The following is a 57,671-nucleotide window of genomic DNA, read 5'->3' as shown; positions in this document are numbered from 1 at the left end:
GAAAAAGAAATAGAGGGGTATCAAAAAGTTGAGGCAGAAGTTAGACGCTTATCTATAACAGATGAATTAACCGGAGCGTACAATCGACGAGGCTTTTTTATATTTGCAGATCAACAATTAAAACTAGCTCATCAGCTACAAAAGCCCTGTTGTCTCTTATTTATAGATATAGATGGATTGAAGCAAATCAATGATACGTTTGGACATGAAGTTGGAGATCGTGTAATAATAGACGCCGCAGACTTACTAAGCCAAACCTATCGAGATTCTGACATCGTTGCCCGATGGGGGGGTGATGAGTTTGTTGTATTCATTCCTAAATGTTCAGATCGTATGAATGCAATTAGTGTTCGCTTACAAACTAACATTGATTTATTTAATCAGAATTCAAGTAGAAATTATCATCTATCAATGAGTATTGGAGTTCAAGAGTGCGTTATCAATGAAGATGTTTCATTGGAAAAACTCATATTCCAGGCAGATGAATTGATGTACCAGCAAAAACGTGCCAAGCGAACTTCTAGCAATAACAACAGCAGCTTTTAATTCTTTAGAAAGCATATCTAATGTTAATACTCAGCTTTTTTATCTCTTTTTTCATTCCTGACAGTTCTTCCGCTATCTTGACCTAATTCTCAATTTACACTTTTTAGCTTTGTATTCGTTTAAATTACGTTAATTTGTTGCGATGATGTTGGCATCCTAAATTAGGATTTTGCAGTTGATTGCTGGACAATATCATCAATTTTTTAGTTAAGAGTTTTAGGTATAAGTTCCTGCTCTCTCACTTTTTACCGTTACAGGTTGTGACTCTATTTTTTAGTTAAAAGTTTTAGGTATAAGTTCCTGCTCTCTCACTTTTTACCGTTACAGGTTCTGACTCTATATCCTCTATCTTATTAAACTCTCCAGCTTGCCAGCTATCTGTTGTATCTTTGATAAAGCTGGCAATAGGGATCGCAATTAACAAACCCAGTACTCCTCCTAACTTTGCGCCCAGCAATAAAGAAATTACCACCCACACAGGATTTAAGCCAGTCAAATTGCTGAGAATTCGAGGTGCAATAATATTAGAATTAATTTGATCGATCGCAACAGCTACACCTAATACTTCCACCCCTAACCAAAAATTTTGCAGCGCTACCAACAAACTTACTATAGCGATACCTACCCCTGTACCAAAGGGGAAGAGTGAAAATAAGCCAATACCAATACCAAAAAGTAAAGCTAGGGGAACTTGCAGCGCCAAAAACACCAGAGTAATTGTCACCCCTAACACAGCTCCCAATGTTGCTTGACCGATGAAGTAATTGTGGAAATCCTCTCGTAGTAATTCCCGTACTCTTGGCCCAATATTAGGGGGAAACCACTGAAAAATTCCGTCCCAAAGACGTTCACCATTCAATATTAAGTATATAGTCAGCACTACCGCCAGCAGCACATTGAGGACAATACCAATGGTATCGACAGCAAAACCAAGAATTCTACCAGTGAAAGACTGAAGTTGGTTAGATAATCGTTCTAGAACTTGGGTGAATAAACCACTTAAATTAATCGGAAGTTGCTGTTGACTTAACGCCCAATCTTGAAAAGCTTGCAGCTGCTGAGTACCAGAATCAATCCAACTGGGCAAAATATTAGCCAGTTCAACGAGTTGTTGAATAATCAGGGGAACTAAGGTAATGCCTAAAGCTACTAAAACCACCAGAGTCAAAAGTAACACTCCCCCGATCGCTAAGTTGGGTTTTACTCCTTGTTCCTGGAGAAACTGGATTGGATAGTTCAAGACAAAAGCTAGTAGAATGGCGGCGGCGATAACACTAACTAAGGGTTGAAAATACTGTATAAGTTGGAGCAATAGCCAGCCATTGAGAATGGCAATGGGAAATGCCAATCCTATAGTTAACCATCGCGGCAGTTTGTTTGCTGATTGCATTAGCGATCACCTCATAAGAGTTCTAACTTTATTTTGGCTTCTAGGGATGTGGGGAGCAGGGGAGCAGCACTTCGGCTACGCTCAGTAACCAAGGAGAAGTAATTTGCAGTAAGTCTTTTCCCTCTGCCTCTTGTGCCCAATGACAAATGACAAATGACAAATGACTAATCTCCAAATTATGTTAGATTTTTCTCAATAAAATCCAACATAATTTTCTGATGCATTGCCCCTAAAGGTCGCACTTCGCCAGCATTTTGTGAATAACAGTTACCTTGGCGAATATTTTCTGGCGTAAATAAGGCCATATCCCAGCCCTCATTCAGAACCAATTGATTTAATTCCACCAAGAGTGGTGCATGAAAGACATGACGAACAACTCTTTCGTTGGGATAACAGCCAAATTCAACAAAGGGTGGTAAATTATAACCGATTTCTTCTAAAATTTCTCGTTTTACCGCTACATCTGGCGTTTCACCAGGTTCGATGTGACCGCCAAATAGCGCCCAGTAACCAGGGTAGAGAATACCCGGGATGTTGTCACGCAGTTGCATGAGAAACTTGTTTTTCTGATAGAGAATTGCGATCGCTACGTGCACCTGTTGATTGTTCATATCTTTATTTTTAGTTTTTAATTATTCTTCTTCTAAATAAACTTCCCCCAATTCTTTGCCAGCTAAGGGAATACTTCGGTAGCGAACTTTACCCTTAATTACAACTTCTGAACCTTCACCCAGATTTTTTTGATTGGTGACAACCCAAATTTTGCCCGTTGAGTCCTTAATTTTATAAGCCCACTGTTCGATCAGGGGAGCTTGCTTTTCTACCTGACCTTGGATGTAAACTATAGCCTGATTGTCTTGTTTTGGTTTAATTTCTCCAATTGGAGTGACATTTGTACCAATTTTTAAGCCGGCGCCACGCAAACCAGGCGATGTCAAGTTACCACAACTACAAAGTCCTGCGATCAGGAAAAAACTTAACCCCAAGCGGTAAGGAATAATACTGTGCCCGTACAAGAACGAAAGAGATAAATTTCTTATTTGTCGCATAAAAGCCACCAATTTATTTTGGGTATCGGGCATTGGGCATTGGGCATTGGGCATTGGGCATTATTCTTCTCCTGCTCTTCCCCACTTCCTAATTCTTTATTCTTCAGATGATGCCGTTGATCTGAGAAAATAAACATTATGGATTTACTGTGAGAGAAACGCTACGACATCAAACAGCAACACAATAATAGTCGAAAGTCAAGAGTTATGAATCAATATTTTCATTTTGGACTTTGGACAAAAAGCGAACATAGCTGGGAATTTTCATGGAAACAAAAACTGCCAAAATCCTTGATGGTAAAGCATTAGCTGCAAAAATTCAGCAAGAACTTTCTGTTGCGATTACACAATTACAACCAAAAATCGGACGACCACCTGGTTTAGCAGTGTTGATGGTTGGTGATAATCCAGCATCAGCGGCTTATGTACGCAATAAAGAAAAAGCCTGCGCTCAAGTCGGGATCGCTTCTTTTGGTAAGCATTTTCCTGCCGAAACTACCCTTGAGGAGTTAGAAGAGGTAATTGCTGCACTCAACCACGACAAAAGAGTGGATGGCATTCTTGTGCAATTGCCCTTACCTAACCACCTGGATGCTGTAACTCTGCTACATCAAATCGATCCCGATAAAGATGCTGATGGACTGCATCCAGTTAACTTGGGGCGACTAGTACGAGGAGAAACTGGGTTACGTAGCTGCACCCCGGCTGGCGTGATGCGGCTTCTACAAGAATATGAGATTCCTTTGCAGGGAAAACAGGCTGTAGTGGTAGGGCGCAGTATTTTGGTGGGTAAACCGATGGCGCTGATGCTATTAGAAGCTGATGCCACAGTCACGATCGCTCACTCGCGATCGCATGACCTCAAAACCATCACCCAAAATGCTGATATTCTAATTGCAGCAGTAGGTCGTCCCGGATTGATCTCTGCTGATATGGTGAAACCGGGCGCTGTTGTGGTAGATGTGGGGATGAATCGCGTCACCGATGCTAATGGCAAAAGTCGTCTCATTGGCGATGTCCATTTGGAATCAACTGCTGATATCGCAGGATTTATCACCCCAGTTCCTGGTGGTGTTGGCCCGATGACTGTTGCCATATTGTTGGCAAATACATTTGCTAGCTATTCTAGAGCGGCAAAAGAAGAAAAAGTAGTGAAGAGTGAGAAGTGATGAGTTAAAAGTTGAAAGCGATCGATTAAAAGTTAAGAGTTATTAACTCCTAACTCCTAACTCTTCATTTTTTTCAGTCCCCCTGCACCTTAAAATTGTGACGTATAAGGCAAAAATCGCAAAATGTCAGGAATTAAAGAATGGTAGCAACTGATAACGTCCAAAAGACACCACCAGAAGAAGCCACATTTAACTTAGCAGCTTATTTAAAAGAGCGACAAAAGCTTTGTGATAATGCTTTGGATCGGTCTATCTCGGTCATTTATCCAGAGAAGATTTATGAGGCGATGCGCTACTCGTTATTAGCTGGAGGTAAGCGTGTACGTCCCATTCTTTGTCTTGCCACCTGTGAAATGATGGGTGGAACCATTGACATGGCCATGCCAACAGCTTGTGCTGTGGAGATGCTCCACACAATGTCGTTGATACATGACGACCTACCAGCGATGGATAATGACGATTACCGTCGGGGAAAGCTGACGAATCATAAAGTCTATGGGGAAGATGTAGCGATTTTGGCTGGGGATGGCTTGTTGGCTCTTGCTTTTGAGTCTGTTGCCATTGAAACCCCCCAAAGTGTTAAGAGAGAGGTGGTCTTGCAGGTTATTGCCCGTCTTGGCCGAGCCTTGGGGGCAAGTGGTTTGGTCGGCGGTCAAGTTGTCGATTTAGAGTCGGAAGGTAAATCAGATATTTCCTTAGAAACCCTAAATTTTATTCATAAACACAAAACAGCCGCCCTTTTGGAAGCTTGCGTAGTTTGTGGCGGGCTGATTGCTAATGCATCACCTGAAGATGTGCAGCGGCTAACCCGTTATGCTCAAAATATTGGGCTAGCATTCCAAATCATCGATGATATTTTGGATATCACTTCTACTCAAGAGCAATTAGGTAAAACAGCTGGCAAAGACCAAAAAGCTCAGAAAGTCACCTATCCCAGCCTTTGGGGACTTGAGGAATCGCGCTCAAAAGCCCAAGAGCTAGTTAAAGAAGCTTGTGTGGAATTAGAACCATTTGGAGACAGAGCTAAACCACTCCAAGCGATCGCTCATTTTATTATCAGCCGTAATAACTAGTAACGGTTTGGGTAATTCGTAATACTTGCCAAAGGCGAGAAGCAAGCTACGTAATTCCTATACTGCAAGCGTTTCATTGATTGGGAATGGGTAGTTTATTTACACCATAGTGTACTACTACTGCCCAGCGAAATTAAAAATTCACTGATTCAAAATTACAAAAGCTTATCAAATCAGCTTTTAGGTTATTTTGAATCGCTGGTCTTTTTCTAACGTGATAGATTAATTTAGGAATTTTGGGTTGAATCTAAATGTTTCCTCAACCAACAACTGCTGCTAATATTTACTAACCTAACCAAAATAACATGCAGGACATAGGCAACATTTTAGACAACCGGGTACTGCTGGTTGCTCTGGTAGCTTGTTTAATTGCTCAAGCATTAAAGCTCGTAGTTGAGATCGTCAAACATCGCAAACTGAATGTGCGTGTTTTGGTGACAACCGGAGGTATGCCCAGTGCCCATTCGGCTCTGGTTACGGCTCTAGCCGCTGGTGTAGGGCAAACACTGGGTTGGGCATCTCCTGATTTTGCCGTTGCGATCGTTTTTGCCATCATTGTCATGTATGATGCAGCCGGAGTTCGCCAAGCAGCTGGTAAGCAAGCTCGTATTCTCAATCAAATGATTGATGAATTATTCCATGAAAAACCAGACTTTAGCCAAGACCGTCTGAAAGAATTACTCGGACATACACCAGTTCAAGTAATCGCTGGATCGGCTTTGGGTATAACCATCTATTGGTTAGCTAGGTCTGCTTATTAAACTAGAGTAATAAATCTTTGTTTGAGGGACTATTGATAATTAATAACTGGTAATTTGTCAATCAATTTTGGATTTTGGATTTTAAATTTACCCCGTGAATAAATTGAGGGAATTAAGGATGAAAGGATTTGTTCCAAATAACTTGCTTCACGCAAAGCGAGTATAAATATATTCGCTGAAAACCCTTTGAAATTTTAAATTTAAAATCACAAATTAGGTCAATTGACAAATTACCACTCTGGTATGTCGCATCAGGATACCAGTGAACTTAAGATCGCTAAAACCGCACAGTCGAGCGCAGCAGAATCACTTTACGACTATCTACTAGGCTGGCAACGAAACCGCCATTGTTTAGCTTTTGCAATGTATTATACGCTTCAGTTTGGTTAGTGGTATGAACTGCTAGCAAGTAAGGGCGTTGTCCATAAGAAACAAAACCGACGTTACCTCCGACCAATTGCTGCACACTATTTACGAGTTCTGGACGGTTGTAATAATCTACCAATACTGCATAACCTTCTCCTAATGCTTGAGGATTATAGCTGACTGTCTGCTGAGGTGGTTTGGGCTGTGACTGTGGCTGCACATCTGCCGTTGTCGTTGGTCGAGTGGTAATTATGGCAGACAAGCCAACAATATTGCTGACATATCTTGCCCAACGATTGGCGTCGTCAATTTTGTTAAAGCCCCCAACTCGCGTCACAGTTTCGTTGAGATATTTGCAGGTGATAGTTTTCAGTTCAGGTGGTAAGGCGCTACGTAACTGCTTTTGATTATTTGTTGTGGGACTGACTACTAATAAAAGATACTCACCCGCATTTGGTGGTTGACAAGAGGGAATGGTTTTTTGAGCAAGTACAGAACTCATGCCACCAATCAACCCTACAATCGCTAATCCTAAAACACTTGGGAAATTCTGAAATCTATGCACAAAAGTTAGATTATGTAAATTAAGGTGTCTTAGAAGATTTTATAAGAAAAAAGCTGAAAACCTAGCTACTTCAGTATGGTGATGAAATATATGTCAAAAAATATATTTTGTTACTCAAAAATAAAATTAGGGAGTGGGGAAGAGGCAGAGGGGCAGGGGAGCAGAGGAGACAAGGGGACAAAGGGGAATTATTCAACAAGTCTCTCCCTTGTCTCCCCTATCTTCCTTGTCTTTTCTCCATACCCAATGTCTAATGCGCTATGCCTAAGATACGGTAGTAAGCGATGCTAAAGCATCTGGTATTGCCTCAGAAGGAGCCTGGAATTCTCCAGTAATTACGTACTCTAAACGCAGTTTTAACCAAGTAATAAATTGAGGATTTGTAGAAATAATTGCTACTGCTGGTTGGGGACACTTCGCTTTTAGCTCTTTAAACTGCGGTGCTTCCAAGAAAGCTGGTTGCTCAACTAACCAAAAATCTATTTGTTTTTCTTGTTCGTGGTAGTTACGAGTGCGTTCTTTGAGAACTTCGTGTATCGGTTCTTCTTCAAGAAGAAAGCGTTGACTTGCCAAAACGTAATGGTATGTTTGCATTTTCATCCTTTGGTTGCTATGTGAATAATTTCAGGGTACAGTGACTCTGTACCCTGACAAAACTAACTTTTCTGGGATTTCTTGAACCAAGAGCTGAACGGACAAGCACTTTTTTGGTTTTCAGATTTTATCTGTTTGCCACCAGATGTTAGCTTTTCCAAGAACAGATTATTGTCGAAGTAATGTTCTAAGGAAATAATCTTCAAGTCATCGGTAACTTTTGCAATGGTCATGCCGATAATTTCTATCGTCTCTCCAGTAGGTGCATGGTTTTTGTATTCTCCGTTAAAATGTCCCCAATGCCGCCATTTAAATGTTACATTCGGTGGCCCTGAGAAAACTTCCAGCACTTCCCAAGGAAATCCTTGAGGAAATGTTGTGTGGAAGACTTTTGCGGATGATTCAAAGCTTTCTTCTGAAGCCTTATAATGCTCTGAATCAGCCATAAATAAATTGTAAGTACCTTGGGCTGATAAATCTGCTGCGGTATACTCTACTCCGCCATTGGTACTGACGCGAAAGTTGTCATTTACAATAGATAACCACTCTTGCGGGTTAGCTTTGAAAGATACCTCCATCTCAAAGGTTCTCACCAAGTTTTGCACGATCGCTTCCAGTGTTCCTTCAAGATGATTATAGATACTTTCTTTAGCAAGATTCTCTTTTGAACGGGAATAATCAGGCGGTGTCTGATAGCGCCACTCGACATCAGTACTTTCTGCTATCACCTTATCCCGATCCTGTACCCAAAGTGGCAGGTTGTTAGATTGTGTTGCGCTCATAGAAGTTTTTGCTGAAGATTCGATCCCAATTTCTAGATTTCGCAGTGACAACCCCTCTTTTTATATAGGGAGCAGGGGAGGCAGGGGAAGCAGAGGAGCAGAGGAAGCAGGGGAGCAGGGGAGCAGAGGAGAATAATTAATACCAATGCCCAATGCCCAATGCTCAATGCCCAATGCTCAATGCCCCATTCCCTCTTATAGCTTGTTTCATCTCGCGGACTGCCCTTTCTATACCTACTAATGCTGCCCGACTGATGATAGTATGACCAATGTTTAGTTCTTCCATACCTGGAAGCGCAGCCACCGGATAGACGTTCCAGTAGGTGAGTCCGTGACCAGCGTTAACTCGCAATCCGGCTTGAATCGCTTGTTCACACCCTTTTGCTAATATGGCTAATTCTCGCTGGCGATTTGTTTCATCTTTAGCCTCAGCATATTGTCCGGTGTGTAATTCAATAAACTGCGCCTGTGTCTTGACAGATGCTTCAATTTGTGCTGGTTGGGCATCGATAAATAAACTAACTGGAATGCTAGCGCTTTGCAATTTATCGACTATCTCACCTATTCTAGCAATTTGCCCGACAATATCTAGTCCGCCTTCTGTTGTGACTTCTTCGCGCTTTTCGGGGACTAAAGTCACGTAATCTGGTTTGATATCGAGAGCGATCGCCAGCATTTCATCTGTAGCGGCCATTTCTAAATTAAGATGCGATCGCACTGTTTGCCGCAATATTCGCACATCCCTGTCTTGGATATGCCGCCGATCTTCGCGCAAATGCACTGTAATTCCATCAGCACCCGCTAATTCTGCCAGCACCGCTGCCGCGACTGGATCTGGTTCCACCGTCCGCCGCGCTTGCCGGATAGTGGCGATGTGGTCAATATTAACGCCAAGTGTAGCCACCCCAAGTTTCTCCCAAATCCACAGTCCTCAGAACTTGATTTTACCGGAAATAGTGAAAGTTTTGCTTGAGATGCTTACGCTCAAAAGAAAACTGAGTTAGCAAAAGCTTATTCTTGGGCAAACTACTTTAAATAAGTAGCTGATTTCACAAGAGTTGATGAAGTATGAATACAGCAGTTGAGCCGATGGACAAGCTTTTGAACTATCAAATTAGCGAACAACTTTATGCAGGCTCTAGAACCGTAGTTTACCGTGCTATTAGAGAGGCCGATCGACTTCCGGTTGTGATTAAACTGCTCCAGCAAGAGTATCCTACCTTCAATGAACTGCTGCTGTTCCGTAATCAGTACACTATTGCTAAAAATCTTGATCTACCCGGTATTGTTCGTCCCTACAGTCTGGAACCTTACCGCAACAGCTATGCTTTGGTGATGGAGGATTTTGGTGGCATTTCCCTCAGAGATTGGCTCAATAAAAAAATGGCGAGCAACCAATATACTCTGACAGAGTTTTTGGATATTGCGATCGCTCTAAGTAATATTCTTGACGGACTATACCGCCATCAGGTTATCCACAAAGATATTAAGCCTGCCAATATCCTCATCAACCCGGAAACTAAGCAAGTCAAGTTAATTGACTTTAGTATTGCCTCTCTTTTACCTAGAGAAACCCGCGAAATTCACAGTCCCAACGTCTTAGAAGGTACTCTCGCTTACCTTTCTCCAGAACAAACCGGGCGGATGAATCGTGGAATTGACTATCGCAGTGATTACTATTCCCTCGGCGTTACCTTCTATGAATTGCTGGCTGGACATTTACCCTTTGAGTCTAACGATCCGATGGAGTTGATTCACTGTCATATTGCAAAGCTTCCAAATCAATTCAAAATTCAAGTTGCGCTGGAAGCGCACCAAAGGTGCGACTCAAAATTCAAAAATGAAGAATCTATTCCCGAAGTTCTTTATGAGATTGTGATGAAATTGATGGCGAAAAATGCTGAAGACCGCTATCAGAGTGCATTAGGGCTGAAATTTGATTTAGAAAAATGTTTGTCTCAATTGCAAGAAATTGGCAGGGTTAAATCCTTTCAATTGGGTGAGCGGGATATTTGCGATCGCTTTATCATCCCAGAAAAGCTCTACGGTCGCCAAAGTGAAGTTCAAAGCTTATTGAATGCCTTTGAAAGAGTCAGCCAGGGAAGCACTGAAATTATGTTGGTAGCAGGCTTCTCTGGAATTGGCAAAACTGCTGTGGTGAACGAAGTCCACAAGCCAATTGTGCGACAACGAGGTTATTTCATTAAAGGTAAATTTGACCAATTCCAGCGCAATATCCCTTTCTCTGCCTTTGTGCAAGCTTTTCGAGACTTAATTGGGCAACTGCTGAGTGAAACTGACACCCAATTCGAGCACTGGAAGTCCAAAATTCTCTCTGCTTTAGGTGAGAACGGACAAGTGATGATTGAGGTGATTCCAGAACTCGAAAGAATGATTGGTAAGCAGCCTCCTGCGCCGGAACTCTCTGGGAGTGCAGCACAAAATCGCTTCAATTTGCTGTTTTTGAAATTCACTCAAGTTTTCGTAGCACTAGAACATCCATTGGTAATTTTTATTGACGATCTGCAATGGGCAGATTCTGCTTCTTTAAAGTTAATCCACTTGTTGATGAGCGAAGTTGACATTGGCTATCTACTATTAATTGGTGCTTATCGAGATAACGAAGTCAATCCAGTACACCCCTTAATGCTAACTTTAGAAGAGATTCAGAAGTTCGGCGCTACAGTCAATACAATTACCTTAGCTCCCCTCGAGCAAATATCTGTCAATCATTTGGTTGCAGATACATTGACTTGCACACTAGCATTAGCTGCACCGTTAACAAAGTTGGTATTGAGTAAAACCAAAGGAAATCCTTTTTTCAGCACCCAGTTTCTGAAAGCGCTACATCAAGATCGACTAATTACATTTAATTTTGACGCTGGTTATTGGGAATGCGATATTGCTCAGGTGCGAGCGATCGCTCTTACTGATGATGTAGTAGAGTTTATGGCAATTCAGCTTCAAAAGTTGTCAATAGAAACTCAAAAAGTTTTAAAATTAGCGGCTTGTGTAGGAAACTCTTTTGATTTAGCCACATTAGCGATCGTCCATGAAAAATCCCAGGTGGAAACAGCCGCAGACTTTTGGAAAGCTGTCCAAGATGGTTTGATTATTCCTACTAATGAAATCTATAAGTTTTATCAGGATTCGTCATTGGTGATTAGTGATTTGCAAAGGACCAATGACAAAGGACAAATCACAGGTTACAAATTTCTTCACGATCGCATTCAGCAAGCTGCTTATTCACTAATTCCTGATAACCAAAAGCAAGTTACTCACCTGCATATTGGGCGTTTGCTGCAACAAGCAACGACTGCAAATGAACGAGATGAGAAAATTTTTGCGATCGTCAATCACCTCAATCAAGGGGCGGCTTTGATTAGCGCTCGGCAAGAGAAAGAGGAACTCGCGCAGTTAAACTTGGCGGCTGGACATAAAGCTAAGGGTGCAACAGCTTACGCAGCAGCTTTAGACTATTTCAACACAGGTATTGCTATGCTAACGAGTAATTGCTGGCACAGCCAATACAATCTCGCCTTTATCTTGTATGAAGGAGCAACAGAATCAGCTTACCTCTGCACCGATTTTGAACAGATGGAACAGTTAGCTGAGGTTGTCCTGAATCATGCCCAATCCTGGCTAGATCGGGTAAATATCTACAACATTAAAATCCAAGCTTGCATCGCCCAAAATCAGCAGCTAGAAGCATTGCGACTAGCACGGGAAGTGCTAAAGCATCTGGGAGTGCATCTGCTTGAGCAACCCACCCCAGCAGACATCAAACAGGCACTAAGGCACACCCAAACCTTACTCAATGATCGGTCAATTGAATCTTTGCTGGAATTACCCCAAATGACTGCACCAGACAAAAAAGCGGCAATGGTGATTCTATCCACCGTTCTTTCTGCTGCCTATCAAGCTGCCCCAGACTTGTTACCTCTAATCAACCTTGCTCACGTCGATTTATCCGTGCAATATGGGAATGCACCAGAATCGACTCATGGCTATGTGATGTATGGGTTGACATTGCTGATTGTGTTGGGAGATATTGACGCGGGCTATCGGTTTGGACAACTAGGGATGAACCTGCTGCAACATATCCATGCCCCTAAGTTAACCGCTAAAACCATTTTTGCCTTCAACAATTTCCTCAGACATTGGCAAGAACCTGCAAAAGATACCCTGGAAGGGTTTCTAAAAGCCTATTCCAGTGGATTAGAAATCGGTGATATTCAATATGTCGCACTCAGTCTTCTTAGTTATAGCCTCACTGCCTATTTGAGCAGTCAGGAACTATCTTCTCTAAAGCAAACGATGGAAGCTCATCGCCAGGTGATGCAGCAAGTGCGCCAGGATACCTATCTCCACAAGCAAAGTATTTACTATCAAGCTGTACTCAATCTGTTGAAGAGTACGCCCGAACCCGATCGCTTGTATAGTGAACACTATAATGAGGATGAAATGATTCAGCTTCACCTCAAAACTAATGATGTAGTAGCACTATATCAGATTTATGTCAATAAAATGCTCCTTTCCTACTTGTTCCAACGCTATCAACAGGCATTAGAAAACGCCAAGCTAACGGAACAGTATTTAGGTGCAGGGAAAGGACTGATGCACATTCCAATCGTCTCTTTCTACGATGCACTAGTTCGATTAGCGGTTTACCCAACTGCCAATGAGACAGAACAAACAGTCATTATAGAACGGGTAACAGATCATCAAGAAAAACTTAAGAAATGGGCAGCTCATGCACCCAGCAATCAGGCTCACCGCCATGCTTTAGTTGTCGCAGAAAAATGTCGAGTCTTGGGAGCAAAAGCAGAAGCAATTGAGTATTACGATCGCGCCATTGCCAAAGCCAAAGAAAACGAATATCTCAATGAAGAAGCTCTTGCCAATGAACTTGCAGCCAAGTTTTATTTAGAATGGGGCAAAGAACGCATTGCTCAAGAGTATTTGATTAATGCTTACTATTGCTACACTCGCTGGGGTGCTAAAGCCAAAGTCAATGATTTAGAACAACGTTATCCACAACTACTAGCTCTTATCTTACAACAGAAGCGTTCACTACTCACACCCAATGAAACCATCGCAAATATTGACAGCATTACTATCTTCCACCCAAGTATTAATAAATCAGTAACATCTAGCAGCAATACATCAGCAATGCTAGATTTGGCAACAGTTTTAAAAGCCTCTCAAACTCTTTCGAGTGAAATTGAACTAGATAAATTACTTACGAAGCTGCTGCAAGTAGTGATTGAAAATGCTGGAGCAGATAAGTGTGCGTTACTACTGCTTAAAGAAGATAGATTGCTAGTTGAGGCGATGGCTCAAGTTGGGCAACAATCAACGGTGTTACAGTCCATTTTTGTGGAAGATAGTGCAGACGTTCCCCATAGCCTAATTTACGCCGTTAAACGCAGCCTAGAACCTACCGTTATCTTTGATACAACATTGCATACGGCGCTAATAGCCGATCCCTATATTATTTGTCAGCAACCCAAAAGCTTGCTGTGTACGCCGATTCTCTATCAAGGGAAACTCTTAGGGATTTTATATTTAGAAAACAATCTGATGACTGGGGCGTTTACTAGCGATCGCGTCGAAATTCTCAATTTATTATGTACTCAAGCTGCAATTTCCCTAGAAAACGCTAGGCTTTATCAGCAAGCACAAAATACTCTAGAAAACTTGGGACAGACTGAACAATTTTTGCGGTTAATTATTGACAATATCCCACAATCTGTTTTCTGGAAAGATTGCAATAGTGTTTATTTAGGCTGTAATCATAAGTTTACGCAAACTTGGGGTCTAGGAGTGCCAGAAAATGTTATTGGGAAAACAGACTACGGACTTCGCTGGACTAGCGAACAATCAGATTTTTTTGTAGCGCGCGATCGCCGCATCATTGAGTCTGGAGAAGCGGAACTCAACATTATCGAAACCGTGCAACAAGTAGATGGAAAACATAAGTGGTCTAATACAAATAAAATTCCTCTAAAAGATAGAGAAGGAAACGTTTTTGGCATCCTCAGCACATCTGAAGACATCACTGAACGCCAACAAGCGCAACAATTGTTACAGCAGCAAAAACAACAGTTGGAACAAGCATTACAAGAACTCAAAACGATGCAATTGCAAGTGGTGCAAAATGAAAAAATGTCTGCCCTTGGCAATCTGGTAGCAGGTGTTGCTCATGAAATCAACAATCCTGTGGGCTTTATTGCTGGTAATATTGAACCTGCCAAAGATTATGTTAAAGATTTGTTTGGATTAATTAATCTTTATCAGCAAAATTTTCCCAATCCCGGTTTAGATATTCAAGATGAAATTGATGCCATCGACTTGAATTATTTACGCGAAGATTTGCCTAAATTACTAGACTCGATGAAATTGGGTGTTAACCGGATTCGTAGCATCAGTACAAGTTTGCGAACCTTTTCCAGAGCAGATAAGGATTATAAAGTTCCTTTTGATATTCACGAAGGCATTGACAGTACTATTCTGATTCTAAGACACCGTTTAAAAGCTAATGAAAACCGTCCAGCAATTGATGTGGTGAAGAATTATGGCAAGCTACCCTTAGTAGAATGCTTTGCTGGACAACTTAATCAAGTGTTTATGAACTTGTTAGCAAATGCTATTGATGCGCTTGAACAATACAATACAGAACGCAGTTTGGAAGCGATTCTTGCCAACCCCAATTGCATCACTATTCAAACTCGTGTAGTAGATTCAGGTCAGAATGTTTTGATTAAGATTGCTGATAATGGCGTGGGGATGTCACCAGAGGTTAAACAAAAAGTATTTGACCATTTATTTACTACTAAGCCTGTCGGAAAAGGCACTGGATTAGGATTAGCGATCGCTCGTCAAATTGTGGTAGAAGCACATGGAGGTTCGCTTTCCTGCACTTCAGAAGTTGGAAAAGGTACAGAATTCGTCATTCAAATCGCTACTCAACAACAATAATAAGTGCTGAGTTCTGAGTGCTGAGTAATTTCCACTTTACTCGGCACTTTTCATTTTTGCTTTTTAAATTGTAGTTTGAAGGAAAGCGACGATGATACTTAAATTGCGGAAAATCTGGATGAAAATAAATTCCCGATGGAATGCCAATATCAACAAAAAATACTACTCATTTAAATGGCGATCGCGAAAGTTTATATTATTATCAATTGTGATAATTCTATCTATTAGCATTAGTGCCACAGCTATCACTAGTTACAAGATTGTTAAGGGATTGCTGCTCACTAGTCTCAAAGAACAAGTACTGTTAAAAACACGGCGAGGTCAAGACGATATAGATAACTGGTTAGCCATTCGGAAGACAGAAATTAAAACTTTGGCAAATTCTACTGTGGTGCGATCGCTCGATTGGTCTGTAATGGAACCTTACTTGCAATCTGAGTTGAAGCGGCTGCAAACGTTTTTGCTCATGGGGTTGGTAACACCGGATGCTGCATTAATTAATACTCACCACGATCATCTCAATGTTAAAGACCGAGAATTTTTTCAGCGGAGTATAGCGGGTGAAACAGTAGCAACCGATCCAATTATTGGACGCACAACTAAACAGTTACAGATTCAGATTAGTTCGCCGATTCCTGCTGAAACAGGCATAAAGGCAGCAGGTGTTTTAATGGGAGGAATTCCAATTAACCGAGTCGTTGAGGCGATCGGCAATTTACATCAAGGTAAAGTCAGCTATGCCTTTGCGCTGAATTCTCAAGGAGTTCCCATCGTCCATCCCAACAAAGAACTAATTGGTACACCCGAAAAAGCTGCCAAAAGTTTTCTGAACTCGCGCAATCCCAGATTAGTTGAAATTAGCCAGAAAATGCTAGCTAAACGCACAAATATTGAATTGGTTCAACTGGATGGTAAATGGAGCTATATTGCTTACACTCCTCTAAGAGAAGCAAATTGGTCAGTAGCGTTAATTGTGTCAAAAGAAAATATTGAATCGCCATTACAGGCGTTGAACCTGTTGGCTACAGTTTTGGGAGGATTGCTATTGATTGGGTTGATTAGTGCGTGGCGACAGGTGCAACTATACGAACAGATTCGCGATCGCGCCTTGATTTCTAGCCAGCAGGCGCAACAACTCAGCAAAACCTTGAAAGAATTGCAAAATACTCAAGCTCAACTCATCCACACCGAAAAAATGTCTAGTCTGGGACAATTAGTGGCTGGAGTGGCACATGAAATCAATAATCCCGCCAATTTTATCCATGCCAATCTCAACCATGCCAGCGTTTACAGCCAAGATATCCTCGATTTACTCAAGCTTTATCAACAAACCTACCCAAATCCTACCCCCGAAATTAGCGATCGCTCTCAAGACCTTGATATTGAGTTTCTAGCAGAAGATTTACCCAAATTAATGGCATCAATGCAAGTGGGAACCAAACGCATTCGTGAAATTGTACTGTCGCTGCGTAATTTCTCGCGCCTCGATGAAGCAGATATGAAATTTGTAGATATTCACGAAGGATTAGATAATACTCTGATGATTTTGAACCGTCGCCTTACAGCCACGCCCAATCTACCAGAAATTCAGATCGTTAAGCAATACAGCGATCTACCGCTAGTAGAATGCTACGCAGGGCAACTCAATCAAGTATTTATGAATGTTCTCGTGAATGCGATCGATGCACTAGAAGCAGCCAGCCAAAAACGAAGTTTTGAGGAGCTTAAAACTAAGCCTAATCAAATTAAGCTCCAAACCCAAATTGACAAATCAAGTCATTGCGCGATTGTTCAGATTTACGATAATGGTATTGGGATGTCAGAGAATGTCAAGCAACGAGTATTTGACCACATGTTTACTACTAAACCTGTGGGTAAAGGAATCGGATTAGGAATGGCGATCGCTTATCAAATTGTTGTAGATAAACATCGAGGGACTATTGAAGTTGATTCAATCCCAGGATGTGGTACAGAGTTTACCATCCGTATTCCTTTAACAAGGAAAAATTAAAAATTGCTAACAAAATTGAAACAGTCAAAGATTATATCAATAAGTTTTTTTGGCTAATTTCTACACTCATAGTTAGAGGCGATATACTTTAAGAAAGTTGATTTGTAAATTCCATCTGCTACATACAATTATTACTATATCAACTCTCTGAGGTAATATGCTTTTAAAACTGCAACAAATCATTGTTAAACCTGGTCAACAAATGTTACTCCAAGATATTAGTTGGCAGCAGTTAGAAGATATTTTAGCAGAAATGGGAGAAAAGAGTGCGGCACGGATTTCTTATAGCGATGGTTGGTTAGAAATTATGGTTCCGCTACCAGAACACGAAAAAGATAAAGAATATATTGGTGAGTTAGTGAGAGTTTTATTAGACAAACTCAAAATTGATTTTGAACCTTTTGGCTCCACAACACTAAAAAATGAGCGAATGCGCCAAGCAGTAGAACCAGATACAAGTTTTTATATTCAAAATCAAGCTGCTATAATTGGCAAAAATCGTATTGATTTAAATATAGACCCACCACCAGATTTAGCAATCGAAATTGATATTACTTCTCGCACTCGATTTCAAAATTATGAAATTTTGGGAGTTCCTGAACTTTGGCGACATACACAACAAGGTTTAGAAATTTTATTGCTAAAAGAAGGGAAATATATAAAATCTGAATCTAGTCCTAATTTTCCTGGTATCCCAATTGTTGAATTAGTCAATGAATATGTTGAGCAGTGTTTAACAATTGGTAGAAGTCAAGCTATGCGTAATTTTAGAGATTGGGTAAAGAATAATTTATGATAAAAATCTAAGGCTTTCTGAGAAAGGCGATCGCTCATGACTACCGAAAACAATTCAAGAGCCATTCTAGACTGGGAACACCCCACACCGCCCACAGATTTAATTTTTGATGACGGAGAACCCTTAGAATCAAATCGCCACCGTATTGCCATGAATGTGTTGATTCGGTCATTACACCAAGCTTGGATTGAGCGGAATGATTTTTTTACTGGGGGCAATATGTTTATTTATTACAGCAGTGCCCAAGTACGTAACCAGGATTTCCGTGGCCCCGATTTCTTTGCTGTCTTGAATGTGGATGGGACTAATTCTCGTCAAGGTTGGGTAGTGTGGGAAGAAAACGGTCGTTATCCTGATGTGATTGTAGAATTAATGTCACCATCCACAGCCAAAATAGATAAGACTGTTAAGAAAGACCTTTACGAACAAACTTTTCATACCTCAGATTATTTTGTTTATGACCCCTTTGACCCAAATTCTTTGCAAGGGTGGCATTTAGATCATAATCAGCAATATCAATCTTTGACACCGAATGAGCGTGGTTGGCTGTGGTGTCAAAAGTTAAGTTTATGGTTGGGAACCTATGAAGGAACAATAGACAGAGAAACAGCGATATGGTTGCGGTTTTACGATGTAGCTGGCAATTTGGTTTTGTTAGCAGACGAAGCTGCTGCTGCACAAGCACAAGCCGCAGTCACGCAGGCGGAAATTGCTGTTGCACAAGCACAAGCCGCAGTTGCACAAGCCGAAGCTGCTGGTGTACGAGAAGAAGCCGCAGCTGCAAAAGCGGCTCGTTTAGCAGCTAGATTGAGAGAATTGGGTGAAAATCCAGATATTTTGTGAGAAATTTTGGCTTTTCTGATTTGTTTGGACTACAGTTTTGATTTGTAGGAGTAATATATGAAGAGACAAGTTATTATCTATCCAGGAGAAGATAGTTATTGGGTGGCTGAATGTCCTAGCTTACCTGCTTGTATCAGCCAAGGGAAGACGAAAACAGAAGCTATTGCCAATATCAAGGAAGCTATTGAATTATATATTGAAGTTTTACAAAAAGAAGGTCGTCCTATTCCAGAAGATCATCTGGAAACTGTTTTAGTTGATGTATGAGCAAGTTACCTATCCTTTCTGGTCAACGGTGCATCAAAACTTTGGGAAAGGCTGGTTTTTATGTTTTGCGACAACGGGGAAGCCACATTATTTTACGTCGGGATGAGCCATTTGCTGAAGTGGTTGTCCCTAATCATCAAGAATTAGACAAAGGAACTTTACGAGCAATTATTAGACAGGTTGGGCTGAGTGTTGATGAGTTTATCGAATTGCTGTAAGTAAAAGACTGGATGCGATCGCTATTTCCAAATTTCACAACAAATAAGTGCGATCGCTATTTTTAAATGTCAGAATGGGTAAGTGCGATCGCTATTAAGTAAACCTGCAAAATTAAGGTTTAAACGGTACAAAGTCATATTTATCAGTACCAGGAGGCTTTTGTTGAACTTTGACTAAGACGAAGGGATTATCTTTATCTTTGCGATCGCCTGATGGTAAAAACTGAATCCTTCCTGTAGCACCATCAACTGAAAAAGCTTGACTGTGCAGCGTCTTTTGCAGTTCCTCACGGCTATTAGTATTACTGTTCAGCAAACCTGCAATGATTGCCTTCGTGGCATCATAGCTTGTCGCCGTTCGCCAACTCACCGGAGCTTTCCATAATTTTTGAGAATCATTGACAAACTTAGAGTTGGAGTTGGAAGGATTATCAATATGCCAGGGAATTGCTACTACCATCCCCTCAGCTTGCTTTCCTAAAGTGTCTAAAGTCTTTTTGCTGAAAATATTATCTCCTCCGAGTATATTTAACTGGTGATTATTCACCTGAATTACTTGGTAAACTTTGTCTCGTGTTTCTGAATCCGAGATTAACATCAACACTTCTGCACCTTGACTCATCGCCTGTTTTACAGCATTCTCTGCAACCAAATTAAAACTAATTAAGTCAAATTGATTTTCCTGCGATACTTGTCCACCCTTTTTTTGAACAGCCGTAACAAACTCATCTTTTAGCGACCTGCTATAGAGATTCCTAGAATTAAAGAAAATCGCTGCTTTATTTTTGCGCAACTTTTTCACCATATAATCAGCTAATGTTTCTCCTGCTACTTGATCGCTAGGAACTGTGCGAAAAATATAGGGTCCAAAATTAGAAATATTAACAGAAGTGCTAGTAGAAGAAATAGCTACAAGTCCTTTAGTGTTATAGAGAGAGCCTGCTTCTATGGTAGCATCGCTAGAAGCAGCACCTACTACAGCTAATACTTCCCGATCTTCAATTAAGGCTTTCGCAATTTGTGTAGCAGTGCCTGGTTCCTCGTTATCATTGGCGATCGCCACCTGCAATAGTTTGCCATCAATACCGTTATTCTTGTTTACTTCATCTTGAGCTTGAGCTACACCACGTAGTATCTCTTTTGCTAAATTTAGGTCTGTGCCAACAGGTACGCTCACAGCAATTTTAAGTCGATTTTCTTTTTGACGAGCCTCAGCATTATTCAAGTAAATCAATGCTTCTGGATCTGTGAGATTAACTTTACGAGATGAATTGAACTTCTCAACAGCAAGCTGACACTTACCCTCTAAAAATGCGTTTACTCCAGCTTCCTTGTCTGGATTCGTATCTTGTTTTAATAGAATTTCTTCACCTAAGCTCATTCTGTCATTCAAATTATACGCATCTTTAGTACATAAATTTATTGGAGTCTGAACTATCGGTTGAGGCGTATTTGGGGTTTGGCGCAGTAAAAAGTAGACTAAAATACCACCAAGAAATACTCCAATTATGCTGGTTCCCACATATTGTAGAAAATTGCTATTTCGGAGACGTGAAGGTGGAAAAATTACTGGAGATGCGATAAGTGGCTGTTCAACAATTATCGGAGCTTCGATTAGAGCTATATCTTCATCTCTGAGTCCCAATGCTTGCTGAAGACGTTTCAAATTAGTGCGAGTTTTATCACTGGGAGGAAACCCAAGTTTAATCTCATTGCGGAACGCCTGTTCATATCGCTGCAATTTTTTCTTGTAGACTTCCACAGGTTCTAAAACCTTAGTTTCAATTGCAGCAGCCTCCTCAGATGTTAGTTCCAGTTCCTCTTGTAGTCCTTCCAATGCAGCGCGACCCGTAAAAGAAATCTCACCGTTACCACTCTCTACCCAATACTCAACTTCTCGACGATATTTGAGCTTAGGATCATCTATAGGTGCTTTAGCAATATTGATTTTATAGCCTTCTTTGATGGCATATATCTCCGGTTTCATTGCTGGAGCAACTTCTTGAACTTTACTTTTAGCGTACTCATGCAATTCATCAACCGAAATCCAACCATTTTCATCTCGGTCTGCTGCACCAGTCTGCAATCCCTCAACTATGTAGTGCGTGTAAGTTGAGGTATCTGCTCCTTGCTGCTCAAAAGAATATTGGGTTGAAGTCGAAGATGTGAGAACAGCCCGTCCTTCTCCACCTAATTGGTTCTTGACATCCACAAAACCCTCTTCTTTAGCTGCCATACCCTCGGCAAATGCCCCACTGAAGCAACAATCAAGAATCACTACTTGGTGTTTAGAGCGGCTATTGGTCATGAATTTATGCACAGAACTAGCTGCTACTGCGGTTGTCTCAAAAAGTCTCCCTTGTAAATTTTTGCGGGTGTTGCAAGTCGCAAAGTAAAGTTTACCGCTCTCATCTTTAATGCCATGACCAGAGAAAAATAACAGTACTAGATCGTCTCTTTGACGACTATCAAACAAGGTTTCAATGGCTTCCTCCATTGCTTGTCGTCGAGGATTTACTAGCACTTTTACCTCATCAAAACCGCCAATCTCTGAGTTTTGCAAAACTCGCTGCATCGCTTCAACATCTTTGGCTGCTGCTGGCAATAGAGTAAGACCAGGCTCATACTCACTGACTCCTATTAGTAGTGCTACTTTCGCCATCTTCTTATTCTTCCTTAATGCTGGGATTTCTCAGTTACCTGCGATAAACTTTTGAGCTTGTTCAATGGCGGCATTTAACTCTTCCTGACTGCTAGCTTTCACCTTCAGTTTTTTGCCGTTAGCTTCAACTTCCAATTCAATAGTTTTGTTACCCAAGCGATCGCCCAAAAATCCCAACAATTTCTTAAAATTGGCAAGGCTCACCTCTGCTTGCAACACCCCCACCAAAAAACTGCCAACAGACTTGGCTCCTTCGGGTATTTCTGTAACTGCTACTAATTCAGCACTTTCTACATCTAAGTCTTTGATTTCTCGCAGCAGATTCCGTGCTTCCAGGTCTTGCTCCTCTGCATTTAAGTCTGGATTAGCAAGAGTGAGCGTCAGTTTGACATTAGATTCAGAACTCATTTTGTGCCCTTTTAGGTTTTTCAGCAGTTGATGGTCAATAGTATTTCTGTAGTATATCGATTGACATCACTTCTTCTATGTAAATTTCCTGAAACTTTTTCAAGATTTTTCCAAAAACTCATAAAATTCAGGTATAAATCTGGTATAAATACAGAACATCCCTCTTCAATAGCTTCCAAACTTAAAGGCAATCAACAGTATTTAATCTGACAAATTTTTTCGATACAGCAATTTGTTTTACCAACGCTTGCGATCGCAAAGTAAGTTAGTGAGTTTGTCCTTGCAAATTCTTTAGAAGTGATCGCTAGATCAAACTATTACAGAACAGCGAAAATTCAGCGACTATCTTAAATAAGCAGACAAGGGGCTTTAGCCCCTTGTTAAAGGTAGGCAAACTTGCGCCACAGTTGTCAGGTTAACTAAAACAAGTCCAAATCTGTCACAGCACCAATACTGCTAGAAGACACCAATTTGGCATATTTCGCTAGTACGCCTTTAGTGTAACGCGGAGCCGGAGGTTGCCAGTTGGCACGACGACGGGCCAGTTCTTCTTCAGATACGTTCAATTGCAACAAACGAGCGGGTGCATCAATAGTAATACTATCGCCTTCTTCTACAAGAGCGATCGCACCACCAACTGCTGCTTCTGGTGCAACATGACCAACCACCATGCCGTAAGTACCGCCAGAAAAGCGTCCGTCGGTAATTAATCCTACAGCATCACCCAAACCAGCCCCGATAATTGCCGAAGTGGGAGCCAACATTTCCCGCATTCCAGGGCCGCCTTTAGGCCCTTCGTAGCGGATGACTAGAATATCACCAGCTTGAATTTTACCCGCCAAAATTGCATCTAAAGAGGCTTCTTCCGACTCAAACACCCGTGCAGGCCCGGTAATTATTGGTTTTTTCACCCCAGTAATTTTGGCGACAGCTCCTTCCGTTGCCAAGTTACCTCTGAGGATGGCTAAATGTCCTTGAGGATACATCGGGTTATCCCAAGTCCGAATCACATCTTGATTGGCGGATGGTTCTTCTGGGATGTCTGCTAATATCTCTGCAATGGTTTGACCGCTAATGGTGAGACTATCACCGTGTAATAAATCATGCACAAGTAACATCTTCATGACTTGTGGAATACCACCAGCTTTGTGCAAATCTGTAGCGACATATTTACCGCTTGGTTTTAGATCGCACAAAACGGGAACGCGAGCGCGGATAGTTTCAAAGTCGTCTATAGTTAACTCCACATTAGCGGCGCGGGCGATCGCCAAAAAGTGCAGTACTGCATTGGTCGAACCACCGACTGCCATAATCACAGAGATAGCATTCTCTATAGATTTGCGAGTGATAATTTGCCGAGGTAAGATTTGTTTGCGAATCGCTTCGACTAACACAAATGCTGATTTTTCGGTGCTGTCGGCTTTTTCGGCATCTTCTGCCGCCATTGTTGAAGAATAGGGTAAACTCATCCCCAGCGCTTCAAATGCTGAAGACATGGTGTTAGCTGTGAACATTCCTCCACAGGAACCAGCACCAGGACAAGCTCGACCTTCAACCTCTAATAATTCCTTTTCGTCAATTTTTCCAGCACTGTATTGACCAACAGCTTCAAAAGAACTGACAACAGTTAAATCGCGTCCGTTGTAGTGACCGGGTTTAATTGTACCACCGTAAACGAATATTGCAGGGATATTCATCCGAGCAATCGCTAGCATTGCCCCTGGCATATTTTTATCACAACCGCCAATGGCTAGCACACCATCCATACTTTGTCCGGTACAGGCGGTTTCAATGGAATCGGCAATCACTTCCCGCGATACTAAGGAATATTTCATCCCTTCTGTTCCCATCGAAATCCCATCGCTAATGGTAATCGTACCGAACACTTGCGGCATTGCTCCGGCGGTTTTAATCCCAACTTCTGCCCTTTGTGCCAGTTGATTTATCCCCATGTTACAGGGAGTGATCGTACTGTAGCCGTTGGCAATGCCCACAATAGCTTTATTGAAATCTTCATCTTTAAAACCAACTGCACGCAGCATAGCTCGATTAGGCGATCGCTGCACTCCTTGCGTTACAACTTGGCTTTTCAAATTCTCCGACATCTTTTTTCCTTCCGTGCCATCATCGCAACTGTTGCGATTGTATTACCTGATGATTTTCTCATGCCTGGGCGGTGCGATCGAATATGAGTAATTCTCTATGTTTCACCGTGTCTTTTGGTCAGCCCTAATTAGAATAAATCTTCATCTAAGCGTTTGTGTTAAATAGGGATGATTCTTATGTGTATAGCATCTAGAGTGCCGGAAAGACACGAATTTAAATATGAAAAAAAGTCATTGCCCCAAGGTGAGGCTCTGACTTTCCACATTTATAAGCTTAGTATATTGATATTGATTCCGGTGCACAGATGGAGACACTCTAACTTTGCACTAGAGTTCTTCTTCAAAATTATATCTGCCTTGAAAATAGTGACTAGGGATTGAGGACTAAGAAAGAGATATTTTCATTCTCTAATGCCTTCTACCTTCTGCCTCCTGCCTTATTTTCAAGGCAGGAATATTAAATTAAAGAATGAAGTCACTTGACACTACTTGTGGTGCTCCTATAAGCCGAATTTGAAACTCAGCCGACCGATCCCCATCAGTGCTACCTTCGATAATACCTCCTGAATAACGGATTTGGCCGGGTCCAGAGAATTGGGCACTTCCAATGAAAGTGAAAGCTTGGTTGCCCCCAATAGTGGAGTTGGCATCAATATTAAATAGATCGATGCGATCGCCTGGCAAGCCCCCATTTCCACGAAAGTCAGTGATTATGTCGCGTCCTGAAAGTGGAGTATCAGAAATTGAGTTGTACTTGAAAACATCATTACCCGATCCTCCAGTGAGAATATCCTTTCCACTACCGCCAGTCAGGACATCATCCCCAGTACCGCCATTGAGGGTATCGTTGCCAGCACCACCGTTAAGAATATCATTGCCAGCGTTACCAAAGAGGCTATCATTGCCACCACCAGCGTTAAGGATACTCTTGCCACTACCACCTATAAGGGTACTGTTGCCACCACTAGTATTAATGACATCGCTCTGACCATTATTGCTACTACTGCTACTGCTACCGCTACTGCCACCGCTACTGCTATAACTACTAGAGCTGGCGCTAACACTGCCGCTACCGGAGGAGATTGATATTGAAGTTGCCATTGATGAGTTTCTCCTAAACTTAGAGGAAAAAAAATTACCTCTTTACTTTTCCATTATAAAACGGCATTGCTGATTAAGAGTATGAATTTGATTTCCTTCAAATGCATAAAGCAAACAATTTAAAACATGGAATTTGGGAATTCCATACTTTCATTCAGCCATGCCGACAAAACCAAGTCAAAATATCAAGAATTGGAGTATATTGTTGAACAAACCTGATTGGAACAGTCCTTTACTATTAAGTTTGAATATTTGAGAGTATTTGAGAATATTTAAGAAGTGCTAGATGTATTTGATGATATTTATATCAAATTTGTACCAAAAATCATCTGATGCCTTTGTACCTTATATTTTCAGTTGTTTCAGTTGGAAAATACTCAGAAATAAGATATTTTTTTCTACGTAATTATATATATTTGATAACATTAGTACTGTATTTATAATAACAATATATGGAATTACACTTCAGCAAACTTTTTTATTATAAAAAAGAATAATTAACTATTTTATTCTCCGATCAGAATAAAATAGAAAACCTTTGTCCAGGTAGAGTTGGTGAGAGCATATTGATATTTGTTTAGTGGTTTCTGTAGTTATATATAACAAATAATTGCCAATAAGTTAAAAGCTTTGTGAAACACATGACACAAAGAAAAATCTAAAGATTTGTGTAAATTGATAACAAATAATTGCCAATAAGTTAAAAGCTTTGTGAGACACATGACACGAAGAAAAGCCTAAAGATTTGTGTAACTTGAAATCGTTCCCAGTCTGAAGACTGGAAATGTATTTCGATAGGGCTGCTGCCTCTGCTAAAGCCATTAGAGACGGAGCCTTCCAGGATCTAATTGGGGCTGTATTTTAACTTAGTGCCATTCTCTTGTTAGACCAGTGCGACGCTGAATAGGCCGTCGTAGGCATCGCTGCACCCCTAACGTTACAATTTGGCTATTGTGGCATCATCACAAGTTTTGCGATTGATTGTATTAACAGATTTTCTCATACATACGCAGCATTGGTCATTTGCTATTTTTTACATGTGCTTCTGTTAGGTACAGTTGATATGAGCAACTTTGTGAGTATTTAACTGTGCTTGATTATAGCGATATCATTGTTGACAGCTTAAAGCCTACTGCATTTTCTCACAGTTGGAGTAGGTTTGGCTTTGCACCTAAATTATTCTTCAATATTAGACTGTTTGCATAAATCATAAATAAAAACCCTACTCCTAAACGCTTGCTCTTAGAAGTAGGGTGTTTAGCGCTTTTGCAAGAGACTTTATAAGCTGCGCTTACAAGGAACAATGAAAATGTCTTTTCCTCCTGCCTCCTGCCTTATTTTCAAGTTAGGTCTATTAGATTAACGTGAGTTCGACGAGTGCTATTTTGACCTCTCCCCCAGCCCCTCTCCTATCAGGAGAGGGGAGCAAAAACTTTTCTTTTCTCGTTTTCCTCCCTCTTCTTACCCAGACGCTACGCGTTAGCTTTTTAAAAGAGGGAGGCTGTCCGGGAGAGGTCTGTCGAACTCACGTTAGATTAGATTAGAGGATGATGTCGCTTGCCACTAATGATGGTGCTGCTGTCAATCCAATCTCAAACTCAGGTGACAGATCCCCATCAATGTTAGCTTGAAGAACACCTCCTGAATAACGAACCTGACGGGCTGCTGAGAATGCGCCAGCACCGATGAAAATAAAGGCTTGGTTGCCCGCTACACTGGAGTTAGCATCAATGGTAGATAGATCGATTTGATCGCCTGCAAAGATACCGTTTCCAACGAAGTCAGCGATAACATCTCGTGACAAACCAGTAGGACTATCTGAAACTGAATTGAAATCGAAAATATCGTTGCCAGCACCGCCAGTAAGAGAATCAGTCCCAGCACCGCCAGTAAGAATATCGCTGCCAGCACCCCCATTTAAGGTATCGTTGCCAGCACCGCCAGTGAGGAGATCGCTGCCAGCATTACCATTAAGGATATCACTGCCAGCATTACCGTTAAGGGTATCGCTGCCAGCATTACCGTTAAGGATATCGCTACCAGCATCGCCATTTAGACTATCGTCACCGACATTGCCGTTAAGGATATCGCTGCCAGCACCCCCATTTAAGATATCGTTGCCGGCATTGCCGTTAAGGATATCGCTGCCAGCACCCCCATTGAGGACAGGACGAAAGATTAGTGGGGAACCGTTGATGGTATTGTTGTCATTAAAAATGCTACCTTCGATAATTGCCATTAGTAAGTTTCTCCTGAACTTAGAGGGTAAAAAATAACCTCGTCACTTTCCAATCAGAAAACGGTGTTGCTGATTAAGAGTATGAATTTGGTTTCCCCCAAAGGTGTAAAGGAAACAGTTTCAAATATTAAATTTTTAAATTTACCACTTTCATTCAGCAATGCCGAGAAGACAAAGCAAAAAAATAACGAGTGGAAATAGACAATTAAACCACACCTGATTGGAACAAGTCTTTGGTGTTAAGTTTGAAGATTTGACAAGCACTAGATGTATTGATGATCTTGGCATCCAAATTATGCCAAGAGTAATGTCATGTCCTTATATCTTTACTGTTTGCAATAGTAGGATGATATGAAACAAGCTGATTTACTCCTACAGAAGCGCATAACTTTTAGAGCGTTTTGATTTTATCCACAATTACAACACTATACTATTACTTTCAAGCCTAGTTTTTTCTATCTATAAGAAAGAGTAATTATCCCTTTTTTATTCCTCTCGCGAAAACAAAATCTGAAACCTTTGTTCAGATAGGGTTGGTTTTGCTTTTTGAGATTTATTCGATGATTGATCTAGTTATATATAAGGAAATAATTGCCAATACACTTAAAAACCTTGTTAACCAGCGCAATCGCTACATCCCTTGCGTCACAACTTGCCTTCTCAAATTCTCTGACATTTTTTCATTAAGTGGCATCATTGCAACAGTAGCGATTGTATTACCTAATTTTCTGATATATACGCGGCGCAATTTAATAACTATAAACTATCAGAGAGGCAAGCTAAACTTATCTCTATTTCCAACTATTGAATTATCAAAATTCTGCATTCTGCCTTATTTTCAAGGCAGATAATATTAAATTAAAGGATAATGTCGCTTTCCACTAGTTGTGGCGCTCTTACAAGCCGAATTTCAAACTCAGCCGACAGATTGGCCGTCAATCCGATTGTTGCCATCACCAGCGTTAATCGTATCGTTGCCATCACCGCTTTGATTCCTATCATTGCCAGAACCAACTCTAATCGTATCGTTACCGTCAAATCCTCCATAAATCATATTGTTACCATCACCGCCGTCAATCGTATCGTTGCCCGCTCCACCGTCAATTGTATCGTCACCAGATCCGCCAAGAAGGCTATCGTTGCCCCTTGCGCCGTTAATCGTATCGTCGCCAGAACCACCATTAATCGTATCGTTGCTAAATCCGCCCCTAATCGTATCGTTACCATCAAATCCATTAATGAGATAAGGAAGACTAGAAGAAGGATTACCAAGAGTGTCAGGGCGATTAGTACCGTTAATGGTTGGCATAGTGAATTTATCCTGAATTTAGAGGGTAAAAAATTACTTTGTCACTTCCCCAGCGGAGAAATAACGAGTAGGAAGATATAACAAATTAGACCTGTTCTAATTAGGTCTTTGCTGTTAAGTCTAAAGATTTGAGAAACACTGGATCTATTGATGATATTGGCATCAAAAGAGATTGTGCCAAGAGTCATCTTATGTCCTTGTCCTGATGAATTCACAGTTTCTAGAAGCAATCTGCCAGCAAATAAGCAGATCATTTCCTACGCAATTGCATAGGTTTTAGGACGTTATTACTGGATTCAGAATAATACAGAGTACGATACTACTTCAAGCTTAATTTTTCTATCTTTAAGAAATAATAATTAACTCTTTTTTGTTACTCTTGCGATAACGAAATATAAAATATTTTTTCAGATAGAGTTTTTCGATATATCATTCATGGGGAAAAAGGCTTTTCCGATTTTTGCACAGATGCGGTAATCATAAGTAATTAACGGGACTTCATATCACGGTCAATACTTTGCGGATCAACCCAACAATCTCTTTTTTGGTCTGGGAGAAAGGTTACTGGGTTTGGGGGAAAGGTAAATTCAAACCTTTTCCCTTTCCCCTTTCCCCGAAAAGTATTGATTCACGGTACTTTTTTATTTATAAAAAAGTGGCATTCATTTATAAAGACTGAATGCCACTTTGGATTTCTCAAAATTCCTGATGATGCAGATATTTTATTTATCCAGGTAGAGTTATGCCAGTTACAGCGATCGCACCCGCAATCGCACTGGCACAAAGAGAAGTAATTGCTGTGCCAAATATCCACCATGCAGCATTGGCAACGGTTTTCTTGGTTTCTTCGGCTTGCTTTTTAGCTTGCTCTTGAATCGCTTTCAGGCGTTTTTTAGTTTCTTTCTGAATGCGTTCGGCTCGATGCAATACGCTATCTCGCGCCGATTCTATTTGGTTAATTATGCCGTTAGCATCCGCTTCGGAAATATCTTCACGAGAACTCAATACAGCAACTAAGGTGTCACGATCGAATTCACTGAGGCGATCGCGCAATGCTTCAAATCCGGCTTGGGGATCGTCGAAGACTTTTGCAAAGTCTTGCTTAATACCTTCATAGTTGAGTTCAGGAAGATTCAGGGAGTTGAGATAGTTGCGAACTTTGGCAAAAACTCCGTCTAGCACTGATTGCACTCTTTGCTGAATCTGCTGGAATTGTTCGACAATCGAGCTGCGAACAGAATCAATTTGATCGACAATTCGGTTAGCTTCCTCTTCTGAGATATCCTCACGTTGGGATAATAGCGCCACAATTGTCGAACGATCAAATTTCGCGGCGCGATCGCTTAAACTCCCAAGTCCAGCGCGGGGAGAAGACAGCAGCAATTGTAAATCGCGTTTGATTCCTTCGGGATTGAGTTCTTCTTTGTTGGTATTACGCAGATATTCTTCGAGATTGGCTTCAAAATCTAAAGCTTGTTGAGTGGTGCGCTTTGCTAAACGTCGTGGCGCTCTCAGGATATCACCAATAGCATCTTGAGCGCGATCAATGATTTGATTAACTTGCTCTTGGCTCAAGTCGCCGCGTTGACTCACGAGTTTTACTAAGGTTTCTCGATCGACATTAGACAAACGATCGCGCAGTGCTAAGGCTCCAGCTTGAGGATCGTCAAGTAATTTTTCCAAATCGGCTTTGATACCTTCGGGATTAAGTTCTTCCAAGTTGGTATTGCGGAGATATTCGGCGATCGCTTTTGTAGTTTTTTCGTACTGTTCTTTCGCTTGTTGCGGTACTTGCAAAATACTATCTCGGACTGCTTCAAGCTGATCGAGAGTTTGATTTATCTGTTCTTCGCTCAAATCTTGACGCTGACTGAGCAATTGTACTAAAGTATCGCGGTCAAATTGCGATAGGCGCGATCGTAAAAGGCTAATTCCAGCTTGCGGATCGTCTAGTAAAACTTTAAACTCGCGTTTGATCGCTTCGGGATTGAGTTCATCTTTATTAGTATTTCGCAGATAGTCTTCAACTCTTTGGCGCAGTTCATCGGCTTTTGCTTTTGCTTGTTCTTGCAATTCTATAGCACGATTCAAGAGATTATCGCGGTTGCGTTCGAGTTGACTAACAATATTATTAGCTTCCTCTTCGCTGATATCTTGACGCTGTTGAAGCAATTGTACAAAAGTATCGCGGTCAAATTGACCGAAGCGGCTACTTAAATCTTCAAATCCAGCTTGTGGATCGTCTAGCAATTTGCCAAAGTCCCGTTCAATACCTTCGGGATTGAGTTCATCTTTACCAGTGGAACGCAGATAATCTTCGATGCGGCTGCGGAAATCTTGCCCTTTTTCGCGACTTTGAGCCTGTTTGACAGTTTCTAAAACTTCCAGGCGATCGCTTTCCATTTGTTCGGAAATTTCTTTCACCCTAGCTTCGCTAATATCACTTCGCTGCTTCAACAAGTTGCTGAAATATTCTTGATTGATTTCTTCCAACTCTCGTCTCACAGTTGTTGGATCTGCATTTACGTCATAGATGACTTCTTTAAATTCATCTATTAAGGTAATTCGATTGAAGTGCCAAGGGAACGAATGCAATATGTAGTCTTCTACATCTGCCTTAATTGCGTTTTCTAATGATATGGGTAATTTTGCAGATACTTGCTCAGTTGCTTCATCTTTAAACTTTTTAAATTGTTCTGTGACTTGCTCGACATCGACATCTTGAACTTTTTCTTTCAGTTTTTGCAACTGAGTTGTAATTTTGTTCACATCGATATTAGAAAGGTTTACCCGTTCCAAAACTGCTGGCGCAGCTGCACTTAAGCCGTACTTAATAGCTTGCTTGATTATACCATTGCCATTACCGCCTCCGATTGTAACCAATTCTTGCAGCCGTTCGCTTAACCGATCGGAATTAAGTTCTTCAGGTGTAGCAGACTTGAGTAAATTAATTACTTGTTCGGTGGGATTTTTGCGATTTAAAGCTTGTTGCCATGCACCTTCAAATTGATCGGTAATGCTATTGATATCTTCTTGAGATAAATCGCTACGGCTACTGATTAAATCAACAAATGTTTGGCGATTAACGTTTTGCAATAGGTCGCTATTAGCAACAGATTGCAAATCTGTATCTTTAAGAAGTTGGTCAAATTGACTGCGGATTTCTTTGATATCCAGCTTTGGCAATTGCAGAGAACCTAAAGTACTTTGGAGAGTATTTTTAATACCTTCAGAATCAAAACCTGAAGTTAATTCCCGCCGGACTACGGCTGTAATATCTTCAGCAGTAGAAACTAACTGTTTTTTTGCAGTATTAGCACCGATGCCAGCAGTTGCCGTGCCCATCAAAGTTTGAAAACCAGAAGTAACAGTATTAGATATAGAACCAATTAAAGAACCTACTGCTGATGAACCTAACCAAATTACTAGTGAAAAATAGGTAGACCAAATGACTACACCAATAATTGCTCCTAAAAATGCGCTTTCGATTAGGCTAAGTTTTACTGCTAAAAAACAAGCAATAAATAATGCGATGCTAACGGTTATTAACGCCCAAGTACCAACTTTAGCTTGACTTTTACGAATTGTCTTACCCAAACCTTCAGATTCATCATCAGAATCTGCATCAATTTCCCAAGATGAAATTCCGACAGCTACTGAAAAGTTTGTCAATAATAATTGAAAGGCAAATGCCATCAAAACCCCAGCTAGCAGTGCTACCAATAATTTAGGGCCAGAAAAAACAACTGATGCTTCTTCTGGAGTTAGTACTTCTTGAGCTAAAGTTACTGGTGCTAATCCAAAAGTTAGCCAATTCCATCCCAAAATAGTTAGAACACCTGGAAACATAAGACTTTCTCACTTTTACTCAACTAAATACCCATTTATTTCTAAAATGGATTGATTCTTTTTCAGCTTAATTATCATTAATATAAAATGCTACTTTCATAAGTAATAGTTTTTTTTATCAAAAGTCGTATTGACAAAAATAAATGCTTATCTTTATCCAACAAAATGTACTTTTTGCTCTGTTAAAAGGTTTCTAAAAATTTCACTTTGTTTTATATATAAAAGTAAAGTTTACAAAAATATATTTACTTATGCGTCCGATTCCAAAAGAGTAACTTACAATACCAAACTTTCAAAAATGTTTTTTGTCTCAATTTGTAGCAAGACTAAGAAGTAAATCATTAATAATATTAACCTTTATAAAAAAACTTATATTTTATTTATATTTGATTTTTTTACTAAAGTTTCTTTAGATAAAACTACCTATATCTAATGATAGAGATAAAAATTCTTCCAAGCGATTGATGAAAACTAAATAGAAACATGTATAAATAATGGTTACTACGAGCTATGAATTAGTAAATAATTGATTTTTGTTTGCTGAGGAGAAAGAATAATGGTAGTCGGTGTACATAAACGTGCTGTAGGTGTATTTTCTCATCGTCGAGATGTTGAACACGCCTTACATGAATTAAAAAAAGTTGGCTTTGACATGAACAGAGTTTCTGTCATTACCCAAGATGGTGACAGAGACGATATTGCTGGTGCGGATGTGAGCGATCGCGTTGGCGATCAATCTGACGAAGGTGCTAAAGTTGGAGCAGCTACAGGCGGTGCTTTGGGCGGATTGACTGGCTTATTAGTCGGTCTTGGTACTTTAGCAATTCCTGGAATCGGGCCAATCATGTTGGCTGGAGCCGCAGCAACTACCCTAGCTACAACTCTCGCTGGCGCTGGTATTGGTGCAGTAGCTGGTAGTTTACTTGGTGCATTAATTGGTTTAGGAATTCCTGAAGAACGAGCAAGAGTTTACGACGAACGTGTTAGACGAGGACACTATTTAGTCATTATTGATGGTACAGATTCAGAAATACTTAGAGCAGAATCAATTTTAAATCATCAGGGTGTGGAAGAGTTTGGCATTTACGACCACCCAGATGCGACAAATCCAGCCACTGGTTATGTGACTCCGGGTGCAACTGCGGGTTATAGTGGTGTTTCCAAACGTGCGATCGGGGTATTTTCTCATCGTCGAGATGCAGAAGCAGCAATTACAGAATTACGAGATGCAGGTTTTTCCTTGAATCAAGTCTCCATCATTGCCAAAGATACAACCGGTCATGGAATCGGTGGTGTAGATGTAGATAGAAACGTTGATACAGGTAATAAAGCAGACGATGGTGCAAAAGCTGGGGCTGCTACAGGCGGTGTTCTAGGCGGCTTGACCGGCTTATTAGTTGGACTTGGAACTTTAGCAATTCCTGGAATCGGGCCTGTAATTGCTGGTGGCGCAGTTGCAACAGCTTTGGCGACAACATTAGCTGGTGGCGCGATCGGTGCAGCAGCCGGTAGTATTGTCGGCGCACTCGTTGGTTTGGGAATTCCTGAAGACAGGGCGCGAGTCTATAGCGATCGCTTTCAAAGAGGTGACTATTTAGTAATTCTCGATGGTACAGAAGCTGAAATCCACCAAGCTGAAGCAATTCTTAAGCGTCGAGGTATTGAAGAATTTGCAATCTATGATGCCACTGAGATTAGTGACTATCGCCCAGGTTCCGACCGAGTAACGCATGATGACGCAGCAGTAGTCGATCCGATTCGCCCCAATTACTCAACAGAGCCTCATAGAAACGATCCTGCTGTAGTTATTGTCGATCGTCGTGATGAAGTACTTTAACTTAAAGTAGTTTTCACTCACACTAATTAGACAAAATTGCAGGAGCAATAATTTAAAAACTTTGCTCCTGACTATCAAAACTTGCTCCTCACTTTGGCCGTAAATATCAATAGATTTCACTTTCTGATTCAGAATTAAACCAATGAAAAAGCTAACCCCCTTCGTAATTAGTTGCCTTTTAGTGTTTGGTGTTGCTGCTTGTGATAACGCTTCTAAAACAAGTGAATCTGCACCCAACAATCCTAATGAGGCTCCCCAAACACCAACTGCAAAAACCACAGAAGCTTCTCAAAAAGACGCGCAAAGTGAAGTTCGTAGAAGACAACTCAATGAAGATATTCGCGCTCGCGAACAGCGCAATAATACCACTGGTGGCGATACAAAAAGAGCTAAAGCTGACTTAGAAAGTGAAGTTCGCTCCAAATTAGAGGCTAATATCCCCAAGAGTCAACTAACAGTTAATGCCGCAGACGGTGGTGTTGTTACCGTGGCTGGAACTGTCACCAATCAGCAAGAATTGGCTAAAATTGAAAAATTAGCTAAGGAAATTAAAGGTGTGAATAGTGTAGTTGTGAAAGCAACTGTTGCCAAAGTAACTAACTAAGGCAACTAACTAATAAATCCAAGCGAGCAGGTAGTGATAAACCGATTTAATTGCTCCTGCTAAACCTGAGTGGTCAGTAATAAGTTTAACTGACCACTAATCATTGACAACTGACAACCTTAATAACTATATTTTTTATTGATGCTCAGTTCAGTTATACAAAGTCTTGTAGTTACCAAACATAAAAACTATGGAAACCGAACAACAGCAACGTGAATCGATCGATGCTTCCTTATCACAAGGTACGCTAGCACTTGAAGGTACTGATACTGCAAACTTGCCAAAGTTACCCCCAGCATCCGAACCTGAATCTCAATGGCAGCAAATTAGCAGACAAATTTCTCAATTTTTAGAGCAACTGCCCCAATACTTAAGTGACTTTTTTCGGGACTATAAGCAGCCTCTAATAAGCGTTGCTTTAATTTTGGCAGCGATTATTACAGCTAGAGTAGTACTGACGGTACTAGCTGCAATCAATGATATTCCCCTACTATCACCACTTTTTGAGTTAGTTGGAATTAGTTACACCAGTTGGTTTGTTTTCCGTTATCTACTGAAGGCTTCAACTCGCCAAGAATTAGCCGATGAAATTCAATCACTGAAAAACCAATTCGTGGGCGAGTAAATTTTTTGTCCATTAAACAAGAGTTTACACGGGCAAATAGAATTTGCAGCTACGCAAACTCTCGTCCGGTTCTGTCGGCTTGGGTAAAGCCTTGTATAGTTGCAGTTTCTAATTGCCCTTTTTATGTTAAGTTGGCTTCAACTAAAACTCTTGTTCTACCAAGAGATGTTAATTCACAGTATTTAACCGGACTCAACCTTAGTGTTTTAGATACATCAAAAGATAGAGAATATAACATTATTTTTAAATTTAAGTCACTTCTCAAGATAGTAGCTTGGAGATCAGAAACAGCCTAATCTAGTTTCTGAAGTTATTTAATAGATTCTTTAACGAGGACATAAATTATGGCTAATGAAGCAGTTAAGAGAGATACAGATTCATCTGATAGAGCGGAAGTCAATAATTACGATCGCGGCATTATCCCTGCTGAAACCGCCGCTAGAATGGAAAGAGAAAAAGATAAGTTCAAAAAAACTCCCACGGAAGAACGGGAAGCAGAAGCACCTACTGACGATCAAACCGATTCCGAAAGTATACGTACCACTGACGGCTATACCGTAGATAATGAAGGTTTGTCTAATAACTATGCAATTGAACCGGAAATGTATTACGAAGAACCGGGTGATGCACGCCAGCAAGCGGCAGAAGATAAGGAACAACGTATCGAAGAACTTGGAGAAGTTAATCAGGATGAGGAAGGCAAGTTGACAGATAAAGGTGACAGCCGCGGTAGAGGCCCAGGAATAATTTAATTCACAACTCTTTTGCTGGGTGCAATTACACGTAAGAAGGCTAAATAGGTGTTTTCTAGAGACGCAATAATTGCGTCTCTAATTTTTTTTAGATTGTGTCTGGTTCGATAATCAGCGGCTCAAGTTCGCGATTATGCCATTGCCGCTGATACCATTCGGCAACCAAAGGACGGACAATAAACTTGGGCTGTTTATCGCCTTTAACATCAATACGTAAACCTGAATAAGGTCGTCGCTTCTGAGAACCTTGACCGTTGCGACCGATGAACAGATGCGATCGCGCCACTAATCTATTCTCCTCCATCAAATCTGCTCCCTCAATTCGCTGGCGCCGCAAACTAAACCCACTACCGCCACAAACAATCCAGTGGATATGAGAATCAGCGTGTCCCGTATCCATTGTTTCTAAGTGTTCCAAGCAGTGTGCGTGACCATTTATTACTAAATCTACCAAAGGACGACCCTGATTTAAGGAACCGATTTCTTTAGCTACCGCATCCAGTACCCCACGCAGGCGATCGCGAACAATTAGAGTTTGTGCTTGTTGCCACTTCGTCGCCTCAGTTACATAAGGAGGATGATGGAAATAAATTATCCTTCCTCGAACTTCAGAATTATTCCAAGATTCAATTAATCTTTGCTTGAGCCAATCCAGTTGTTCAGTGTCAGTCAGCGTTGTTTTATTAGTGGCTAGTTGCTTATCGATATCAACAATAATTTCTTCAATTTGTGACATCTTGGCATGAAAATCATCTAACTGATCTGCTTCACTGGGGTCTTCCGGTCGAAGTTTGGCTGAGGTTTCAATAATTTGCAGTTTTTCTTGCTCTAAATCTTCACGGCGTTTTTCTAAGAGTTTGCGATCGGCGTTACCTTTTTTTGTTTTCGGTAGCGGTGGTGGATCGTTAAAGGTATTAGAATCTAAAGCAAAGAAATCAATACCGCCGTAACGAAACGTGTAATAGCGATTAGGAAGGCGGGTGAAGTGCCCAGGTTGATAGGAAAGACAACGACCTGTATCTGTCTTGGCTGTGTAATACCGATCTAAGTGGCTGGCTAACTCTCCTGGAAGCTGAAACGCCTTTAGATAGTCGAGAAATGCCTTTGCGTAAGCGTCACCGCATCTTGAGCCATGTAAACCCACATCTAGGTCTAACCGCGATCGCAACAGCTGGCGAATGGGTAATGTTGTTAGGGATGCCAAGCTCAATAAAATCGGCAAGTTATAGTAATCGTGATTTCCCGGCACTGGTAAAATGGGCAGCTTAAAAACCATCTGGTCGTAAGCAATCCGTTTGCGATACTCTGTGCCGAAGATAAACTCTCGGTAAGGCTGAATGAAGTTTTGCTGGTAGTATTCACTCGATCCTACTAAATAAATCACATCTCCCGTATGCAACATAAAACGGGATTCGTGGTGATGGGGCAGCATAAGTTCAGCTACTTGTCGCTGGGGATTGTGTCCCCGGTGCCTGCCGGAACCACTATCACCGACAACTAAAAATGAGAACTCAGAATTGTCTGTTTGACCATCTTCCAAAACCAGCCGAGTTTGGTCAATGTCCCGTTCCACAATTAACGGATCTTGCCACCGTACCCGCTGATTCATTTTCCGAATTTTCTTAGCGATCGCTGGGTCAGATACAAGTTTCAATGCAACCTCTCCTGAGTTTTCAATTGAAGGGGAGCAGGGAGAGCAGAGGGGTAAGGGAGCAGGGGAGCAGGGGAGCAGAGGAGACAAGGGGGAATTATTGAACAAGTCTTTCCCTTTTTCTGGTCTACCTTGTCTTTTCCCCATGCCCCATGCCCCATGCCCCATGCCCCATGCCCCATGCCCAATGCCCCATACCCCATACCCTCATTCTTCTGCTGTATCTTTCATCTCAATAATCAGATTAGGGAGTCCCTCTAGTTTTTCGGTCGGCTCAACTTCTTCTACTAATGGCACGAAAATTCTTAAGCCTGCTGGTACACACTTAATTTCTACAGGTGTTGTGCCTACTATTTCACCATCTAGAACAACTTTTTGTGGTGGCTCTGTAGTAATTTTAAATTGTTTGGCTCGCAGGAAACCAATATCATCTCGTTCAACAGCGTTACCTGTGGAAGCCGTTTGAAATAGATGAAACGTGGCAGCGATCGCTCCTGCTTTGTTAGTTGGAGCTACAATCGTTAAATCTAGTAACCCATCATCATAAACCAGACCTGCTGGGCCTTGAGCCAAAACTGAAGTGGGAGGCGCGGCATTTGCTACCGTTACTGCACTGGCACTAGTTTTAATTATCCTATCTTCAGTTTCAATTTCAACATCAAAGTTTTTTAAATTTCTTAATTGCTGGATTCCTGCCAAAACGTAGGCCATCATCCCAAAGCGATTCTTGGCGTCTCGATCTGCCAATTCTACCGTTTCAGCTTCAAAGCCAATACCTGCCAAAAGTACCATTGGGCGATCATTGCAATAGGCTACGTCTACATGGGTGGTTGCTCCCTGCAAAATTGTCTGACACGCACCTGCGATCGTGTCAGGAATTCCTAAAGCTGTGGCAAAAGCGTTCGCTGTTCCTCTGGAAACGATCCCAAATGGGATATCAGTTCCCACTACCGCCGCCGCCGCTATTGAGAGAGTACCATCTCCCCCGGAAGCAATGATTGCATCTACTCCTCGCTCTACAGCTTGAGATGCCAGTTGGTCAGCATCGATTTCTTCAGTTGTAAAATAAATATCTAGATCGATCTCTGGCTCTAATATTGCCCGAATTTCTGCTAGCTCTGTATCTGGGTCGCCTTGACCCGCAACAGGATTGAAAATCAGACAGGCGGAACGATTCATAAAGTATAATAACTAAGCTTGGATAACTAATGAAGATAACAAATTATTCTTAGCATTCCTAGAAATTTTCAACTTCCTTTTTCGGGCTGAGTTTTTTAGAGATATTGACCAAGTTCAGCGCGATGTGCGATCGCATCATACCACCAAGAAAAGGCAAGAACCTTTAATCGTTATTAAAACCTTCCCAAATAACCCTATTTTCAGCCGCCTTTTTCAACAGACTTACTCAACTGGAAAGGTATTTGGTTAGTCGGTAGAAAAATTTAAAGCCATCATCAGAATTGTATATAGACAGGTTTTAGGAAATTCCTATATTATGAGAAGTGAGCAAATTACTGTTCTTAAGTCGTTGTTTCAGCAAAGTTAAATCAGCGATCGCAAGTTTATCTGTTTAGTAGTGAAGGCAAGTTAATTAAACTTTAAGCATCTCTTTAGTTGCGCTCCCATTAATGCGTAAATCTAGCTACTATCTCAATTAATCAGACAAGTTGCTTGAGCAACTTATTAAAGGTAAACAAAGTTCCACTACAGCCTACTAGTACTTTGTCTAAGTTCATCTTGAGGGTTTGTAGTAAGCACTTTAGTGCTTAGAAAATAAGGACTTCAGTCCTTACTACAAACTTAAACTTGGCATACTAATAATCAATTTTGCAGCAATCACAACTCAAAGGGCTAATAACTGGGGATAAGGGAGACAAGAGCAACAATAAATATTCTTCAGTAGTGCTGAGTTGGGAATCTTTAGAACTCGGTACCGACTCAACGCTTCGCTCACGGAACCGTTTTGCCTCATACATAATGCTCAATCCCTGCAAGTTTATAGCTCTAAGGGACTTCCAAAGAATAAATTGTCCCAAAGAATTAATCTCTGGGTAGTTAATCAATAATGATTATCATTATTTATTGGGATGTTTTATTTTTTGGAAGTCCTTATTTTGGCAACGGTATTAAATTATTTAACAGGTTTTCTCTCCTCAAAGTGCGATCGCACTCCCCTCAATCCCTGGCTTCTATCGCTCAAACTACTGCTATATCTCATTACTAGACTTACACTCTTTTGCTCCCGAAAGATGTGACTAAAGGATAGCGTATTCAGTATGAAGTTCCTCGTGGCAATAAGTAAATTTATTTACATTTATTATTCTAATACTTTTCGGAAGAAGCAATGTAACGCCTAAATGCCTGATACTAAGAGTTTTGATTATGGTTGGTTCACCATATAATTCGCTATCTGAACTCAAAGTGGTTCTAGTAATTCATCTGCGTGCTGACAATGATACATTTGTCGGTCGGCAGTTGATTGATAACGGGACTAATAGTGTTCAATTCAGTAATGCTAATGAAAAATTTGAGTTGCTCCTAGCCAGAGATTTTTCTGTTAACTCATCATGCCAATTCACGATTGATTCGTTCGATCCTAAGACCGGAGTAATTTCTTTAAAAGGAAACAATAGTCTATATGTAAGCCGCAGAGATCAAAAAAGTTTCGGTTTAGGTTACACACTTGAAGCTATCAACTCTAACATTGACGACTCCTGCAAATTCACTATTCTTCAACAAGGACAAGGATATTTTGTTTTGTTATCTAATGGATCTCCTTGAAAGAGAGTAGATCGTTCTTCTGTGTGCTTAGGTGAAGATGCTTATAACAATGGTTACCAACTCACAGATGTCATAGAAGTAGTTGCAGGAACGATTGACGACAGAGCAAAATTCCGTATTTATCCAGATTCAGTACAGACATACGAAACTAGTCCAGAACGGGAGAAAGAGTTGGATGACATAGCAAAAAATGTCTCTCAGAAGTATTATTCTGGCAACTTGTAAAAACTAGAGTATGTCTGCAAGCTTGCTTAAGAAGCGTACCATTTAGTTCCTGACTCTTGAATTCTTTGTTGTTAAAACTTTAGTGGTTGCATTCAATAAAATTGTGTCAAAAAAGCTTGAGTTTTATTGGTACAAGTAACATAAGCTTTTTCTAGGTTTTTCCCTCTTTTGTTAGTTTCGGCAGAGAATAATTTTGAAGTTTTATTTTCACGTACTTTTGCAATTTGACAAAGTAAGAATACGAGCTTCGAGGCTCCTCCCTTTGGAAGGCTTGCACTAATTCAGATGGTGTCTGAGATTGTGAGTAGGGTCAGTATTTTTCTTTCTCCAGAGTCACAAAAGAGAGTTTTTGGTGAACAAAAGCGATTTTATTTTTGTAACTCTTTAACAACAAGATTTTCAAGCTTTACCTGGGAGCAAAATGTATCTTCGTTACTTTTAGCCAAGTTGGAGCACTGACAACTGAACTAAACGCTCCATATTAAGCAGTAGATAACCGATCATGGCAGTAAAAAATCTCAAGCTCAAGCCGAGTGATTCCTCAGTGACTGCTCAAACTGCCACAGATGAAAACGGCAAAGCACAAATAACTCAACAGATGGAAGGTCCGCCAGGGATGGTTTGGATTGAACCGGGCAAATTCACTATGGGCACCGACGACCCAATGAGCTTTCCTAATGAGCGACCAGTCAGGCGCGTGCGCGTAGTTGGATTCTGGATGGACATCTATGAAGTAACCAATGCTAAGTTCCGCCGCTTTGTTGAGGCGACAGGTTATGTTACCACAGCAGAACGCGTACCAGATTGGGAGGAAATCAAAAAGCAAGTCCCGCCCGGCACGCCCAAACCTGATGAGAGTATGCTGGTTCCCGGTTCCCTCGTCTTCACGCCCACATCCCACCCGGTACCGCTCCACGATCTGTCTGCGTGGTGGCAATGGACACCAAGTGCCTGCTGGTATCAGCCAGAAGGTCCTGGTAGCACTATGGACTTTATGACATGGCTGGCAACGTTTGGGAGTGGTGCAGCGATTGGTATCGGGCTGATGCCCATCAGTCCGTTCGGAATTGCTGTCCCAATCCAACAGGCCCGACGAAGAGTTTCGACCTGTACGATCCCTACACACTAAAACGAGTGGTCAAGGGCGGATCTTTTCTTTGCATTCTTATTGCGATAGTTACCGACCTAGTGCCTGCCGTGGCACTCCTCCAGATACAGGAACATCTCATACTGGCTTCCGTTGTGTTATGTCCGCACAAGCGTGGAAGAAAGCACGGTATCATCGCTGATAGCTGCCATCAATATAGATATAGCGATCTCAGGCGTGGTTAATGCGATCGCTTCCGATGGGTGCTACACACTATCGCACTCGTAAGGCACGAACACATCCCACCCACGCAATTTCTGACAAGCCTTTACACAAGGTGGTAGGCAAGTGTTTCTGGGAATATTCAGATCGGTCTGCGACGAAGCTCAAACTATCGACTACGAAGTTCACAACATCAATTGCCAAGCTCAAAGTATCAACAGCGATACTCTAAGCCGGAATCACGAAGTTCCAACTCTCAAGCATAAAGCATAAACCTGAATACTGACTCAAGGAAAAAACTATGCCAAACGGAAAACCAAACATTCTCGTCATCTGGGCGGATGATATCGGCTATTGGAATATCAGTGCCTACAGCCAGGGCGTGATGGGTTACAAAACGCCCAATATTGATCGACTGGCGAAAGAAGGCATGATCTTTACCGATCATTAGCTGCACTTCTGGCCGTGCCGCGTTTATCACCGGACAGATCCCCGTTCGCACCGGACTGACCCGCCCTGGTATGCCAGGCGACACATTAGGGCTGAAACCCGAAGACCCAACGTTGGCGGAAATCCTGAAGACACAGGGGTATCGCACCGGACAGTTTGGAAAGAATCATTTGGGCGATCGCAATGAGCACTTACCCACGGTTCACGGGTTCGACGAATTCATGGGTAACCTGTACCACCTCAACACCCAAGAAGAGCCAGAATCGAAGGATTACCCCAAAGATCCTACTTTTAAAGAAAAGTTTGAGCCGCGTGGCGTGCTGCACAGTAAGGCGACCAGCCAGAAAAGCACTGATAAAAATGACCCGCGCTTTGGCCCGATTGGCAAGCAGGAGATTAAGGACACCGGGCCGCTAACCCGCAAGCGTATGGAAACGTTCGACGAAGAGCTAGCCACCGAAGCCAAGCGCTTTATCAAGCAAGCGCACGATGCGGACGAACCCTTCTTTACCTGGTTCTGTACTTCGCGGATGCACGTCTTCACCCACCTGAAAGAAGAAAATCGCGACCTGGCTGCGAAATATACCAGCGAACATGATATGTACGGCAGCGGCATGATAGAACATGACCTGATGGTGGGTGACATGCTCAAACACCTGGATGAATTGGGCATTGCTGACGACACGATTGTGATTTACTCCACCGACAACGGGCCGGAGCACGGCATGTGGCCGCATGGCGGCTGCTCCCCCTGGCGAGGCGAAAAGATGACCTCCTACGAAGGGGGGTTCCGCGTTCCGCATCTGGTGCGCTGGCCAGGCCACATTCCGGCAGGTACGATCTGCAATGAAATTCAATGCCACTATGATGTGTTTGTGACGCTAGCGGCGGCAGCAGGTGTACCAGATGTCGTTGATAAACTGAAAAATGGAATGCAGATCGGCGACAAGGAGAAGCCCTGCAAGGTGCATATCGATGGTGTCAACCACCTCGATCTGTGGACGGGCAATATACTCAAAGGTAGCCGCGAGCATTTCATCTACTGGCAAGAGTCAATGGCAGGGGCTTTCCGCTGGAACCAGTGGAAGGTGCATATAGTGACTCGCGAAAGCTACTGGGCAGACGCTCAAAACAAGTCCATGCCGCTGATAATTAACATCCGTATGGACCCCCTGGAAACTTTCACGAGTGAAGATGCAGCGGGACACCTGACCATGCGTACCAACTGGATCTTTAATATGATGCGAGAGTACATAGGTGAGTTTGTGAACAGCCTAGATGAGTTCCCGATTCGGCAATTGGGTGGCACCTTCAATACATCAGAACTCATCGAAAACGCCATAAAAACCCACGTTCAAAATGATGAGGATGGCTCTCAACAAATACAAGAATCAAAACCCAAACTCATCGACAATGCCTTAGAAACCCGCCTTAAATAGGCAGTGTTTTCTCAGGCTGAATGTCTGCTATTCCTTTTTTGCAAACACCTACGAAAGTCACAAGTAAAAAGCGATCGCTCTGTATCCAAAGTTTGCGATCGCTTTTTATCATACCTAACCCTGTTTGGGGGAGATCTGGCGAAGCTGTCAAAGTGTGCAAACGTGTATAGTTTAAGTCCACACCCAACCAAAACATCAAGAGAATGAAACATGAGTGCATTCAATCCCTCAATATCGACCAATGTTGATGTGTCCGCACAGGATTTCTCTGACCTCAACGGTGGCTTTACGCTCACCTCCGAACTCGGTGTGCCGACAAAAGAAACCGCCCAGCACCAGGACGGCCACATCATGTCAATAAGGCTAGTCTATTCTCAATAACTTTCAAAACAATGTCATTAATTCCTACTTATTGACAAATGCTTTAGCGATCGCTCTCCGGCATAAGGCTAGACCTTGGCGCATGGAGAAGCTGAAAATGGCGGGGATTTTAAGACAAAAACCTGACTTTGAGTTCCTTAGCCCTGTTTTTTCAATCTGGGAGAAACCAATCCATGAAAGCCTTTTGGAGCTTTACTTTTCAGCTTTTGGCTATGATTTTTAGTTTCTGCTAGAAAATAAAGGCTCAACGCTGAATTAGAACACTGCTTTCAACAACAAACTCAATAGTTAGCTAAAGTCCGCTCACAAGGAGCAATGAAAATTCCTTTTCCTCATGACCCCTTATCCCCAGAGGGGACCCTACCTTCCCCATTCCCTTCTATATATTTGAGATTTCATAAACAAGCTTTTGGTAAAGAATTGTAATCCAAAATCCAAAATCCAAAACCCAAAATTCGCATGAGTCCCTGACTACGGTAGTCTAGATGAGAGTGAATTTATCGCCTCCTTTGATATATTGTTTTATGACTTCAGTTGTTTCTAGTCCCCCACGCACTATTCGGATCGGCTCACGTAAAAGCCAACTTGCTCTGGTTCAGACCTACTGGGTACAAGAGCAACTCCAGAAAGCCTTTCCCGATATCACTTTTGAAGTCCACACCATGTCTACCCAAGGCGATAAAATCTTGGATGTAGCATTAGCTAAGATTGGCGATAAAGGACTTTTTACTAAAGAACTTGAACTTGGAATGATCGATCAAGAGATTGACTTTGCAGTTCATTCTCTTAAGGATCTGCCGACTCACTTACCAGAAGGGTTAACGTTAGCAGCAATTACTGAACGAGAAAACCCAGCAGATGCATTAGTGGTGCATGAAAAGCACAAAGATAAACAAATCGATACATTGCCAGAAGGTGCGGTAATTGGTACATCTTCTCTACGGCGGTTAGCACAGTTACGCCACCATTTTCCTCACTTTACCTTTAAGGATGTGCGGGGAAACTTGATTACACGGTTGGCAAAACTGGATGCAGGCGAATACGATGCTTTGATTTTGGCAGCAGCAGGATTAGAGAGATTGGGAATGGGGGATCGCGTTCATCAAATTCTCCCCAAAGAAATCTCCCTCCACGCGGTTGGACAAGGAGCTTTGGGGATAGAATGCCGTGCTGATGATAGTGAAGTGCTATCTCTACTCAAAGCAATTGAACATACCGAAACCCGCGATCGCTGTCTTGCCGAACGATCTTTTCTCCGTTCTCTAGAGGGTGGATGTCAAGTACCTATCGGTGTAAATACAGAAATATCTGGTGATAATTTAACTTTAACCGGGATAGTCGCCAGTGTAGATGGTCAAAAGTTTGTCAAAGATACCCTCACCGGACTTGCCAATAACGCCGAAGCACTAGGCACAGAACTAGCAGAACTGTTGCGAAAACAGGGCGCGCAAGAAATTTTATCAGAAATTTTTGCGGTGATTCAGCGCGGTTCCTAAGCAATTGGGCAAGCCAATGTGATTAGATAATAATTGATCGCCGTTGCACTGATGTGCCAGACGCGACTTGTCGCGTTGGTCGGGATTTCAAAAAGTTAATTTGACAATATAGACTCAGGGAAGCAAAAATTACCATGCGGATTCTATTTGTTGCAGCAGAGGCAGCACCAGTTGCGAAAGTAGGAGGAATGGGTGATGTTGTCGGGGCATTACCCAAAGTCCTGAGAGAAATGGGGCATGATGTGCGGATATTCTTGCCTTACTACGGCTTCCTGCCAGACAAAATGGAAATTCCCTATGAACCCATTTGGTGGGGAGATGCGATGTTCCAGCACTTTGCAGTGTATGAAAGTGTTCTGCCTGGTACTGATGTTCCCTTGTACTTATTTGGACATCCGGCCTTCATGCCGCGCCGCATCTATTCTGGAGAAGATGAAGATTGGCGGTTCACATTGTTTGCTAATGGTGCAGCCGAGTTCGCCTGGAATTACTGGAAGCCAGATATTATCCATTGTCACGATTGGCATACAGGAATGATTCCCGTATGGATGCACCAAGATCCTGATATCACCACAGTGTTTACCATCCATAACCTGGCTTATCAAGGGCCGTGGCGTTGGTATTTAGAGAAAATTACTTGGTGTCCTTGGTATATGCAAGGACACAACACAATGGCAGCGGCAGTACAATTTGCCAACAAGGTAAATACAGTTTCGCCTACATACGCCGAGCAAATTAAGACAGCAACTTATGGTGAAACATTAGAAGGTTTGCTGTCTTTTATTAGCGGTAAATTATCTGGGATTATCAACGGTATTGATACTGAAGTATATAACCCAGAAAATGACAAATATATTGAGCAAACCTTTACTGTTGATACTTTAGAAAAACGCAAAGCCAATAAAATTGCTTTGCAACAAGAATTAGGATTAGAAGTTAATTCTAAAGCCTTTTTTATTGGGATCGTTACCCGCTTAGTGGAACAAAAAGGCATTGATTTGATATTGCAAATCCTGGATCGCTTTCTATCTTATACAGATGCCCAGTTTGTGCTGTTGGGGACAGGCGATCGTTACTATGAAACTCAGATGTGGCAATTAGCATCCCGTTTCCCCGGACGTATGGCAACTTACTTACTATATAACGATGCCTTGTCTCGCCGGATCTACGCTGGTACTGATGCCTTCTTGATGCCTAGCCGTTTTGAACCATGCGGTATTAGCCAAATGATGGCTTTGCGCTATGGTTCTGTGCCGATTGTCCGCCGCACAGGTGGATTAGTTGACACTGTAAGCCATCATGACCCTGAAAATGCTGCTGGTACTGGTTATTGCTTTGATCGTTATGAACCGTTAGACCTTTTCACCTCTATGATCCGGGCTTGGGAAGGCTTCCGTTTCAAACCGCAATGGCAAGAACTACAAAAACGGGGTATGAGTCAAGATTTTAGTTGGTATCAATCTGCTAAGGAGTACGTAAAGTTGTACAGATCGATTTACGGTTTACCAGAAGAAGAGGAGACACCAGAACCAAAGTTAGTTTTAAACGAAGCAGTTACCAGTAGCAAGTCCTAAAGCGCCAGTAGAGGCGTACAAATGTGCGTTTCTACTTCTAACTTTGAATAACTCAAGTTGCTAGTTATGCATTCGGGCGATACCTTCTCTACGAGAGGCTTTGCCAACGCGTAGCTTGCTTCCCCAGAGGGGTACGCTAACGCAAAACTTTTCGGTCTACTGAAATTGAAATCTGGTTTAGTATTGTACTTCATGACCTGCAATCTGCTGTAAAGAGGCATTATTGTGCTTAGTGAACGCGAGAAAATGTTAGCGGGAGAGCTGTATAACAAGCTTGACCCCGAACTAGTCCGCGCTCGCGACCGGGCGCGGGACTTATGTCAAGACCTCAATGCCATGCGCTTTTCTCAACAGGAGGAGCGTCAGTACATTCTCCAAGAACTGTTGGGCGCAGGAGGCGAAGACGTGTGGATACAGTCGCCATTCTTCTGCGACTACGGGTTCAACATACTGCTGGGGAAGAAATGCTTCTTCAACTTCAACTGCCTCGTGCTCGATGTCTGTCAGGTCAAAATCGGAGATTACACATTGTTTGGCCCAGGGGTGCAGATTTATACTGCCACCCACCCGCTCAACGCAAAGCTGCGCCGCCAGCAGGAGTTTGGCAAGTCAATCGAGATCGGCTCTGATGTGTGGGTCGGCGGCGCGGCAGTAATTTGTCCTGGCGTGACAATCGGTTCGGGATGCGTCATCGGCGCGGGTAGCGTAGTCACCCACGACATTCCTGCCGGGGTATTAGCTGCTGGCAACCCCTGCCGTGTTATCCGGGAAATAACGGATATCTAGGTTCAACAATATAACTTTTGAATTCTAACTTCTAACTATTGAGCACTTGTTGCTTTCGCCCTAATTAACCAATCACGATCGCCAGTGCAAATTTCCCGACCGGAGGAGTCTCCTAAGTGGTCTAGTGCTAATAAACAAGCGTATTTCAAATCCCAAATCGGTGTATTCAGGCAAATTTTGATTTCAGGAATTGCTCGCGAATCACCCAATTCACCAAGAGCGATTGCACACGCCGCCCGAGATTTCTGAAACTGGGGTTCGCGGTTGTGCAGGTTTTCTATTAATAAATCGTAGGCGGGTGCATATTTTAGCCAGCCGAAAAGTTTCATCACATGATAATGAGCGCCATAGTCGTTATATGCTTTGTCGCTATAAGTTGTTAACAATGCTGCTGGTGCTTCTTGTGCATAGATATCCAGTAAGGTTTTTGTCGCTAAATAGCAACGTCCAAAATCGGTTTCGTAAAGTTCGTTAATCACAAAATCCAGAACAGGGGTGGCGTCATACTCATGTACTAGATCGAGGTCGTTGGGACGATCGTAGAGTACTTGCTCTAAGTAAGGTTGAATTTCTGTAAAGGTAATTTCACCACTGGGAACGCCTGCATCCAAAAGCATCCGCAATGCTCGTAACCGGAATACCAGAGATACTGGACAACGAGCGATTTCTGGGATTGCTTTGTAGTAGCGAGAATCAATCAAATCTTGAATGCAACCGCGTCGTGCATTGACGCTAGAACTTTGCAGTAGCGCCATTACTTCAGTAATTTGGGAGTAGTCACCCGTGAAGCGACAAACTGTAGCGATCGCCGCACTACGAGTAGCTTCATCCTCAGATAAAGTAAATTTTCGTACCCGTTCAAGGGACGGTTGATAGTCAGCGTTAGCTAAAGTGTGAATAATGACTCGATAGATTTGACCTGGTTTATCCAGGAGTTGCGCCACCTCTTCGAGAATTTCTGGATCTTTAGTCCCGATTTCTCCGATCGTCCACACGGTATTTTCAACAGTATAAATATCATCATCTTTAAGACATTGCCGAATTACAGGTAAAGCTGATTGTGCCTGCAATCGCCCCAGACTTTCCACAGCTTTGCGTCGGACAATGCGGTGGTCTAACTCATCAGGATTACTGTTTTCAATCGCCCGCACCAAAGCCGCGATCGATTGCTCAGTCGGGAAGTTAATTAAATGGGAAACAGCAATATACTTATCAGAAGCGTCTTCGAGTTGTTCTAATGGTGTATCAATAATTGCGATCGCTTCTTCTTCTGTTAGCCCAAACATTTTAAAAAAACGTTTATCCATTGATCTGTAAATTGCTCTTGGATAATTGCTTTGAAGTCACTTTTACTATCGTACTAGGGACTGGGTACTAGTTATTGGACATTAGAAAATAATCTATTTGGGTTAGACTTTTGAAGATTTACATCAAAAAGCTTTACCAGTGGTAACGCGATCTGAGAAGATCGAAACATATACATTTGTCAGCTATTAGTTAGTTGTCTCTCTTTAGCGAATAACCAAATACAAACATTTTTGGGAACACCGATCGCCCATCATTCATATAAACACATATTTAGGAAACAAAACTTATGGATGAAACTTCAGAACTCACAACAACCGATAACGTAACCGCTCAAGATGTCGCAGAAGTGATTGCAGAACTTGAGCAATATCGGGAACGTCTAGTTCAAGAAACTACGGAAACGGCAAAACGGGCTAAGTTGAAAAAAGTAAGCGTTATGGCAAACCTAGAGCCTGAGCTTGCCAAGATTGATTCTGCCCTCCAGGAACTCCGCGCTCGGCAGGCTGCCCTGAGTGGCAGCAACTAGTCATTTGTCTCGATCGTTTAGCTAGAGATTATATGCTCAACTTTGAAACTCAATCCGGGGCAGATTCGTTAAATCTGTCCCATGCAGAAACTGACGCTTTATTTAAAGCGGTGAGCGAGCAATTAAGCTTAAACACCTTCAACTCGGATGACCAAGAGCTACTAAAGCGGATGGTTGAGAGTATGGGAGACTCACGAGGCATGGTTAGGTTGAGTTTTGCAGAGGTTTTGGGTAAAATCGGCAAACCAGCGACCCCTTTATTAATGGAAGCTGTGGCAAATCATCGCAACCCAGTTGTGCGGAGAGCCAGTGCTAAAACCTTGACACTGATTGCTGACCCGATCGCAGTTCCGACTTTGGTCAATGCCCTGTTAAATGATGAAGATATGGTGGTCAAAACCTCGTCTGTGGGGGGGCTTGCCAAAATAGGTGAGGCAGCTGTACCAGCATTGCTGAAAATCTTAGCGTCAACCGAGTATCCAGAAAGTGCCAAAGGTCATGCCGTATGGGCGTTAGGATTTATTGGAGCAGAGGCGAAGGAGCATTTATATCGAGAGATTAACTCCGACTCCGCTGAAGTTCGGGCTGCGGTGGTGGGTGCGATCGCTAAAATTGCTCAAGAAGGCACTCAAGAAGGAGCGTTTAATATTTTAATTAACGCCCTCAACGATCCATCTGAAATTGTCAGGTGTGAAGCCGCAGCAGCTTTGGGTAGCCTGACTTATCGTTCGGCAATTCCTAGCCTTGTTGAATTACTACATCATCCCGATTGGGAAACCCGAAAAGCAGCAGCTCTGGCATTGATGAAAATTGGTGATGGTGCTGCTTTAGAACCCTTGCAAGCTGCATTAACTGAGGAAGAAGAAGCGGGGGTTCAGGCGGTGATGAAGTTGGCAATTTCTCAAATTGAGAAGCAGTTAGAAGAAGAAGCTTGGGAATAGGGCAATGGACATTTTCCATTTGAGCGCATAATTAGCGATCGCTACTCTCAGTTATATTTAATCACTTGATCTAATCGGGGCAAAGCGCTCACTGCTGACTCTCGAACATACGGATCGACAGATTCATCATTTGTCAATGCCGTCAGCACTTCCACCCCACGGATATCGCCCATCGAACCGAGTGCATTGACGATCGCTACAGCCACCGCCACATTATCTATTGTTTTCAAAGCTTCAGTCAAAATTTCAAAGGCGGGAGATCCAATTTCACCCAGTGCCATTACTGATGCAATATAAACAACGGGATTTGGGTCATTGAGCGCTGTTTGCAATCCCTGCAAACCCTCATTCGGGAAGGGAACATCAGGATGATTAGCAGCAACCTGTGCTAGGGCTTTAGCACAACTACCCCGAATGGTCGCATTATCACTATTTACTAATGACTCTACCAGTAGCGGTACAGCATCTGTCCCAATAGCACCCAGTGCTTTTACCGCAGCTCGCCGATAGGTGACATCTTCTTCATCTAAAATACCCATCAGCCGAGGAATGGTATTTTCATCACGGACATCAGCTAGTTCCCACATAGCTCGTTCCCGCAAATTGGGGTTGGGGTGTTTTAACTGTGCAAATAGAGAATCTATTGTCATAAAAGAAAATTTCCCTGTTTAAATCCCCCAAGTTCGATAATTACGAATTACGAATTATTAACAACAGAGGGACTCTTGGTCAATCACCCAACCTGATACAGGCAAAGCAACAGACTGAGAGTCCCTAAGTTTTAGAGTATGACGATCGCTCGTCTACGTCTAGTCAATCCCTATGACTATGAAAGGGAGTTGATTACGTAGTCGAGGAGATTGCGGAACTCAACCAACGCTTGAGGAGACAAGTCGCGAGGAGCGCAAGCGCGATCGCGAGTGTAAGTCATTGCGGTAACATAAGGAGCGGTGGGCAGATTCAAAGAGCGATAAACTTCGCGAGCACCTGCAATACCCCACTCATCCAGAGGGCCAGTACCGCCCACAACTAAGCTGTAGTTGATCAAGCGTAGGTAGTGCTTGATGTCGCGGAGGCACTTGTCTTTCTTAACTTGAGTGTCGCCAGCTTCACCATCTTGGCTTAGGTAAGGATATTTTTTGAAGGCAGCATCATAACCTTCTTTAGCTACGGCATCGATACCAGAAGCCAACTTTTCAGCAGCTTCTAAACGAGCATTAGCACGCTGAATGCTACCTTGAACGGATTCTAGATCGGAGGTGGTTGGAAAACGACCTGCTGCATCAGCAGATCCAATAACTGTAGTGATAACTGATTTCATTGCTTTTTATACTCCAGATTAGATTTGATCGAGTTTTAATTTCAGTTTGCTTGGCTAATAGCCTTTAACCATGAGCGATTAGCTCAGAGCAGAAATAACGCGATCGAAGTAGCTAGCAGCTTCAGCAGCTAGAGCAGAGCAGTCGCCTTGAACAACTTCTTGTTTGCGGAATCTTTTGCCAGCGTTAGCTTCAGTGTTGGTGTTGGTGATGTGAGCGACACTGATCGCCTTCAGGATTTGGAAAGCCCGTACAGAAGAGCCAGTGGGTACGCCCAAAGCTGTGTAGGTTTCTTTCAGACCGTTCAAAGCGCGATCGTCTAATACGGAAGAATCACCAGCCAACAGCGCATAAGTTACATAGCGCAGAACGATTTCAGCATCGCGCAAGCAAGCAGCCATCCGACGAGTGGGGTACAAGTTACCACCAGCTTGAATCAAACCAGTGTTTTCACAAGCAATCCCAGCAATGGCATCAGAAACCGCACAGCTAGCGTTGCTGGCGATCGCATTCACTGCATCAAGGCGCTTGTTGCCTTCAGCGATGAAAGACTTAAGGGCTGCTAAGTCAGCACCACCGATAGGAGCGGTTTTAGCATCAGCTGAAATTACAGCTCTGGAAAAAGCATCAAGAACCATGAGTTCTCCTTAATATTCACAAATGGCGGATATTATTTTTGGCGTGTTCTCGATCAGATTAACTGCGAGTAGCCAAACAAAAACATAGGGGATCGATAGTGCCCTAGTCTTTAGTATGAGAGACAAAGTAATAATCTGTAATATTTAACTATGTTTGGCTTTGCCGATCGAGAAATCAAGATTTAGCCGAAATTGAGCAAAAAATTAAGACTTACGCATTTTGATGGAACTCTCCCATTGCGTAAGTCTTAAGGAAAAAATTTTGTTTTTTAGTCGATCAAGCTTGTTTTAGAAGATGCTTGACCAAATTATCTTTCACCATCATCTGCCGTAAAACTTCTAGTAAAAATTCTTGAGCCTCTTGTTGACTCAAATTTTTTACCTGATCTTTCAAATTTTGTAAACGAAACTGTTGTTCTAAAGTTAATTCCACTGGAAAGTCCATCATTCACTCCTGTGATTGATTGAATCGAAGGGTATTTGTTGTTGGTAGAAGACGATCGCTTTTTACTATTTTAGCACTTGGATATTAAAATGTCTATATTGTCAAGTCATAAGAAATCATGGTTAGAAAAATTTACAATCACGTGACAACACCTCTACATATCCCTTTTTAGGGTGTTTATTGAAGCTGGCCGCTAATCGCTGTAATGTTTAGAATGTTTATATACCAACTACTCTAAAAAGAAAGAACAAGGTAAACATCATCCGCAGGAGCAATAAGTAGGAGTCAGAAGATTGATAGACGCAATGGAATTTTTTCAGCTAAGTGCTGGTAAGTGGCGATCGCAACGTGCAACTCATCATCTAGCGTTCAAGCGCTCAGAGATAGGAGAATCGGATATACAGGTAGAAACTCTCGATGCCAATCATCCCGAAATCATAGAATTGTGCCGCTATCATGAGATTGACCCCAGCCTTTGTGTCGGTGGTTCGCGTGTGCGTTGGCTAGGGACAATGGCCTGGGATCGAGAAGATGAGGAAAATCATCAGGGGAAAACTATATTTGCGATCGTGCCTGATAGCGATAACCCAAGGCAAGGCAAATTACTCCGCGAAAGAGGTTATGCGGAAATAGTGCCTGTAGTTGGTCTTTTTCACATGGATGATGAAGATGGACTAGTGTTGACAACAGAATATGAAACAATGAGTTCCATTGAACGATTCTGGTTCGCCAGCCCAAATATGCGACTAAGAACCAGTACAGTCAAAAGGTTTGGCGGCTTTAGCACCGCATCGTTTTGTAGTGAAAGCCGCATTGAAACTTCTGTTGAGGCTTCTAGCTCAGAAGAAGTCACACAAAGACAAGGAGCGGATATTTTGGAAAAAAGACAGTTTTATTCAGTTTTGGGCTGGTGAATGATTCTTGAGCAGAGCGATGCTTTTACTCGTGGGCAAGATTATCTGCGTCTGGTACAAGGACTTGCCCTAGAACCGGACATGGTGAATGTGTTTGATAACCTGCGCGATCACATTCCCATTTGCACTTGGATCGGTGAAAATATTAACGCTGTGAACGCTCAGATCAGCACCTATCTAGAAGTTTGTCATCAGTGTTTTTATCCCCAAGAGCGTCGCCACATCCAAATTTTTGCAGTACCCATAGCTCAATCTTTTGGCATAGATGGGCTGTGCAACATTCTTACAAACCCAATCACTATTCTGGTAGATGTTGGTCGAGTTGCACCTAAAGACTGGTTTGGTGTAGTCGTCCATGAATACGCCCATGCCCATCTAGGAGAGTTTGGTCACAATGAGCAATTTGCTAGCATCCTATCTCATCTATGCTTAGGGCTGGGATTGGAACCACCCTACTGGGAGGCAGGAATGGAAGCAACTTTGCGTAGCTGGCCTTACTGTAAATCAACCACAGATCCCTTGGAATTTTGGATAGGTCGCTGAAGGGGGCAGGAAGATGAGGGGACAAGGGAAAAGGGCACAAGGGGACAAGGAGATAAACAAAACTCTTAACTCCTAACTCCTAACTCAGCACGGGCTAAACGCCTCGCTGACGCTAACAGCACTCAGCACTCCTAACGCCCAATGCCCAATCCCCTATTAATTTCTTTTGCTAAATGTTAAAAATTATTGCTTCAGTTCAAAAAGGTGAAACTGAATCTCATAATCTAAAACATGTGAATAAAATTTTTTAGTCATTTACGTAGTCATTAAGCTGGAAGTCTGATTACTTATTTATTGATTAGCTATGGGTTGAATCCAGCAGACTAATCATTTATCCTACGAATACTTAAATACTCCTTAGTTAAGTTTCGTGAAATTTTATCAGAATCTGAAGTTCTGATACAACTACTCCCTTAATATGTGATTAAAAGTTGTTAACTTTAATTAAGAACATGGAGGCTTTAGAGTGCCACTTCCTCTGTTAGAATATAGCCCTTCAAGTCAAAACCAGCGTGTAGCTGCGTATGAAGTGCCGGGTGATGAACAACCCAGGATTTTCACTACTGACAATATACTTTCTCCGTCAGATTTAGGCGATCTGATAGAAGCAGCATATCGTCAAATTTTCTTTTATGCCTTTGCTGCCGATCGCGAAACATATTTAGAGTCTCAACTCCGTAATGGACAAATTACAGTACGGGACTTTATTCGTGGGTTGGTGCTTTCCAATACCTTTAAGAAAAGCTTCTACGACCTCAACAATAACTATCGCTTTGTTGAGCAAGTAATTCAGCGAGTTCTAGGACGCGATCCATACAGCGAGCGGGAAAAAATCGCCTGGTCAATTGTAGTCGCTACCAAGGGGATTGTAGGCTTTATTGATGAAGTACTCAATACTGAAGAGTACCTGAGCAATTTTGGATACTCCACAGTGCCTTATCAGCGCCGTCGGATACTCCCATCCCAATCTGAGGGTGAATTGCCATTCAACATCAAATCTCCGCGATACGAAGATTATCACCGTGCCAAACTGGGTTTCCCCCAAATCATTTGGCAGGTCGAAGTACGCAGATTCCTCCCACAAGAGCAAAAGCCCAAGGCTGGCGATCCAGCTTTATTCTTGGGTTTAGCACAAAGTATCAATGCAACTGGCAATGCTCCACAACGGATCTCGCCATACAACATCGATATCGAAAAGTCTGTACCTTATCGGCAACTGTCAGGAATTAAATAACGATTTTTCGTCGGTAGCTGGCTAGTACATTCATTCGATCGCTTTATAGCGTGCATAAGTCTTGGGTTATGTAGGAGTTTTATTTAGATATAACTAAGTGAAACAAACTCTATCCCATGTCTAATGCACGCTAGTTGTTAATGGGGATTGGGGATTGGGGATTGGGGATTGGGGATTGGGCATTAAAATGTAGTTCGTCTTTTTAGCATCTCTAAAAGTTTTGTGAAGTGGGCGGGAGGAGTCGCTGTCACCTCAATCAACTCCTCAGATAAGGGATGCTGCAATTTGAGTCGCCAAGCGTGTAGTGCTTGACCAGGTAAATTTACACCCACTGAATGGCCAGAACTATAAACTGGATCGCCGACAATAGGATGACCGATTTTGCTGCTATGGACGCGAATTTGATGGGTGCGTCCAGTTTCTAATTGAAAGTGAATTAAGGTGAAGTTACCAAGGCGTTCTAATATTTTCCAGTGAGTGACGGCGACTCGTCCGCCTTGTTCGACAGGCATAACAGCCATTTTTTTGCGGTCTTGGGGATGACGACCAATGGGCAAGTCGATAGTGCCACTTTCAGTTTTTGGCGCACCGTAAACTATGCCCAAGTATTCTCGTCGTGCAGTTTTTGCTTTCAGTTGTGCTTGTAGATGATGATGGGCAATATCTGTTTTAGCGATCGCGATCGCACCCGTAGTATCTTTATCCAATCGATGGACAATTCCCGGACGTTGAACTCCGCCAATTCCTGGTAAATTAGGACAGTGAGCCAATAGGGCATTTACTAAAGTACCATCTGGATGACCGGGCGC

50 protein-coding genes and 1 pseudogene (2 of these 51 running past the window's edge) are annotated in these 57,671 nt (G+C 42.1%); 29 read left to right on the top strand and 22 right to left on the bottom strand.

Going from position 1 to position 57,671, the window contains the following annotated elements; all coding sequences use genetic code 11:
- A protein-coding gene (locus tag RMY32_RS07645; RefSeq protein ID WP_322711162.1) for a sensor domain-containing diguanylate cyclase crosses the window boundary here: on the top strand, window positions 1-546 show its final stretch. 585 nt of this gene lie to the left of the window's left edge; only the last 546 of its 1,131 coding nucleotides appear in the window; its start codon lies beyond the left edge, outside the window; the stop codon is at window positions 544-546.
- A gap of 286 nt (window positions 547-832) precedes the next feature.
- Here RMY32_RS07645 and RMY32_RS07640 read toward each other — a convergent pair whose 3' ends face one another.
- The 3 genes from RMY32_RS07640 to RMY32_RS07630 all read right to left on the bottom strand — a co-directional run bounded on the left by RMY32_RS07640 (window position 833) and on the right by RMY32_RS07630 (window position 3,039).
- Entirely contained in the window at window positions 833-1,936 is a 1,104-nt protein-coding gene (locus RMY32_RS07640; RefSeq protein ID WP_322672055.1) for an AI-2E family transporter, read from the bottom strand.
- Between the two features lie 176 nt (window positions 1,937-2,112).
- Window positions 2,113-2,547, bottom strand: a complete 435-nt coding sequence (locus RMY32_RS07635) for an NUDIX hydrolase (protein ID WP_322711161.1) — start codon at window positions 2,545-2,547, stop codon at window positions 2,113-2,115.
- Between the two features lie 21 nt (window positions 2,548-2,568).
- A complete protein-coding gene (locus RMY32_RS07630) occupies window positions 2,569-3,039 on the bottom strand; it encodes a hypothetical protein (RefSeq protein WP_322711160.1) in 471 nt (156 codons plus the stop codon).
- A 212-nt stretch (window positions 3,040-3,251) separates the two neighbouring features.
- Here RMY32_RS07630 and folD point away from each other — a divergent pair, with 212 nt between their 5' ends.
- From folD to RMY32_RS07615, 3 genes are all read left to right on the top strand, one after another.
- Entirely contained in the window at window positions 3,252-4,154 is a 903-nt protein-coding gene (gene folD, locus RMY32_RS07625) for a bifunctional methylenetetrahydrofolate dehydrogenase/methenyltetrahydrofolate cyclohydrolase FolD (RefSeq protein ID WP_322711159.1), read from the top strand.
- A 140-nt stretch (window positions 4,155-4,294) separates the two neighbouring features.
- Window positions 4,295-5,227: a geranylgeranyl diphosphate synthase CrtE gene (gene crtE / locus RMY32_RS07620; RefSeq protein WP_322711158.1), complete on the top strand. Its 933-nt coding sequence runs from the start codon at window positions 4,295-4,297 to the stop codon at window positions 5,225-5,227.
- A gap of 305 nt (window positions 5,228-5,532) precedes the next feature.
- Window positions 5,533-5,988, top strand: a complete 456-nt coding sequence (locus tag RMY32_RS07615; RefSeq protein WP_094350479.1) for a divergent PAP2 family protein — start codon at window positions 5,533-5,535, stop codon at window positions 5,986-5,988.
- 277 nt (window positions 5,989-6,265) lie between these two features.
- On the opposite strand, the gene RMY32_RS07610 is transcribed toward RMY32_RS07615, so the two are convergent.
- From RMY32_RS07610 to RMY32_RS07595, 4 genes are all read right to left on the bottom strand, one after another.
- Window positions 6,266-6,919: a hypothetical protein gene (locus RMY32_RS07610; protein ID WP_322695882.1), complete on the bottom strand. Its 654-nt coding sequence runs from the start codon at window positions 6,917-6,919 to the stop codon at window positions 6,266-6,268.
- Window positions 6,920-7,183: 264 nt separating this feature from the next.
- A complete protein-coding gene (locus tag RMY32_RS07605) occupies window positions 7,184-7,513 on the bottom strand; it encodes an MgPME-cyclase complex family protein (RefSeq protein ID WP_322695881.1) in 330 nt (109 codons plus the stop codon).
- Window positions 7,514-7,575: 62 nt separating this feature from the next.
- Window positions 7,576-8,295 (bottom strand): SnoaL-like polyketide cyclase, encoded by a 720-nt coding sequence (locus RMY32_RS07600; protein WP_322711157.1) that lies wholly within the window; start codon window positions 8,293-8,295, stop codon window positions 7,576-7,578.
- A 163-nt stretch (window positions 8,296-8,458) separates the two neighbouring features.
- The gene (locus RMY32_RS07595) at window positions 8,459-9,199 is read right to left on the bottom strand and encodes a pyridoxine 5'-phosphate synthase (RefSeq protein WP_322711156.1); all 741 of its coding nucleotides are present in this window, start codon (window positions 9,197-9,199) and stop codon (window positions 8,459-8,461) included.
- A gap of 164 nt (window positions 9,200-9,363) precedes the next feature.
- Between RMY32_RS07595 and RMY32_RS07590 the strand changes: the two genes are divergently transcribed.
- From RMY32_RS07590 to RMY32_RS07565, 6 genes are all read left to right on the top strand, one after another.
- Entirely contained in the window at window positions 9,364-15,276 is a 5,913-nt protein-coding gene (locus tag RMY32_RS07590) for an AAA family ATPase (RefSeq protein ID WP_322711155.1), read from the top strand.
- A gap of 118 nt (window positions 15,277-15,394) precedes the next feature.
- On the top strand, window positions 15,395-17,287 hold the full coding sequence (locus tag RMY32_RS07585; protein WP_322711154.1) for an ATP-binding protein: 1,893 nt from the start codon (window positions 15,395-15,397) through the stop codon (window positions 17,285-17,287).
- Window positions 17,288-17,444: 157 nt separating this feature from the next.
- On the top strand, window positions 17,445-18,083 hold the full coding sequence (locus tag RMY32_RS07580) for a Uma2 family endonuclease (RefSeq protein ID WP_322711153.1): 639 nt from the start codon (window positions 17,445-17,447) through the stop codon (window positions 18,081-18,083).
- Window positions 18,084-18,119: 36 nt separating this feature from the next.
- Window positions 18,120-18,926 (top strand): Uma2 family endonuclease, encoded by an 807-nt coding sequence (locus RMY32_RS07575; protein ID WP_322711152.1) that lies wholly within the window; start codon window positions 18,120-18,122, stop codon window positions 18,924-18,926.
- Window positions 18,927-18,983: 57 nt separating this feature from the next.
- Window positions 18,984-19,193, top strand: a complete 210-nt coding sequence (locus tag RMY32_RS07570) for a type II toxin-antitoxin system HicB family antitoxin (protein WP_322691788.1) — start codon at window positions 18,984-18,986, stop codon at window positions 19,191-19,193.
- A complete protein-coding gene (locus RMY32_RS07565; protein ID WP_322711151.1) occupies window positions 19,190-19,411 on the top strand; it encodes a type II toxin-antitoxin system HicA family toxin in 222 nt (73 codons plus the stop codon). Before RMY32_RS07570 ends, RMY32_RS07565 begins: the two co-directional genes overlap by 4 nt.
- Window positions 19,412-19,523: 112 nt before the next feature.
- Here the strand turns inward: RMY32_RS07565 and RMY32_RS07560 are convergent, their stop codons facing one another.
- The 7 genes from RMY32_RS07560 to RMY32_RS07530 form a co-directional block, all read right to left on the bottom strand.
- Complete coding sequence (locus RMY32_RS07560) at window positions 19,524-22,073, bottom strand: caspase, EACC1-associated type (RefSeq protein WP_322711150.1); 2,550 nt, start codon at window positions 22,071-22,073, stop codon at window positions 19,524-19,526.
- Between the two features lie 30 nt (window positions 22,074-22,103).
- Window positions 22,104-22,481 (bottom strand): hypothetical protein, encoded by a 378-nt coding sequence (locus RMY32_RS07555; protein ID WP_322711149.1) that lies wholly within the window; start codon window positions 22,479-22,481, stop codon window positions 22,104-22,106.
- Between the two features lie 419 nt (window positions 22,482-22,900).
- Window positions 22,901-24,586 (bottom strand): dihydroxy-acid dehydratase, encoded by a 1,686-nt coding sequence (ilvD, locus tag RMY32_RS07550; RefSeq protein ID WP_322704108.1) that lies wholly within the window; start codon window positions 24,584-24,586, stop codon window positions 22,901-22,903.
- A gap of 462 nt (window positions 24,587-25,048) precedes the next feature.
- Window positions 25,049-25,687, bottom strand: a complete 639-nt coding sequence (locus RMY32_RS07545; protein WP_322711148.1) for a calcium-binding protein — start codon at window positions 25,685-25,687, stop codon at window positions 25,049-25,051.
- Between the two features lie 1,540 nt (window positions 25,688-27,227).
- Window positions 27,228-27,926 (bottom strand): calcium-binding protein, encoded by a 699-nt coding sequence (locus RMY32_RS07540; protein WP_322711147.1) that lies wholly within the window; start codon window positions 27,924-27,926, stop codon window positions 27,228-27,230.
- A gap of 916 nt (window positions 27,927-28,842) precedes the next feature.
- The gene (locus RMY32_RS07535) at window positions 28,843-29,235 is read right to left on the bottom strand and encodes a calcium-binding protein (protein ID WP_322711146.1); all 393 of its coding nucleotides are present in this window, start codon (window positions 29,233-29,235) and stop codon (window positions 28,843-28,845) included.
- Window positions 29,236-29,961: 726 nt separating this feature from the next.
- Window positions 29,962-33,084, bottom strand: a complete 3,123-nt coding sequence (locus RMY32_RS07530; RefSeq protein WP_322711145.1) for an MFS transporter — start codon at window positions 33,082-33,084, stop codon at window positions 29,962-29,964.
- A 556-nt stretch (window positions 33,085-33,640) separates the two neighbouring features.
- Here RMY32_RS07530 and RMY32_RS07525 point away from each other — a divergent pair.
- The 4 genes from RMY32_RS07525 (at window position 33,641) to RMY32_RS07510 (ending at window position 36,902) form a co-directional block, all read left to right on the top strand.
- Complete coding sequence (locus tag RMY32_RS07525; RefSeq protein WP_322711143.1) at window positions 33,641-34,921, top strand: general stress protein; 1,281 nt, start codon at window positions 33,641-33,643, stop codon at window positions 34,919-34,921.
- A 142-nt stretch (window positions 34,922-35,063) separates the two neighbouring features.
- Window positions 35,064-35,525 (top strand): BON domain-containing protein, encoded by a 462-nt coding sequence (locus tag RMY32_RS07520; RefSeq protein ID WP_292741746.1) that lies wholly within the window; start codon window positions 35,064-35,066, stop codon window positions 35,523-35,525.
- Window positions 35,526-35,715: 190 nt separating this feature from the next.
- On the top strand, window positions 35,716-36,150 hold the full coding sequence (locus RMY32_RS07515; RefSeq protein WP_322691797.1) for a CAAD domain-containing protein: 435 nt from the start codon (window positions 35,716-35,718) through the stop codon (window positions 36,148-36,150).
- A gap of 344 nt (window positions 36,151-36,494) precedes the next feature.
- Window positions 36,495-36,902 (top strand): hypothetical protein, encoded by a 408-nt coding sequence (locus RMY32_RS07510; protein WP_322711142.1) that lies wholly within the window; start codon window positions 36,495-36,497, stop codon window positions 36,900-36,902.
- Window positions 36,903-36,990: 88 nt separating this feature from the next.
- Here the strand turns inward: RMY32_RS07510 and RMY32_RS07505 are convergent, their stop codons facing one another.
- The gene (locus RMY32_RS07505; protein ID WP_322711141.1) at window positions 36,991-38,556 is read right to left on the bottom strand and encodes a metallophosphoesterase; all 1,566 of its coding nucleotides are present in this window, start codon (window positions 38,554-38,556) and stop codon (window positions 36,991-36,993) included.
- A 204-nt stretch (window positions 38,557-38,760) separates the two neighbouring features.
- Window positions 38,761-39,732, bottom strand: coding sequence for a YegS/Rv2252/BmrU family lipid kinase (locus tag RMY32_RS07500; RefSeq protein ID WP_322711140.1), 972 nt, complete (start codon window positions 39,730-39,732; stop codon window positions 38,761-38,763).
- Window positions 39,733-40,935: 1,203 nt separating this feature from the next.
- Between RMY32_RS07500 and RMY32_RS07495 the strand changes: the two genes are divergently transcribed.
- The 10 genes and pseudogenes from RMY32_RS07495 to RMY32_RS07450 all read left to right on the top strand — a co-directional run bounded on the left by RMY32_RS07495 (window position 40,936) and on the right by RMY32_RS07450 (window position 48,994).
- Window positions 40,936-41,334, top strand: a complete 399-nt coding sequence (locus tag RMY32_RS07495; protein ID WP_322711139.1) for a hypothetical protein — start codon at window positions 40,936-40,938, stop codon at window positions 41,332-41,334.
- A 21-nt stretch (window positions 41,335-41,355) separates the two neighbouring features.
- Window positions 41,356-41,559 carry a hypothetical protein gene (locus tag RMY32_RS07490; RefSeq protein WP_322711138.1) on the top strand — a complete coding sequence of 68 codons (204 nt, stop codon included), beginning with the start codon at window positions 41,356-41,358 and terminating at the stop codon, window positions 41,557-41,559.
- A gap of 502 nt (window positions 41,560-42,061) precedes the next feature.
- Window positions 42,062-42,484, top strand: a pseudogene (locus RMY32_RS07485) (SUMF1/EgtB/PvdO family nonheme iron enzyme); the annotation flags it as partial.
- A 74-nt stretch (window positions 42,485-42,558) separates the two neighbouring features.
- Window positions 42,559-42,891 carry an SUMF1/EgtB/PvdO family nonheme iron enzyme gene (locus tag RMY32_RS07480; protein ID WP_322711137.1) on the top strand — a complete coding sequence of 111 codons (333 nt, stop codon included), beginning with the start codon at window positions 42,559-42,561 and terminating at the stop codon, window positions 42,889-42,891.
- Between the two features lie 278 nt (window positions 42,892-43,169).
- Window positions 43,170-43,319 (top strand): sulfatase-like hydrolase/transferase, encoded by a 150-nt coding sequence (locus tag RMY32_RS07475; RefSeq protein WP_322711134.1) that lies wholly within the window; start codon window positions 43,170-43,172, stop codon window positions 43,317-43,319.
- Entirely contained in the window at window positions 43,312-44,757 is a 1,446-nt protein-coding gene (locus RMY32_RS07470; RefSeq protein WP_322711205.1) for a sulfatase-like hydrolase/transferase, read from the top strand. Before RMY32_RS07475 ends, RMY32_RS07470 begins: the two co-directional genes overlap by 8 nt.
- 210 nt (window positions 44,758-44,967) lie before the next feature.
- Entirely contained in the window at window positions 44,968-45,138 is a 171-nt protein-coding gene (locus RMY32_RS07465) for a hypothetical protein (protein WP_322711132.1), read from the top strand.
- A gap of 524 nt (window positions 45,139-45,662) precedes the next feature.
- Window positions 45,663-46,634 carry a hydroxymethylbilane synthase gene (gene hemC / locus RMY32_RS07460; protein ID WP_322711131.1) on the top strand — a complete coding sequence of 324 codons (972 nt, stop codon included), beginning with the start codon at window positions 45,663-45,665 and terminating at the stop codon, window positions 46,632-46,634.
- 134 nt (window positions 46,635-46,768) lie between these two features.
- Window positions 46,769-48,208, top strand: coding sequence for a glycogen synthase GlgA (glgA, locus tag RMY32_RS07455; RefSeq protein WP_322711130.1), 1,440 nt, complete (start codon window positions 46,769-46,771; stop codon window positions 48,206-48,208).
- 225 nt (window positions 48,209-48,433) lie between these two features.
- Window positions 48,434-48,994, top strand: coding sequence for a sugar O-acetyltransferase (locus RMY32_RS07450; protein WP_322711129.1), 561 nt, complete (start codon window positions 48,434-48,436; stop codon window positions 48,992-48,994).
- 35 nt (window positions 48,995-49,029) lie between these two features.
- Here RMY32_RS07450 and RMY32_RS07445 read toward each other — a convergent pair whose 3' ends face one another.
- Entirely contained in the window at window positions 49,030-50,301 is a 1,272-nt protein-coding gene (locus tag RMY32_RS07445; RefSeq protein WP_322711128.1) for a HEAT repeat domain-containing protein, read from the bottom strand.
- Between the two features lie 287 nt (window positions 50,302-50,588).
- Between RMY32_RS07445 and RMY32_RS07440 the strand changes: the two genes are divergently transcribed.
- On the top strand, window positions 50,589-50,828 hold the full coding sequence (locus RMY32_RS07440) for a hypothetical protein (RefSeq protein ID WP_322711127.1): 240 nt from the start codon (window positions 50,589-50,591) through the stop codon (window positions 50,826-50,828).
- Window positions 50,829-50,860: 32 nt separating this feature from the next.
- Window positions 50,861-51,769: a HEAT repeat domain-containing protein gene (locus RMY32_RS07435; RefSeq protein ID WP_322711126.1), complete on the top strand. Its 909-nt coding sequence runs from the start codon at window positions 50,861-50,863 to the stop codon at window positions 51,767-51,769.
- 47 nt (window positions 51,770-51,816) lie between these two features.
- Here RMY32_RS07435 and RMY32_RS07430 read toward each other — a convergent pair whose 3' ends face one another.
- The 4 genes from RMY32_RS07430 to RMY32_RS07415 form a co-directional block, all read right to left on the bottom strand.
- A complete protein-coding gene (locus RMY32_RS07430; RefSeq protein WP_322672023.1) occupies window positions 51,817-52,419 on the bottom strand; it encodes a HEAT repeat domain-containing protein in 603 nt (200 codons plus the stop codon).
- A gap of 176 nt (window positions 52,420-52,595) precedes the next feature.
- Complete coding sequence (locus tag RMY32_RS07425; protein WP_322697648.1) at window positions 52,596-53,090, bottom strand: bleomycin hydrolase; 495 nt, start codon at window positions 53,088-53,090, stop codon at window positions 52,596-52,598.
- A 78-nt stretch (window positions 53,091-53,168) separates the two neighbouring features.
- On the bottom strand, window positions 53,169-53,726 hold the full coding sequence (locus tag RMY32_RS07420; RefSeq protein ID WP_322697649.1) for a bleomycin hydrolase: 558 nt from the start codon (window positions 53,724-53,726) through the stop codon (window positions 53,169-53,171).
- A 277-nt stretch (window positions 53,727-54,003) separates the two neighbouring features.
- Window positions 54,004-54,174, bottom strand: a complete 171-nt coding sequence (locus RMY32_RS07415; RefSeq protein ID WP_242060871.1) for an NblA/ycf18 family protein — start codon at window positions 54,172-54,174, stop codon at window positions 54,004-54,006.
- Between the two features lie 302 nt (window positions 54,175-54,476).
- On the opposite strand from RMY32_RS07415, the gene RMY32_RS07410 reads away from it, so the two are divergent.
- From RMY32_RS07410 to RMY32_RS07400, 3 genes are all read left to right on the top strand, one after another.
- A complete protein-coding gene (locus tag RMY32_RS07410) occupies window positions 54,477-55,085 on the top strand; it encodes a phycobiliprotein lyase (protein WP_409882457.1) in 609 nt (202 codons plus the stop codon).
- Entirely contained in the window at window positions 55,086-55,628 is a 543-nt protein-coding gene (locus RMY32_RS07405) for a hypothetical protein (protein ID WP_322711125.1), read from the top strand.
- 466 nt (window positions 55,629-56,094) lie between these two features.
- Complete coding sequence (locus RMY32_RS07400; protein WP_322690108.1) at window positions 56,095-56,862, top strand: phycobilisome rod-core linker polypeptide; 768 nt, start codon at window positions 56,095-56,097, stop codon at window positions 56,860-56,862.
- A gap of 182 nt (window positions 56,863-57,044) precedes the next feature.
- Here RMY32_RS07400 and RMY32_RS07395 read toward each other — a convergent pair whose 3' ends face one another.
- A protein-coding gene (locus RMY32_RS07395; RefSeq protein WP_322711203.1) for an RluA family pseudouridine synthase crosses the window boundary here: on the bottom strand, window positions 57,045-57,671 show its 3' portion. 291 nt of this gene lie beyond the right edge of the window; only the last 627 of its 918 coding nucleotides appear in the window; its start codon lies beyond the right edge, outside the window; its stop codon occupies window positions 57,045-57,047.

The sequence above is a fragment of the Nostoc sp. ChiSLP03a genome, from assembly GCF_034531215.2.
GTDB lineage: Bacteria > Cyanobacteriota > Cyanobacteriia > Cyanobacteriales > Nostocaceae > Nostoc.
This window is presented reverse-complemented; position numbering and strand designations above follow the sequence as displayed.

Bases quoted from the DNA above. Each gene is read 5' to 3' on its own strand.
- RMY32_RS07640 (WP_322672055.1), bottom strand. From the start codon at position 1,936: ATGCAATCAGCAAACAAACTGCCGCGATGGTTAACTATAGGATTGGCA.
- RMY32_RS07635 (WP_322711161.1), bottom strand. From the start codon at position 2,547: ATGAACAATCAACAGGTGCACGTAGCGATCGCAATTCTCTATCAGAAA.
- RMY32_RS07630 (WP_322711160.1), bottom strand. From the start codon at position 3,039: ATGCCCAATGCCCAATGCCCAATGCCCGATACCCAAAATAAATTGGTG.
- folD (WP_322711159.1), top strand. From the start codon at position 3,252: ATGGAAACAAAAACTGCCAAAATCCTTGATGGTAAAGCATTAGCTGCA.
- crtE (WP_322711158.1), top strand. From the start codon at position 4,295: ATGGTAGCAACTGATAACGTCCAAAAGACACCACCAGAAGAAGCCACA.
- RMY32_RS07615 (WP_094350479.1), top strand. From the start codon at position 5,533: ATGCAGGACATAGGCAACATTTTAGACAACCGGGTACTGCTGGTTGCT.
- RMY32_RS07605 (WP_322695881.1), bottom strand. From the start codon at position 7,513: ATGCAAACATACCATTACGTTTTGGCAAGTCAACGCTTTCTTCTTGAA.
- RMY32_RS07600 (WP_322711157.1), bottom strand. From the start codon at position 8,295: ATGAGCGCAACACAATCTAACAACCTGCCACTTTGGGTACAGGATCGG.
- RMY32_RS07590 (WP_322711155.1), top strand. From the start codon at position 9,364: ATGAATACAGCAGTTGAGCCGATGGACAAGCTTTTGAACTATCAAATT.
- RMY32_RS07585 (WP_322711154.1), top strand. From the start codon at position 15,395: ATGAAAATAAATTCCCGATGGAATGCCAATATCAACAAAAAATACTAC.
- RMY32_RS07580 (WP_322711153.1), top strand. From the start codon at position 17,445: ATGCTTTTAAAACTGCAACAAATCATTGTTAAACCTGGTCAACAAATG.
- RMY32_RS07575 (WP_322711152.1), top strand. From the start codon at position 18,120: ATGACTACCGAAAACAATTCAAGAGCCATTCTAGACTGGGAACACCCC.
- RMY32_RS07570 (WP_322691788.1), top strand. From the start codon at position 18,984: ATGAAGAGACAAGTTATTATCTATCCAGGAGAAGATAGTTATTGGGTG.
- RMY32_RS07565 (WP_322711151.1), top strand. From the start codon at position 19,190: ATGAGCAAGTTACCTATCCTTTCTGGTCAACGGTGCATCAAAACTTTG.
- RMY32_RS07560 (WP_322711150.1), bottom strand. From the start codon at position 22,073: ATGGCGAAAGTAGCACTACTAATAGGAGTCAGTGAGTATGAGCCTGGT.
- RMY32_RS07555 (WP_322711149.1), bottom strand. From the start codon at position 22,481: ATGAGTTCTGAATCTAATGTCAAACTGACGCTCACTCTTGCTAATCCA.
- ilvD (WP_322704108.1), bottom strand. From the start codon at position 24,586: ATGTCGGAGAATTTGAAAAGCCAAGTTGTAACGCAAGGAGTGCAGCGA.
- RMY32_RS07545 (WP_322711148.1), bottom strand. From the start codon at position 25,687: ATGGCAACTTCAATATCAATCTCCTCCGGTAGCGGCAGTGTTAGCGCC.
- RMY32_RS07540 (WP_322711147.1), bottom strand. From the start codon at position 27,926: ATGGCAATTATCGAAGGTAGCATTTTTAATGACAACAATACCATCAAC.
- RMY32_RS07535 (WP_322711146.1), bottom strand. From the start codon at position 29,235: ATGCCAACCATTAACGGTACTAATCGCCCTGACACTCTTGGTAATCCT.
- RMY32_RS07530 (WP_322711145.1), bottom strand. From the start codon at position 33,084: ATGTTTCCAGGTGTTCTAACTATTTTGGGATGGAATTGGCTAACTTTT.
- RMY32_RS07525 (WP_322711143.1), top strand. From the start codon at position 33,641: ATGGTAGTCGGTGTACATAAACGTGCTGTAGGTGTATTTTCTCATCGT.
- RMY32_RS07520 (WP_292741746.1), top strand. From the start codon at position 35,064: ATGAAAAAGCTAACCCCCTTCGTAATTAGTTGCCTTTTAGTGTTTGGT.
- RMY32_RS07515 (WP_322691797.1), top strand. From the start codon at position 35,716: ATGGAAACCGAACAACAGCAACGTGAATCGATCGATGCTTCCTTATCA.
- RMY32_RS07510 (WP_322711142.1), top strand. From the start codon at position 36,495: ATGGCTAATGAAGCAGTTAAGAGAGATACAGATTCATCTGATAGAGCG.
- RMY32_RS07500 (WP_322711140.1), bottom strand. From the start codon at position 39,732: ATGAATCGTTCCGCCTGTCTGATTTTCAATCCTGTTGCGGGTCAAGGC.
- RMY32_RS07495 (WP_322711139.1), top strand. From the start codon at position 40,936: ATGGTTGGTTCACCATATAATTCGCTATCTGAACTCAAAGTGGTTCTA.
- RMY32_RS07480 (WP_322711137.1), top strand. From the start codon at position 42,559: ATGGCTGGCAACGTTTGGGAGTGGTGCAGCGATTGGTATCGGGCTGAT.
- RMY32_RS07475 (WP_322711134.1), top strand. From the start codon at position 43,170: ATGCCAAACGGAAAACCAAACATTCTCGTCATCTGGGCGGATGATATC.
- RMY32_RS07465 (WP_322711132.1), top strand. From the start codon at position 44,968: ATGAGTGCATTCAATCCCTCAATATCGACCAATGTTGATGTGTCCGCA.
- hemC (WP_322711131.1), top strand. From the start codon at position 45,663: ATGACTTCAGTTGTTTCTAGTCCCCCACGCACTATTCGGATCGGCTCA.
- glgA (WP_322711130.1), top strand. From the start codon at position 46,769: ATGCGGATTCTATTTGTTGCAGCAGAGGCAGCACCAGTTGCGAAAGTA.
- RMY32_RS07445 (WP_322711128.1), bottom strand. From the start codon at position 50,301: ATGGATAAACGTTTTTTTAAAATGTTTGGGCTAACAGAAGAAGAAGCG.
- RMY32_RS07440 (WP_322711127.1), top strand. From the start codon at position 50,589: ATGGATGAAACTTCAGAACTCACAACAACCGATAACGTAACCGCTCAA.
- RMY32_RS07435 (WP_322711126.1), top strand. From the start codon at position 50,861: ATGCTCAACTTTGAAACTCAATCCGGGGCAGATTCGTTAAATCTGTCC.
- RMY32_RS07430 (WP_322672023.1), bottom strand. From the start codon at position 52,419: ATGACAATAGATTCTCTATTTGCACAGTTAAAACACCCCAACCCCAAT.
- RMY32_RS07425 (WP_322697648.1), bottom strand. From the start codon at position 53,090: ATGAAATCAGTTATCACTACAGTTATTGGATCTGCTGATGCAGCAGGT.
- RMY32_RS07420 (WP_322697649.1), bottom strand. From the start codon at position 53,726: ATGGTTCTTGATGCTTTTTCCAGAGCTGTAATTTCAGCTGATGCTAAA.
- RMY32_RS07415 (WP_242060871.1), bottom strand. From the start codon at position 54,174: ATGATGGACTTTCCAGTGGAATTAACTTTAGAACAACAGTTTCGTTTA.
- RMY32_RS07410 (WP_409882457.1), top strand. From the start codon at position 54,477: ATGGAATTTTTTCAGCTAAGTGCTGGTAAGTGGCGATCGCAACGTGCA.
- RMY32_RS07405 (WP_322711125.1), top strand. From the start codon at position 55,086: ATGATTCTTGAGCAGAGCGATGCTTTTACTCGTGGGCAAGATTATCTG.